The 56,701-nt window shown below is 71.4% G+C and carries 51 protein-coding genes, 1 pseudogene and 1 riboswitch (2 of these 53 only partly in view); of the genes and pseudogenes, 31 read left to right on the forward strand and 21 right to left on the reverse strand.

The window, feature by feature from the left end:
- On the forward strand, positions 1–785 hold the 3' end of the coding sequence (locus ACZ7CF_RS02470) for a glycosyl hydrolase family 95 catalytic domain-containing protein (protein WP_470368620.1). 1,330 nt of this gene lie to the left of the window's left edge; the window shows 785 of its 2,115 coding nt (coding positions 1,331–2,115); its start codon lies off the left edge, out of view; it ends in the stop codon at positions 783–785.
- 42 nt (positions 786–827) lie between these two features.
- On the forward strand, positions 828–2,177 hold the full coding sequence (locus ACZ7CF_RS02475) for a pyridoxal phosphate-dependent decarboxylase family protein (protein WP_470368621.1): 1,350 nt from the start codon (positions 828–830) through the stop codon (positions 2,175–2,177).
- A gap of 99 nt (positions 2,178–2,276) precedes the next feature.
- Here the strand turns inward: ACZ7CF_RS02475 and ACZ7CF_RS02480 are convergent, their stop codons facing one another.
- Entirely contained in the window at positions 2,277–2,792 is a 516-nt protein-coding gene (locus ACZ7CF_RS02480) for a MarR family winged helix-turn-helix transcriptional regulator (RefSeq protein WP_245816540.1), read from the reverse strand.
- A 375-nt stretch (positions 2,793–3,167) separates the two neighbouring features.
- Between ACZ7CF_RS02480 and ACZ7CF_RS02485 the strand changes: the two genes are divergently transcribed.
- The 7 genes from ACZ7CF_RS02485 (at position 3,168) to ACZ7CF_RS02515 (ending at position 12,251) form a co-directional block, all read left to right on the forward strand.
- Positions 3,168–4,517 (forward strand): glutamine synthetase family protein, encoded by a 1,350-nt coding sequence (locus ACZ7CF_RS02485; RefSeq protein WP_360386938.1) that lies wholly within the window; start codon positions 3,168–3,170, stop codon positions 4,515–4,517.
- Between the two features lie 10 nt (positions 4,518–4,527).
- Positions 4,528–7,014, forward strand: coding sequence for a DEAD/DEAH box helicase (locus tag ACZ7CF_RS02490; protein WP_360386935.1), 2,487 nt, complete (start codon positions 4,528–4,530; stop codon positions 7,012–7,014).
- 397 nt (positions 7,015–7,411) lie between these two features.
- A complete protein-coding gene (locus tag ACZ7CF_RS02495; RefSeq protein ID WP_360386932.1) occupies positions 7,412–7,699 on the forward strand; it encodes a hypothetical protein in 288 nt (95 codons plus the stop codon).
- 312 nt (positions 7,700–8,011) lie between these two features.
- Positions 8,012–8,923, forward strand: a complete 912-nt coding sequence (locus tag ACZ7CF_RS02500; RefSeq protein ID WP_470368622.1) for a LytR/AlgR family response regulator transcription factor — start codon at positions 8,012–8,014, stop codon at positions 8,921–8,923.
- Entirely contained in the window at positions 8,920–9,321 is a 402-nt protein-coding gene (locus ACZ7CF_RS02505; protein WP_360386926.1) for a DUF485 domain-containing protein, read from the forward strand. Before ACZ7CF_RS02500 ends, ACZ7CF_RS02505 begins: the two co-directional genes overlap by 4 nt.
- Complete coding sequence (locus ACZ7CF_RS02510; protein ID WP_458433371.1) at positions 9,318–11,063, forward strand: sodium/solute symporter; 1,746 nt, start codon at positions 9,318–9,320, stop codon at positions 11,061–11,063. Before ACZ7CF_RS02505 ends, ACZ7CF_RS02510 begins: the two co-directional genes overlap by 4 nt.
- Positions 11,064–11,075: 12 nt before the next feature.
- On the forward strand, positions 11,076–12,251 hold the full coding sequence (locus tag ACZ7CF_RS02515; RefSeq protein ID WP_360386920.1) for a histidine kinase: 1,176 nt from the start codon (positions 11,076–11,078) through the stop codon (positions 12,249–12,251).
- Between the two features lie 391 nt (positions 12,252–12,642).
- Here ACZ7CF_RS02515 and ACZ7CF_RS02520 read toward each other — a convergent pair.
- Positions 12,643–13,041: pseudogene (locus tag ACZ7CF_RS02520) on the reverse strand (transposase); the annotation flags it as partial.
- Positions 13,042–13,700: 659 nt separating this feature from the next.
- Here ACZ7CF_RS02520 and ACZ7CF_RS02525 point away from each other — a divergent pair.
- From ACZ7CF_RS02525 to ACZ7CF_RS02555, 7 genes are read left to right on the forward strand one after another with little or no spacing between them, the layout of a single operon-like run.
- Positions 13,701–14,519: a metallophosphoesterase family protein gene (locus ACZ7CF_RS02525; protein ID WP_360386917.1), complete on the forward strand. Its 819-nt coding sequence runs from the start codon at positions 13,701–13,703 to the stop codon at positions 14,517–14,519.
- Complete coding sequence (locus tag ACZ7CF_RS02530; RefSeq protein WP_360386914.1) at positions 14,520–15,161, forward strand: 4'-phosphopantetheinyl transferase family protein; 642 nt, start codon at positions 14,520–14,522, stop codon at positions 15,159–15,161. It begins immediately after the preceding gene.
- A 34-nt stretch (positions 15,162–15,195) separates the two neighbouring features.
- Positions 15,196–15,939, forward strand: a complete 744-nt coding sequence (locus ACZ7CF_RS02535) for an amidohydrolase family protein (protein ID WP_360386911.1) — start codon at positions 15,196–15,198, stop codon at positions 15,937–15,939.
- Positions 15,936–16,664, forward strand: a complete 729-nt coding sequence (locus ACZ7CF_RS02540; RefSeq protein ID WP_360386909.1) for an amidohydrolase family protein — start codon at positions 15,936–15,938, stop codon at positions 16,662–16,664. The genes ACZ7CF_RS02535 and ACZ7CF_RS02540 overlap by 4 nt, the downstream gene beginning before the upstream one ends.
- On the forward strand, positions 16,661–17,875 hold the full coding sequence (locus ACZ7CF_RS02545; protein WP_470368623.1) for an ABC transporter substrate-binding protein: 1,215 nt from the start codon (positions 16,661–16,663) through the stop codon (positions 17,873–17,875). The genes ACZ7CF_RS02540 and ACZ7CF_RS02545 overlap by 4 nt, the downstream gene beginning before the upstream one ends.
- The gene (locus ACZ7CF_RS02550) at positions 17,875–18,681 is read left to right on the forward strand and encodes a carbohydrate ABC transporter permease (RefSeq protein WP_360386904.1); all 807 of its coding nucleotides are present in this window, start codon (positions 17,875–17,877) and stop codon (positions 18,679–18,681) included. Before ACZ7CF_RS02545 ends, ACZ7CF_RS02550 begins: the two co-directional genes overlap by 1 nt.
- Positions 18,678–19,475 carry a carbohydrate ABC transporter permease gene (locus tag ACZ7CF_RS02555; protein WP_360386902.1) on the forward strand — a complete coding sequence of 266 codons (798 nt, stop codon included), beginning with the start codon at positions 18,678–18,680 and terminating at the stop codon, positions 19,473–19,475. The genes ACZ7CF_RS02550 and ACZ7CF_RS02555 overlap by 4 nt, the downstream gene beginning before the upstream one ends.
- Here the strand turns inward: ACZ7CF_RS02555 and ACZ7CF_RS02560 are convergent.
- A complete protein-coding gene (locus ACZ7CF_RS02560) occupies positions 19,456–22,266 on the reverse strand; it encodes an AfsR/SARP family transcriptional regulator (protein ID WP_470368624.1) in 2,811 nt (936 codons plus the stop codon). The genes ACZ7CF_RS02555 and ACZ7CF_RS02560 overlap by 20 nt on opposite strands.
- A gap of 392 nt (positions 22,267–22,658) precedes the next feature.
- Here ACZ7CF_RS02560 and ACZ7CF_RS02565 point away from each other — a divergent pair, with 392 nt between their 5' ends.
- Positions 22,659–24,140, forward strand: coding sequence for a glutamate-cysteine ligase family protein (locus ACZ7CF_RS02565; protein ID WP_360388337.1), 1,482 nt, complete (start codon positions 22,659–22,661; stop codon positions 24,138–24,140).
- 60 nt (positions 24,141–24,200) lie between these two features.
- Here the strand turns inward: ACZ7CF_RS02565 and ACZ7CF_RS02570 are convergent, their stop codons facing one another.
- Positions 24,201–25,883 carry a cellulase family glycosylhydrolase gene (locus ACZ7CF_RS02570; RefSeq protein WP_360386897.1) on the reverse strand — a complete coding sequence of 561 codons (1,683 nt, stop codon included), beginning with the start codon at positions 25,881–25,883 and terminating at the stop codon, positions 24,201–24,203.
- Between the two features lie 181 nt (positions 25,884–26,064).
- Here ACZ7CF_RS02570 and ACZ7CF_RS02575 point away from each other — a divergent pair, with 181 nt between their 5' ends.
- Together ACZ7CF_RS02575 and ACZ7CF_RS02580 are read left to right on the forward strand one after the other, a co-directional pair.
- Entirely contained in the window at positions 26,065–26,739 is a 675-nt protein-coding gene (locus tag ACZ7CF_RS02575; RefSeq protein ID WP_360386894.1) for an NAD-dependent protein deacetylase of SIR2 family, read from the forward strand.
- On the forward strand, positions 26,727–27,422 hold the full coding sequence (locus ACZ7CF_RS02580) for a class I SAM-dependent methyltransferase (protein ID WP_470368625.1): 696 nt from the start codon (positions 26,727–26,729) through the stop codon (positions 27,420–27,422). Before ACZ7CF_RS02575 ends, ACZ7CF_RS02580 begins: the two co-directional genes overlap by 13 nt.
- Before the next feature lie 319 nt (positions 27,423–27,741).
- On the opposite strand, the gene ACZ7CF_RS02585 is transcribed toward ACZ7CF_RS02580, so the two are convergent.
- The 5 genes from ACZ7CF_RS02585 to ACZ7CF_RS02605 form a co-directional block, all read right to left on the reverse strand.
- Positions 27,742–28,071: a condensation domain-containing protein gene (locus ACZ7CF_RS02585; protein ID WP_360386889.1), complete on the reverse strand. Its 330-nt coding sequence runs from the start codon at positions 28,069–28,071 to the stop codon at positions 27,742–27,744.
- A 20-nt stretch (positions 28,072–28,091) separates the two neighbouring features.
- A complete protein-coding gene (locus ACZ7CF_RS02590) occupies positions 28,092–28,658 on the reverse strand; it encodes a TIGR03086 family metal-binding protein (protein WP_458433376.1) in 567 nt (188 codons plus the stop codon).
- Complete coding sequence (locus ACZ7CF_RS02595) at positions 28,658–29,068, reverse strand: type III secretion system chaperone family protein (RefSeq protein ID WP_360386884.1); 411 nt, start codon at positions 29,066–29,068, stop codon at positions 28,658–28,660. The genes ACZ7CF_RS02590 and ACZ7CF_RS02595 overlap by 1 nt, the downstream gene beginning before the upstream one ends.
- On the reverse strand, positions 28,993–29,700 hold the full coding sequence (locus ACZ7CF_RS02600) for a DUF998 domain-containing protein (RefSeq protein WP_360386882.1): 708 nt from the start codon (positions 29,698–29,700) through the stop codon (positions 28,993–28,995). The genes ACZ7CF_RS02595 and ACZ7CF_RS02600 overlap by 76 nt, the downstream gene beginning before the upstream one ends.
- Before the next feature lie 134 nt (positions 29,701–29,834).
- Positions 29,835–30,692: a LysR family transcriptional regulator ArgP gene (locus tag ACZ7CF_RS02605; protein ID WP_470368887.1), complete on the reverse strand. Its 858-nt coding sequence runs from the start codon at positions 30,690–30,692 to the stop codon at positions 29,835–29,837.
- 99 nt (positions 30,693–30,791) lie between these two features.
- Between ACZ7CF_RS02605 and ACZ7CF_RS02610 the strand changes: the two genes are divergently transcribed.
- Complete coding sequence (locus tag ACZ7CF_RS02610; protein WP_360388331.1) at positions 30,792–31,340, forward strand: LysE/ArgO family amino acid transporter; 549 nt, start codon at positions 30,792–30,794, stop codon at positions 31,338–31,340.
- On the opposite strand, the gene ACZ7CF_RS02615 is transcribed toward ACZ7CF_RS02610, so the two are convergent.
- Positions 31,306–31,473: a hypothetical protein gene (locus ACZ7CF_RS02615; protein ID WP_360386879.1), complete on the reverse strand. Its 168-nt coding sequence runs from the start codon at positions 31,471–31,473 to the stop codon at positions 31,306–31,308. The genes ACZ7CF_RS02610 and ACZ7CF_RS02615 overlap by 35 nt on opposite strands.
- A gap of 63 nt (positions 31,474–31,536) precedes the next feature.
- Positions 31,537–31,746: riboswitch (cobalamin riboswitch) on the forward strand.
- 103 nt (positions 31,747–31,849) lie between these two features.
- On the opposite strand from ACZ7CF_RS02615, the gene ACZ7CF_RS02620 reads away from it, so the two are divergent.
- Together ACZ7CF_RS02620 and ACZ7CF_RS02625 are read left to right on the forward strand one after the other, a co-directional pair.
- Complete coding sequence (locus tag ACZ7CF_RS02620; RefSeq protein ID WP_470368626.1) at positions 31,850–35,215, forward strand: ribonucleoside-diphosphate reductase subunit alpha; 3,366 nt, start codon at positions 31,850–31,852, stop codon at positions 35,213–35,215.
- Between the two features lie 53 nt (positions 35,216–35,268).
- A complete protein-coding gene (locus ACZ7CF_RS02625; RefSeq protein ID WP_470368888.1) occupies positions 35,269–36,255 on the forward strand; it encodes a ribonucleotide-diphosphate reductase subunit beta in 987 nt (328 codons plus the stop codon).
- Here ACZ7CF_RS02625 and idi read toward each other — a convergent pair.
- The gene (idi, locus tag ACZ7CF_RS02630; RefSeq protein WP_360388326.1) at positions 36,241–36,825 is read right to left on the reverse strand and encodes an isopentenyl-diphosphate Delta-isomerase; all 585 of its coding nucleotides are present in this window, start codon (positions 36,823–36,825) and stop codon (positions 36,241–36,243) included. The genes ACZ7CF_RS02625 and idi overlap by 15 nt on opposite strands.
- A 227-nt stretch (positions 36,826–37,052) precedes the next feature.
- Here idi and ACZ7CF_RS02635 point away from each other — a divergent pair, with 227 nt between their 5' ends.
- On the forward strand, positions 37,053–37,238 hold the full coding sequence (locus ACZ7CF_RS02635; protein WP_360386874.1) for an MbtH family NRPS accessory protein: 186 nt from the start codon (positions 37,053–37,055) through the stop codon (positions 37,236–37,238).
- A gap of 91 nt (positions 37,239–37,329) precedes the next feature.
- Here the strand turns inward: ACZ7CF_RS02635 and ACZ7CF_RS02640 are convergent, their stop codons facing one another.
- Positions 37,330–38,649, reverse strand: coding sequence for a serine/threonine-protein kinase (locus ACZ7CF_RS02640; protein ID WP_360386871.1), 1,320 nt, complete (start codon positions 38,647–38,649; stop codon positions 37,330–37,332).
- Between the two features lie 69 nt (positions 38,650–38,718).
- Between ACZ7CF_RS02640 and ACZ7CF_RS02645 the strand changes: the two genes are divergently transcribed.
- The 3 genes from ACZ7CF_RS02645 to ACZ7CF_RS02655 all read left to right on the forward strand — a co-directional run bounded on the left by ACZ7CF_RS02645 (position 38,719) and on the right by ACZ7CF_RS02655 (position 41,177).
- Entirely contained in the window at positions 38,719–39,675 is a 957-nt protein-coding gene (locus ACZ7CF_RS02645; RefSeq protein WP_360386868.1) for a magnesium transporter CorA family protein, read from the forward strand.
- Between the two features lie 10 nt (positions 39,676–39,685).
- Positions 39,686–40,453: an enoyl-CoA hydratase/isomerase family protein gene (locus ACZ7CF_RS02650; protein ID WP_360386865.1), complete on the forward strand. Its 768-nt coding sequence runs from the start codon at positions 39,686–39,688 to the stop codon at positions 40,451–40,453.
- Positions 40,454–40,553: 100 nt separating this feature from the next.
- The gene (locus tag ACZ7CF_RS02655; RefSeq protein WP_470368627.1) at positions 40,554–41,177 is read left to right on the forward strand and encodes a PIG-L deacetylase family protein; all 624 of its coding nucleotides are present in this window, start codon (positions 40,554–40,556) and stop codon (positions 41,175–41,177) included.
- A 15-nt stretch (positions 41,178–41,192) separates the two neighbouring features.
- Here the strand turns inward: ACZ7CF_RS02655 and ACZ7CF_RS02660 are convergent, their stop codons facing one another.
- The 4 genes from ACZ7CF_RS02660 to ACZ7CF_RS02675 all read right to left on the reverse strand — a co-directional run bounded on the left by ACZ7CF_RS02660 (position 41,193) and on the right by ACZ7CF_RS02675 (position 45,656).
- Entirely contained in the window at positions 41,193–42,488 is a 1,296-nt protein-coding gene (locus tag ACZ7CF_RS02660) for a UDP-glucose dehydrogenase family protein (protein WP_360386859.1), read from the reverse strand.
- Positions 42,488–43,816, reverse strand: a complete 1,329-nt coding sequence (locus ACZ7CF_RS02665) for a glycosyltransferase family 4 protein (protein ID WP_470368628.1) — start codon at positions 43,814–43,816, stop codon at positions 42,488–42,490. Before ACZ7CF_RS02665 ends, ACZ7CF_RS02660 begins: the two co-directional genes overlap by 1 nt.
- Positions 43,817–43,881: 65 nt before the next feature.
- Complete coding sequence (locus ACZ7CF_RS02670; RefSeq protein WP_470368629.1) at positions 43,882–44,709, reverse strand: glycosyltransferase; 828 nt, start codon at positions 44,707–44,709, stop codon at positions 43,882–43,884.
- Complete coding sequence (locus ACZ7CF_RS02675; protein WP_360386852.1) at positions 44,706–45,656, reverse strand: glycosyltransferase family 2 protein; 951 nt, start codon at positions 45,654–45,656, stop codon at positions 44,706–44,708. Before ACZ7CF_RS02675 ends, ACZ7CF_RS02670 begins: the two co-directional genes overlap by 4 nt.
- 44 nt (positions 45,657–45,700) lie before the next feature.
- Between ACZ7CF_RS02675 and ACZ7CF_RS02680 the strand changes: the two genes are divergently transcribed.
- Positions 45,701–46,417, forward strand: coding sequence for a polysaccharide deacetylase family protein (locus tag ACZ7CF_RS02680; protein ID WP_470368630.1), 717 nt, complete (start codon positions 45,701–45,703; stop codon positions 46,415–46,417).
- Between the two features lie 31 nt (positions 46,418–46,448).
- On the opposite strand, the gene ACZ7CF_RS02685 is transcribed toward ACZ7CF_RS02680, so the two are convergent.
- Genes ACZ7CF_RS02685 through ACZ7CF_RS02695 form a run of 3 tightly spaced genes read right to left on the reverse strand, consistent with a single transcriptional unit; the run spans position 46,449 to position 49,852 of the window.
- Positions 46,449–47,429 carry a TolB family protein gene (locus ACZ7CF_RS02685; RefSeq protein WP_360386847.1) on the reverse strand — a complete coding sequence of 327 codons (981 nt, stop codon included), beginning with the start codon at positions 47,427–47,429 and terminating at the stop codon, positions 46,449–46,451.
- On the reverse strand, positions 47,426–48,691 hold the full coding sequence (locus tag ACZ7CF_RS02690) for an MFS transporter (RefSeq protein ID WP_470368631.1): 1,266 nt from the start codon (positions 48,689–48,691) through the stop codon (positions 47,426–47,428). The genes ACZ7CF_RS02685 and ACZ7CF_RS02690 overlap by 4 nt, the downstream gene beginning before the upstream one ends.
- 27 nt (positions 48,692–48,718) lie before the next feature.
- Complete coding sequence (locus ACZ7CF_RS02695; protein WP_360386842.1) at positions 48,719–49,852, reverse strand: glycosyltransferase family 4 protein; 1,134 nt, start codon at positions 49,850–49,852, stop codon at positions 48,719–48,721.
- An 88-nt stretch (positions 49,853–49,940) separates the two neighbouring features.
- On the opposite strand from ACZ7CF_RS02695, the gene ACZ7CF_RS02700 reads away from it, so the two are divergent.
- Together ACZ7CF_RS02700 and ACZ7CF_RS02705 are read left to right on the forward strand one after the other, a co-directional pair.
- A complete protein-coding gene (locus ACZ7CF_RS02700; protein ID WP_360386839.1) occupies positions 49,941–50,711 on the forward strand; it encodes a GumC domain-containing protein in 771 nt (256 codons plus the stop codon).
- A 4-nt stretch (positions 50,712–50,715) separates the two neighbouring features.
- Positions 50,716–52,098: an O-antigen ligase family protein gene (locus tag ACZ7CF_RS02705; protein WP_360386837.1), complete on the forward strand. Its 1,383-nt coding sequence runs from the start codon at positions 50,716–50,718 to the stop codon at positions 52,096–52,098.
- A gap of 17 nt (positions 52,099–52,115) precedes the next feature.
- Here ACZ7CF_RS02705 and ACZ7CF_RS02710 read toward each other — a convergent pair whose 3' ends face one another.
- Positions 52,116–53,063, reverse strand: coding sequence for a right-handed parallel beta-helix repeat-containing protein (locus ACZ7CF_RS02710; protein ID WP_360386834.1), 948 nt, complete (start codon positions 53,061–53,063; stop codon positions 52,116–52,118).
- Positions 53,064–53,308: 245 nt separating this feature from the next.
- Here ACZ7CF_RS02710 and ACZ7CF_RS02715 point away from each other — a divergent pair, with 245 nt between their 5' ends.
- Both ACZ7CF_RS02715 and ACZ7CF_RS02720 read left to right on the forward strand, forming a co-directional pair.
- Complete coding sequence (locus ACZ7CF_RS02715) at positions 53,309–54,772, forward strand: oligosaccharide flippase family protein (RefSeq protein WP_470368632.1); 1,464 nt, start codon at positions 53,309–53,311, stop codon at positions 54,770–54,772.
- A gap of 60 nt (positions 54,773–54,832) precedes the next feature.
- Positions 54,833–55,654, forward strand: coding sequence for an APH(3'') family aminoglycoside O-phosphotransferase (locus ACZ7CF_RS02720; protein ID WP_470368633.1), 822 nt, complete (start codon positions 54,833–54,835; stop codon positions 55,652–55,654).
- A gap of 12 nt (positions 55,655–55,666) precedes the next feature.
- Here the strand turns inward: ACZ7CF_RS02720 and ACZ7CF_RS02725 are convergent, their stop codons facing one another.
- A protein-coding gene (locus ACZ7CF_RS02725; RefSeq protein WP_458434445.1) for a glycosyltransferase family 4 protein crosses the window boundary here: on the reverse strand, positions 55,667–56,701 show its 3' portion. Its footprint extends 162 nt past the window's final position; 1,035 of the gene's 1,197 nt are visible here — the last part of the coding sequence; its start codon lies beyond the right edge, outside the window; it ends in the stop codon at positions 55,667–55,669.

Raw genomic sequence — 56,701 nt, forward strand, 5'->3', positions numbered from 1 at the left:
GGCGGGACGTGCTGACCCGGCTCGTGCCCTACCACCTGGGTCCGGACGGCGCGTTGATCGGCAAGGACGTGGCGCTCACCGACTCGCACCGGCACTTCTCGCACCTGCTGTGGTTCTACCCGCTGCGCGAGCTCACGTGGGACGTGGCCGAGCACCGCGACCTGATCGCGCGGACGTTCGACCACTGGGTGTCGCGCCGCGAGGCCTGGGCCGGCTACAGCTACGGCGCCGCGTCCGCGATGGCCTCGGCGATGGGGCGGCCGGAGGAGGCGCTGGCGTTCCTGCGCCACTTCCTCGACCGCAAGCCGGTCGGGTCCAACGCGGTGCTCACCGAGAACTCCTTCTACCGCGAGGGCAGCAACCTCGCGATCGAGTCGCCGCTCATGTCCGGCCAGGCCGTGCTGGAGATGATGGTCCAGTCGCACAACAACGTCGTGCGCGTCTTCCCGTCCGTCTCGCAGACGTGGGCCGACGCGTCCATCTCGTCGTTGCGCACCCAAGGCGCGTTCCTGGTCGACGCGTCACGGTCGGGCGGGCGCACCGACTGGGTGCGGGTGCACTCGGAGGCCGGTTCGCCGCTGGTGCTCGACCACGGCATCACCGGTGACATCGACGTGCGCGACCCGTGGGGCCGGCGACTGAACCACAAGCAGCAGGGTTCGGCCATCGTCGTGCCGTTGCGGCGTGGGCAGACGGCCATCGTCAGTCGCAAGGGCACTCGTCCGAACGTCGTAGCGCGCGATGTGACGGCCAACGGCTCGTCTTCGCGCTGGGGTCTGCCGTAACGTCCGAATTCGAACAACCGGATCGGACGAGTGGGGTGTGCGGTGGATCTTCAGCACTGGCTCAACGAGGCGCTGACCAACCACGAGAAGTGGACCGCCGAGTACGGCACCTTCACACCCCACTCGTCCGTCGAGGTCGACCCGGCGCTCTTCGGGTCGGCGCTCGCCGAGCTGCAGGACCGGCTGCGCGACAACTACCCGTTCTTCCACCCGCGCTACGCGGGCCAGATGCTGAAACCGCCGCACCCGGCCGCCGTCGTCGGCTACCTGTCGGCGATGCTGATCAACCCGAACAACCACGCGCTGGACGGCGGCCCGGCGACCGCGGCGATGGAACGCGAGGTCGTGGCCGGTCTCGCGGGGATGTTCGGCTACGGCGAGCAGCACCTCGGCCACCTCACCTCCAGCGGCACGATCGCCAACCTGGAGGCGTTGTTCGTCGCCCGGTCGCTGCATCCGGGCCGTGGCGTCGCGTACTCCTCCGAGGCGCACTACACACACTCGCGCATGTGCGGTGTGCTCGGTGTCGAGGGGTTCCCCGTGCCCGTGGACAGTCGCGGGCGCATGGACCTGGACGCTCTCGAAGCGCTGCTGCGCGGCGGCAAGGTCGGAACGGTCGTGGTCACGCCGGGAACCACCGCTTTGGGTGCCATCGAACCGGTGCATCTCGTGCTGGACATCGCACGGCGTTACGACGTGCGGGTGCACGTGGACGGTGCGTACGGCGGGTTCTTCGCGTTGCTCGCGGGCACGGACCTGGCGCCGGAGCCGTGGGAGGCCATCGGATCGTGTGACTCCGTCGTGGTCGATCCGCACAAGCACGGTCTTCAGCCCTACGGCTGTGGTGCGGTGTTGTTCCGCGACCCGTCCGTGGGCCGCTTCTACCTGCACGATTCGCCCTACACGTACTTCACGTCCGACGAGCTGCACCTCGGTGAGATCAGTCTGGAGTGCTCCCGTGCCGGTGCGGCCGCCGCAGGGCTGTGGCTGACGCTGAAGCTGCTCCCGCTGACCCGCGAGGGCCTGGGCGAGGTGCTGGCGGCCGGACGGCGCGCGGCCGTGCGGTGGGCGGGGCTGATCCGCGAGTCGGAGCAGCTGGAGCTCTACCAGGAGCCCGAGCTCGACATCGTCACGTACTTCCCGCGGACCAGCCCGCTGACACTCTCGGCCGTGGACGCGGCGGCGCACCGGGTGATGCAGACCGGCATGAACGCCGCCGTCGACCCGGTGTTCCTGAGCGTGGCACGGGCGTCGAAGGAGGCGTTCGCAGCACGGCACCCCGGCGTGGCGGCGGACGCGAACGGTGCGCGGGTGCTGCGCAGCGTGCTGATGAAGCCGGAGTCCGAGGAGTACCTCGACACGCTGCACGCGCGGGTGCTCAGCCTGCTCTGACGGTGCAGGTCAAGCGGCCTGCGCTCCGGGTCGGACAGCGGGGGAACGCCGAAGTGGGCGACTCACCCCCGGTGAGTCGCCCAACGGGCGCGCAGGTCCTCAGCCGTGCTTGGCGCGGCGGCCGGAGCGGCGCGGCGGCAACGGCGTGTCGCCGCGCAGGTCGAGCCGGCGCTGCTCGCCGTTGGCCTCCAGGTGCGTCACCATCCGGCGCAGCATCTCGGCCAGCGACTGCGCCTCCGACGACTCCAGCGGGTCGGAGACGAAGACCTCCTCCTCGTTGAACTTGGGGAAGAGGTCGGCCATCAGTTCTTCACCCTCAGGGGTGAGGCGCAGGACCGCGAGGCGCCCGTCGGTCGGGTGGCCCATGCGCTCCAGCAGGCCCCGCGACTGCAGCGTCTTGGCGACGCCGGTCAGGGTGCCCTTGGAGATGCCGGCCTCCTCGGCGACGTATCGCGTCTCCATCTCGCCCCAGATCCACACGACCCAGAGCACGACGAAGCCGGTCCAGGTCAGATCGCTGGTGCGCAGCACCGAGTTCTCGAGGTGCTGCCGGATCGCGGTCGCGGCGCGGTGGATGTTCGACACCGCCGCCATCTGCTCGCGACGCAGTGGCACCGCACCGAGCTTGGCTTGGACGGCCTTCTCGGTCTCGGCAATCGTGTGGTGACCAGACAACTCAAAGTCTCCCGTGCTCGAGCTCAGGTGTTCCCGGCACAATACTTGCGGTTCCGAAGTATGTCTTCGACCTGGTGGTTTCGATCCGGCACGAGTCTGCTCGCGCTGTGATCACGATGTCACATCGCGCATGGTCCCGTGACGGTCGTCACCCGTCCAGTTACGGACTGTTGCCCAGTGGTGGACGATGAGTGCGGAGCCCCCAGCTGAGACCGAGCACGGTCTGCGCTCCACGGACGGGTCGACAGCGCTCGCACCTCGAACGTTGTCCCCTTCCGCGCCAGCGACGCACTGGGCCAGGAAAGGTAGTTCGACGTGGTCGGTGAACAGGTGACACGGGAGCTCGCGGCAAGACTCGGCGACGACGGCATCGACGTGGTGCGCGTCGTCTTCCCCGACCTGCTCGGCACGGACCGGGGGCGCGACGTCCTCGTCGAACACCTACCTGCGGTGACGCAGCGCGGGCTGTCGTTCTGCCGGGCCGTCTACAGCACCACGCCGGGCGGCAAGACCACCGAGAACGGCGGGGTGCTCGACGCGGGGCTGCCCGACGTGATCGTGGTGCCCGACCTCGACACGCTGCTGCCGATCCCCTGGGAGCCGGGGGTCGCGTGGTGCATCGGCGACGCGCTCAGCCCGGCCGACGAGCGACCCGTCGACGAATCACCCCGCCAGGTGCTGCGCAGGGCGCTGGAGGTGTTCGAGACCACAGGTCTCTCGCCGGTGGTCGGGCCGGAGCTGGAGTACTTCCTCTGCGAACCCGACGAAGACCGCCCGAACGGGTGGCGGCCGTACTGCGACGAGCCGGGCAACGTGTACGCGACCGGTCGCCGCGGCGACTCGGACGGTCACCTGCTGAGAACCCTCCGGACGTTGAGCTCGGCGGGCCTGCAGACCACCGGCGGCAACCACGAGTACGCCGGCGGGCAGTTCGAGATCAACCTCGTGCACTCCCCCGCGATGGACGCGGCCGACCGGGCGTTCCGGTTCAAGACCTCGGTGAAGGAGCTCGCCCGGCGCGAGGGGCGGCTGGCGACGTTCATGGCCAAACCGTTCAACGACGGCGGCGGCTCCGGCTTCCACCTGCACCTGTCGTGCCACGAGAAGGACGGCCGCAACGCGTTCCAGGCGGCGGGCACCTCGCACGGCCTGTCGGACGAGGCGCGCTGGGCGATCGGCGGCATCCTCACCCACGCACCGGCGCTGGCCGCGCTGCTCAACCCGACGGTCAACTCCTACAAGCGGTTCGGCCCGGACTCGCTCGCCCCGTGGCTGATCGACTGGGGCCTCGACAACCGCAGCTCGATGCTGCGGGTCCCGGCCGAGCGCGGCGAGACCACCCGGCTGGAGCTGCGCCTGGGCGACGCGAGCGCGAACCCGTACCTGGGCATCGCGGGCCTCATCGCCGCCACCTACCTGGGCATCCGCGACCGGATCGACCCGCCGCGCCCCTCTGCGGGCTACGGCTACGACCCGTCCAAGGCCCCGACGCTGCCCGCCACGCTGCCGGACGCCCTCGCCTACCTGGAGGAGGACACGGCGATGGTCGAGGTGCTGGGCAAGGACTTCGTCCGGTCCTATGTGGACTTCAAGTGGGAGGAGGTGGCCCGCTTCCAGCGGTTCGTGACCGACTGGGAGTTCACCGAGTACGCGTACCACCTATAGTTCACCCGCGATGACTGCACTCACGGACCGGCTCACCTCGATCGCCGACGAAGACGAACTGTTCGACACCTTCTCCGGGTGGGCCGCCGAACGCGGCCTGGCGCTGTACCCCGCGCAGGAGGAGGCGGTCATCGAGCTGGTCTCGGGGGCGAACGTCATCCTCAGCACGCCCACCGGGTCGGGCAAGAGCCTGGTGGCCATCGGTGCCCACCTGGTCGCGATGGCGGGCAACCAGCGCAGCTTCTACACCGCGCCGATCAAGGCGCTGGTCTCGGAGAAGTTCTTCGCGCTGTGCGAGGTGTTCGGGCCGGAGAACGTCGGCATGATGACCGGCGACGCCTCGGTGAACGACCAGGCGCCCATCATCTGCTGCACCGCCGAGATCCTCGCGAACATCGCGCTGCGCGACGGGACGGCCGCGGACGTCGGCCAGGTCGTGATGGACGAGTTCCACTTCTACTCCGAGCCCGACCGCGGCTGGGCGTGGCAGGTGCCGCTGATCGAGCTGCCCCAGGCCCAGTTCCTGCTGATGTCGGCGACGCTGGGCGACGTCGCGTTCTTCGAGAAGGACCTGACCCGGCGCACCGGCCGCCCGACCGCGGTGGTCCGTTCGGCGCAGCGCCCGGTGCCGCTGAACTTCCAGTACGTCCTCACGCCGTTGCACGAGACGATCGAGGACCTGCTGCACGGCCGCGAGGCGCCGATCTACGTCGTGCACTTCACCCAGGCCGCCGCGCTGGAACGCGCGCAGTCGCTGATGAGCGTCAACGTGGCGACCAAGCAGGAGAAGGAAGCCATCGCCGACCTCATCGGCAACTTCCGGTTCTCCTCCGGCTTCGGCAAGACGCTCTCGCGGCTGGTGCGGCACGGCATCGGCGTGCACCACGCGGGCATGCTGCCCAAGTACCGGCGGCTGGTCGAGCAGCTCGCCCAGGCCGGTCTGCTCAAGGTCATCTGCGGCACGGACACCCTCGGCGTCGGCATCAACGTGCCGATCCGCACGGTCGTGTTCACGGCGCTGGCGAAGTACGACGGCACCCGCACCCGCATCCTCAAGGCCCGCGAGTTCCACCAGATCGCCGGCCGGGCCGGTCGCGCCGGCTACGACACCGTCGGCACCGTCGTGGTGCAGGCGCCCGAGCACGAGGTCGAGAACCGCAAGGCGCTGCTGAAGGCGGGCGACGACCCGAAGAAGAAGCGCAAGGTCGTCCGCAAGAAGGCGCCCGACGGGTTCGTGTCGTGGAGCGAGTCGACGTTCGAACGGCTCGTGGGCGCCGAGCCGGAGCCGCTGACGTCGTCGTTCCAGGTCTCGCACGCGATGCTGCTGAACGTGATCGGCCGCCCGGCCGGTGGCGCGTTCCAGGCGATGCGGCACCTGCTGGAGGACAACCACGAGGACCGCCCGAAGCAGCTCAAGCACATCAAGCGCGCCCTGGCGATGTACCGGGCCCTGGTCGCGGCCGGTGTCGTGGAACGCTCCGGCGGCGACTTCCGGCTCACGATGGACCTGCAGTTCAACTTCGCGCTGAACCAGCCGCTGTCGCCGTTCGCGCTCGCGGCGATCGAGCTGCTCGACCGGGAGGCCCCCGGCTACGCGCTGGACGTGCTGTCGGTGATCGAGTCCACGCTGGACGACCCGAGGCAGATCCTGGGCGCGCAGGAGCACAAGGCCCGCGGCGAGGCCATCGGCGCCATGAAGGCCGAGGGCATCGAGTACGACGAGCGCATGGAGCTGCTGGAGGACGTCACCTACCCGAAGCCGCTGGAGGAGCTGCTGGAGGCGGCGTTCCTCACCTACCGCCGCGGCCACCCGTGGGTCGGCGACTACCACCTGTCCCCCAAGGCCGTCGTGCGCGACATGTACGAGCGCGCGATGACGTTCACCGAGTACGTCTCGTTCTACGGCCTGGCCCGCTCGGAGGGCCTCGTGCTGCGCTACCTGGCCGACGGCTACAAGGCCCTGTCGCAGACGGTGCCGGAGGAGGCCAAGACCGAGGAGCTGCAGGACCTGATCTCGTGGCTGGGCGAGCTCGTCCGCCAGGTCGACTCGTCGCTGATCGACGAGTGGGAGAAGCTCACCAACCCCGACGGCACGGTGCAGGAGGTCCGCGTGGACCAGCCGCCCGCTGTCACCCGCAACACCCGCGCGTTCCGGGTGCTCGTGCGCAACGCCCTGTTCCGCCGCGTCGAGCTCGCCGCCAAGCGCGACTGGTACTCGCTGGGCGAGCTGGACCACGAGTCCGGCTGGACGGCCAAGGAGTGGATGGACGCCCTGGAGCCGTACTTCGAGGAGCACTCGGACATCGGCACCGGCCCCAACGCGCGCGGCCCGGCGTTCCTGATCATCAACGTCGAGCAGGAGCGCTGGGTGTGCCGGCAGATCTTCGAGGACCCGGCAGGCGACAAGGACTGGGGCTTCAACGCCGAGGTCGACCTGGCCGAGTCCGACGAGCTGGGCGAGGCGGCGCTGACCATCACCGACGTCGGCCGGCTCTGAGGCCGACCCCGCGCCCCGGTCGCGGAACCGGGCCGCGGACCGTTTCGCGAATCCCGTACGAATTCGAACGACTCTTCGTCGTTCTCCGGCCTGGGTGCGCGCGACAGCGGCCACGACAAAAGCGTTAATGCGCAGAATCCGGGGTTACCTGGATTCTGCACCCGCTAAACGTTGAAACCCGATGCATTTCAGCGATCGGGCATAACCGCTGGCCAGTTGAGACGACGGCTCCACCGGGGCGCTATGACGGCTTGATTGGCCGGGTGGTCCGGTCGGGGCAACATCATTGCGCCGCACCTCCGCGGTCGAGATATGGTGTTGCCCATGGGGGAATTAGTTCGCGCTCGTTCTCGGCAGCCGCAGCCGCCCACTGGCGCACCACCACGGGAGGAGTGAAGTGGACCCGGCACTGGACTCGCTGCGCGACCGGCTGGCGGAGATCGTCGCGTCGCCGCCGGACAACACCGAAGCCCTCGTCGACACGCTGAGCGGACTGGCCAAGCTCTCGAACCAGTGGTCCGAGGCGATCCAGGCGTTGCGCGCGCCCACCCGCAGACTCGTCGGGCCGGCCGCTGCCGCCTCGGTGAGCGTGGCGGCGCGGCGCGCGGAGGAGTCGTTCATCGAACTGGAGATCACGCTGGGTGACGCGCTGGCGGCTCAGCCGAGGGCGATCCGGCAGTCCTGAGGCCGCCGCTCGCGTGACCAGGCAACTGCACGGTGGGTGACGACGGCGCCGATGACAGGGGCCAGACGCACCCGTTCGGAGGGTTCCCGTACCTCCTCGACCTGTCGGATGATGCGCCAATTGGGCTTTCTGGGGTCGAGGGGGTGCTTGCCGTGCGCACGACGGGCAACCGGACCCCCGCGGCGACTCACCCTCCGTGAGGAGGCATGATCGCGTATCCGACGCCCTCGGCTCACCAGGCGCGCGTTGACCGAGCGTGGTCCAGTCGCGCCACGTGAGGATCGGCCGTACACAGTTTGGACTCGATCTCGAATGACCTCAGGTCTGCCGTGCCCCCTGTGCGAGGGACCGGATCGACGTGGCAGCCTCGAACGGTCCCTGCGGGTGCTCGCCGTCGACGACGAGGCACCCGCGCTGGAGGACCTCACCTACCTGTTGCGCTCGGACCCGCGCATCGCGCACGTCGAAGCCGTCACCGACGCCACGAAGGCGCTGCGGGTGCTGCACCGGGCGATGGACGCGGGCCAGCCGCTCGACGCGGTGTTCCTCGACATCCGCATGCCGGGACTGGACGGTCTCGACCTCGCCCGCGTGCTGTCGAGGTTCGCGCAGCCGCCACCGGTCGTGTTCGTGACCGCGCACCAGCAGCCCGCCGTCGAGGCGTTCGAGCTCAAGGCGCTCGACTACCTGCTCAAGCCGGTGCGCCAGGAGCGGCTGGCCGAGTCGGTGCACCGGATCGTGCACGAGGTCTGGGACTCGAAGAACCCCACGGAGGCCGCCCCGCCCGCGGCCGCGCAACCGGCCAACGCCACCCCGCCCGAGGTCGGTGACGAGGTCATCCCGGTCGAGCTCGGCGGCGTCACCCGCTTCATCCGGCTCGCTGACATCCGGTACGTGGAGGCGCACGGCGACTACGCCCGGCTGCACACCGCGACCGGCAGCGGGCTGGTCCGCGCCGCGCTCAACGGGCTCGAGGAGCGCTGGCGCAGCGCCGGGTTCGTGCGCATCCACCGCAGCCACCTCGTCTCGCTCGGCCACATCGACGAGCTGCGGCTGGAGGAGGGGCACCTCAGCGTCACGATCGGCGGCGCGGTGCTGCCGGTGAGCCGCCGGCACGCCCGGCACCTGCGGCAGCTGCTCGTGCGCCGCGCCCGGCCGGCGCCGGTGTCCGGTCAGGCCGCGCCCGCGGCCACCGCGCACCCGCGCAACGGGCTGGGGTCGTGACGACACCGCCACCGGGGCAGCCGCCCCCGCGGCCGGTCCAGCGCGTGGTGGTGACGAGTCCCCGCACCAGGGCGCCGCGGGCCCGGCGGCCGTACCCGGGCACCAGGGAGATCAACGAGCAGAGCGAGCTCGGCGCTGTCTACATGCGCACCCTGATCCGCGCCCAGCGCAGGCTGGGCCTGTCGGTGTGCTTCGTGGTGTGCGGGACGCTGGGACTGCTGCCGCTGCTGTTCGCGATCGAGCCGCAGATCGGCAAGATGCGGATCTTCGGGCTCGGGCTGCCGTGGTTCCTGCTGTGCGTGGCGACGGGCCCGATGCTGCTGCTGGCCGGCTGGTTCTACGTGCGGCAGGCCGAACGCAGCGAGCGCGAGTTCGCGGAGCTGGTCGAACGGCCATGACGAGCGGGTACGCCGTCGTGGCGGTGCTGGTCGTCGCACTGGGCACGATCCTGGTCGGCACGTACGGGCTGCGCGTCTCCCGCACCACGTCGGACTTCTACGTCGCGTCGCGCACGGTGTCGCCGTGGTGGAACGCCTCGGCGATCGGCGGCGAGTACCTGTCGGCGGCGTCGTTCGTGGGCATCGCCGGGCTGATCTTCGCCTACGGGCCGGACATGCTGTGGTTCCCGGTCGGCTACACCGCCGGGTACCTGGTGCTGCTGACGATGGTCGCCGCACCGCTGCGCCGCTCCGGCGCGTACACGCTGCCGGACTTCGCCGAGGCCCGCTTCCGCTCGCGCGGTGTGCGGGGCGTCGCGTCGGCGCTGGCGCTCGCGATCGGCTGGCTGTACCTGTTGCCGCAGCTCGAAGGCGCGGGGCTGACGCTGAACACGGTGACCGGGGCGCCGGACTGGGTGGGCGCGCTGGTCGTCGCGGCGGTCGTGACGGTCAACGTGATGTCCGGCGGGATGCGGTCGATCACGTTCGTGCAGGCGTTCCAGTACTGGCTCAAGCTCACCGCGATCACCGTGCCGGTCGTGTTCCTGGTCGTCGCGTGGCAGGTGCACGGCGCCCAGTCGCTGACCGCACCGGAGTTCCCGTCGTTCCGGCAGGACACCGAGGTCGTGTTCCGGAACGAGACGGTGGTGCACGCCGAGCAGGCCGTCACCGTCCGGGGCTCCGGCGAGGTCGACGGGCAGCGCGTGGAGGGCGGCGGGCACGTGCTGACCGCCGGCCACCACCGCGTCGGACAGGGCTCGAAGCTCACGTTCCCGCAGGGCTCGACCGTGCCGCACGTGTCCACGATGGGGCACAACACCAACGAGACGTGGTCGCTGCCGGAGTCGAGCGGGCAGCAGTTCCCGCTGTACGCGGCCTACTCGCTGATCATCGCGACGTTCCTGGGGACCATGGGGCTGCCGCACGTGATCGTGCGCTTCTACACCAACCCGAACGGCACGGCCGCGCGCCGCACGACGTTGATCGTGCTGGGCCTGCTGTCGGTGTTCTACCTGATGCCACCGGTGTACGGGGCGCTCGGCCGGCTGTACACGCCCGAGCTGCTGATGACCGGGCAGACCGACGCCGTGGTGCTCGTGCTGCCGACGCGGATGATCGACGGTCTCGGCGGCGAGCTGCTCGGCGCGCTGGTGGCCGGTGGCGCGTTCGCGGCGTTCCTGTCGACGTCCTCGGGGCTGGTGGTGTCGCTGGCGGGTGTCCTGTCGCAGGACGTGCTGCGGCTCGGCGGCGTGCGCGGGTTCCGGATCTCGACGGTGCTCGCGGGCATCGTGCCGCTGGCGATGACGTTCGTGTCGACGGGCATGCCGGTGGCGGACATGGTGGGCCTGGCGTTCGCGGTGGCGGCGTCGTCGCTGTGCCCGTTGCTGATGCTGGGGATCTGGTCGACCCGGATCACGACCGCCGGCGCCATCGCGGGCATGCTCGCGGGCGGCCTGCCCGCCCTGACCGCGGGGCTGGTCACGATGTTCACCGACACCGGCGACGCCCGGTACGAGACGCTCCTGTCCCGTCCGGCGGCGTGGACGGTGCCGCTGGGCTTCGGGGTCATGTACGTGGTCTCCCTGCTCACCCAGCGGCACGTGCCGCCGGGGGTGCAGCGCACGATGGTCAAGCTCCACGCGCCCGAGAACCTCGGGCTGGACGGCTCAGGTTCGTCTTCCCACGGCGACGAGCGAAGCTAGAGGTGAACTGAGATGCACGACCTCCTCACCGCCGCGGCGATCCTGATCGTCGGCGGGGCGGCGGTGCTCGTGCTGTGGCGGGGCACGCGCAGCCGGCAGTCGCTGTCGACCGAGGCCCAGCGCGTGACCTACGAGACCCTGCACACCGCCTGGTCCGCCGCTCCCCCGCTGCGCGCGGGCCTGGTCCCGGACGCGGCGAAGAGGTCCGCGCGCCACCTGCGCACCCTGCTCGACACCCCCGCGCTCGCGCTGACCGACGAGACCGAGGTCGTCGCGTGGGAGGGCGTGTCCGAGCACCACGCCGCGGAGGCGATGGCGCAGGCGCAGGACGTGTTCCTGACCGGCCGCACCCAGGCGTTCGACATCGGCTGCACCGAACCGAACTGCCCGATCAACTGCGCGGTCGTCGCCCCGCTGACCGTCGAGGGCCGCGTGGTCGGGACCCTGGCCGCCTACTCCCGCGAGGCCTCCGCGGGCCTGGTCCGCGCGACGAACCAGGTGGCCCGGTGGGCGGCGGGGCAGCTGGAGCTGGCCGAGCTCGACCGCTCGCGGACGCGCCTGGTGGAGGCCGAGGTGCGCGCACTCCGCGCCCAGATCTCACCGCACTTCATCTACAACTCGTTGTCCGCCATCGCTTCGTACGTCCGCACCAACCCGGAGCGCGCGCGTACGTTGCTCCTCGACTTCGCGGACTTCACCCGCTACTCGTTCCGGCGGCACGGCGACTTCACGACGCTGGCCGAGGAGCTGCGTTCGATCGACCAGTACCTCGCCCTCGAACGCGCCCGCTTCGGCGAACGCCTGAGGGTGACGTTGCAGGTGGCGCCCGAGGTGCTGCCGGTGACCGTGCCGTTCCTGTGCCTGCAGCCGCTCGTCGAGAACGCCGTGCGGCACGGCATGGAGGGCAAGGTCGAGCCGGGCCACATCCAGATCTACGCGAACGACAGCGGTGCCGAGGCCGAGATCACCATCGAGGACGACGGCATCGGCATGGACCCCGACGAGCTGCGGCGGACGCTCGCCGGGCAGGTCGACGAATCCGCGGGGATCGGGCTCGGGAACATCGACGAGCGGTTGCGGCGGGTGTACGGGGACGAGTACGGGCTCGTGGTGGAGACGGCGTGCGGGCTGGGCACGAAGATCACCGTGCGGGTGCCGAAGTACCAGGCGGGCATCAACGGCATGTGACGCGGGATGCGGTGAAGTGGCGCGGGCGCGGCCATGAGTGCGATGAGCGGTCGTGGTGCGATGAGCGGTCACGGGTGCGATGAGCGGTCACGGGTGCGATGAGCGGTCACGGGTGCGATGAGCGGTCTGGAGTGGCGGTGCTCGGTCCGGCGGGCGACGCGGTGGTGCTGACGATGCCGGAAGCCACGCGGTTCATCACCCACGCGCGCCAGATGATCGCGGAGGCGACAGCGACAACGCACTGAGCGGACACCGGTCGGCCGGTCACGGTGCGATGAGCGGTCAGTGCTCGGCAGGGCGCACGAACCGGGCGAGCGCAACACAACGCCGGGGCCACCCTTCCTCAGGGTGACCCCGGCGCGAGCAGGGGGACGGCGCCTCAGCCGGCCGCCTTCGCCGACCGGCGGTCCGCCGCGTCGAGCACCGCGCGGATCCAGTCGACCTCGTCGGTGCCGCAGGCGCCCTCGGCCACGGCGCGGCGCAGGCGGGTCCACAGGCCCAGGTCGGTCCACTCCTGGAAGCGGCGGTGCACGGTCGGCACGGTCACGCCGAAGGACGCGGGCAGGTGCCGCCACGCGCAGCCGGAGGAGAGCACGAAGACGATGGCGGTGAAGACCGTGCGGTTGCAGACCCGGCCGCGGCCACCGCCCTGGCGGCGGACCTTCGCGGGTGGGATGAGGGGTTCGACGACGGCCCACAGGTTGGGGCTGACCAGGCGGGACGAGAGCTGTTCGATGACGTCGCCGCGACCGGGGTCGGCGGTCTGCTCCGGCCACACGCCGGCGCGCATCCAGGAGTCCTGGCGCGGGACGGAGGTGTCGGCGGACCGGGTGTCCTGGCGGGCGGACTCTGCGCGCTGGCGGGAGCGCAGCAGGGTGGCCAGCGCGGTCTCCTCGGCCGTGCTGCGGCGCGAGGGGACGGCGTAGGCCTGGTGCTGCTGGGCGTGGCGGGCGATCTCGGCGCCGACGGTGCGGCGGAACGACGGTGCGGCGGCCAGGCGCGGGTCGACCGGCTGGCCGTAGCGGGGCACCTGGCCCTGGCGCGGCGGCAGCGGGCGCTGGGGCAGCTGACCCTGGGGGGCCTGGCGCGCGGGCACCGGGCGCGCGGGGACCTGACCCTGGGGGACCTGCCGCTGCGGGACTCCGCGCGCGAGTCGCGGGTCCGGCGTGCGGGCGAACTGGGAGTCGGTCATGGTGTGGTCCTCCGCCAGGACTTTTCCGTCAGGTGACAGCGCTCACGGTAGGAACGGTGCAGGTGGACAGGTAAGTGCGCGGGCCGTCGGCAGCGATGAGCGGGGCAAGGTCGGCGACTTGCGGCTCGCCCTGTTGAGACGAGTGGCGCACTGTCTGCGACGAACGGATAACCGGTCGTGTTACTCAGGACACGAACGAGTGGTCTCTTCGGTTCAGGTTGATCTCCTCGCGTTGACGCCACGGCTACCGTCGAGGTGTGAAGCTCTTGGCCACCAGCGACCTGCACGTCTCCTACCAGGACAACCGCGACGTGGTGGCGGCGATCACCGCACCGGACCCGGCCGACTGGCTGATCGTCGCCGGGGACGTGGGTGAGAAGTTCGGCGACATCGAGTGGACCCTGCGGACGCTGCGCCCCCGGTTCGGCCGGGTCATCTGGTCCCCGGGCAACCACGAGCTCTGGACCACGAAGGACGACGAGAACCAGGCGCGCGGCGAGGTGCGCTACAAGCAGCTCGTCGAACTCTGCCGCAGCCTCGACGTGCTCACCCCGGAGGACCCGTACGCGGTCTTCGACGGCGACGGCGGGCCGGTCACCGTCTGTCCCCTCTTCATCGGCTACGACTACTCGTTCAGGCCACCGGGTGCCACGGACGTGCAGTCCGCCCTCGCCATCGCGCACGAGGCGGGCGTCGTGTGCACCGACGAGTACTTCCTGCACCCCGACCCCTACCCGTCGCGCGAGGCCTGGTGCCGGGCGCGGGTGGAGGAGACGGCGCGGCGGCTCGCCGAGGTGAGCGGGCCGACCGTGCTGATCAACCACTACCCGCTCGTGCGCGACCCCACGTTCGTGCTGCGCTACCCCGAGTTCGCGCTGTGGTGCGGCACCACGGCGACGGCCGACTGGCACACGCGGTTCAACGCCGTCGAGATGGTCTACGGCCATCTGCACATCCCCCGCACGACCGTCTACGACGGCGTGCGCTTCGACGAGGTCTCCCTCGGCTACCCGCGCGAGTGGCGACCGCGCGGCGTGACCGGGGCCAAGCTGCACGACGTGTTGCGGGAGTCATAGGTGCTGGAACAACTCCTCCCCCCGCCGATCGCGGCGGTGGAACGGTTCGACGACGAGCAGCCGGCCGGCCTCTTCCCCGAGGAGGAGGCGCTGCTGGGCAACGCGGTGCCCAAGCGCCGCGCGGAGTTCGGCACCGCGCGCTGGTGCGCGCGCCAGGCCATGGCGCGGCTCGGTGTCGCGCCCGCGCCGGTGCTGCCGGGGCCCAAGCGCGAGCCGCTGTGGCCGGAGGGCGTCGTCGGCAGCCTCACGCACTGCCTGGGCTACCGGGCGGCCGCGCTGGCGAGCACGGCGGACTTCCTGACGATCGGCATCGACGCCGAGCCGCACGGGCCCGCGCCGGACGGGGTGCTGGGGGCCATCGCGGTGCCGGCCGAGCTGGACCGGATGGCCGGGCTGCGGGCGGAGGACCCGAAGATCTGCTGGGACCGGCTGCTGTTCAGCGCGAAGGAGACCACGTACAAGGCGTGGTTCCCGGTCACGCGGCGGTGGCTCGGGTTCGAGGACGCGGACATCACGCTCGACCCGGACGGCACGTTCCACTCGCGGATCCTGCTGCCCGACACCCCGATCGCGGACTTCCGCGGCCGCTGGCTGGTGCAGGGCGACGTCCTGGTCACCGCGATCGCGGTGCCCGCCGTGTAGGGCTCGTGTAGGGGCGGCCACCAGGCTGCCGGTCATGGTGGCTCCCCTCCCCCACGTCCCGCACGAGCGGCACGAGATCGCGCTCGACGTCGACGTGCTCTTCGGCGCTGTGCCCACCCGCGACGTCGACGCGTCCATCGAGGCCGTGGGTGAGCAGCTCTCTCGTCACGGCATCGCGCGCGGGCTGGTGTGCTCGTTGCGGGGCGGGTTGTTCGACGCGTGCTCGGGCAACGACGAGATGCGCAAGGCGATCGAACAGACGGGTCATGTCCCCGTGGGCACAGTGGACATCCGTGACGCGCTGACGGCCGAGACGGAGATAGCGCGCCTTGCGGCCGAGGGTGTGCGGCTGCTGCGGGTGTTCCCGCCGGAGCAATGGGTGGAGCCGGAGTCACCGGGTCTGCAGCACGTCGTCGGCCTCGCGTCGGCCCACGGCATGGTGCTGCTGACGAGCGGCGACATCAGCCGCTACTGGCCCGCGTTCAGCGGCACGCGGGTGTGCTTCCTGGACGTGCACGCCTACAAGGTGGCGGACTTCGTCGTACTCGCCCGTCGCGAGCCGGGGTTCGTGGCCTCGACCCGGATGCTGGTCGGACCCGACTCGATCGAGCGGATCGCGGGCGAGGTCGGGGCGCACCACCTCGCGTACGGCTCGCGGGCGCCGGTGCACGACGTCATGCCGTCGGCGTTGCGTCTGCGCATGTCCGGCCTCGGCACCGAGGAGTGGCACCAGGTGGCCGGGGGCACGGCCACGGCGTGGCTGGAGGACGCCCGATGATCATCGACGTGCACGGGCACGCGGGACCGTGGTTCTTCTCGACGGACGTGGGCGCCGTCGACGTCAACATCAAGCTCATGGACCGCTACGGCATCGACCGGCAGATCGTGTCCGCGTCCGAGGCGGTCACCTACGACATGGTGAGCGGCAACAGGTGGATGGCCGAGGCATTGGCCGAACAACCGCGTCTGCTCGGATACGTCGTCATCAACCCCAACCAGCTCGACGAGGCCGCACGCGAGCTGGAGCGCTACACCCCGGCGAAGCGGTTCGTGGGCGTGAAGATCCACACCACCTACCCCGCGCTGCCGCTCACGTCCACGCCGACGCGGGAGGCGCTGCGGATGGCCGCTGCCGCCGGGCTGCCGGTGCTGGTGCACACCTGGGACGACAGCGTGCTGGGTCTCGTGGACGTGCTGGAGGAGGTGCCGGGGCTGCGGGTGATCGCGGGGCACATGGGCGGGCCGGCGTGGCGGACGGCGGTCGAGGCGGCGGTCCGCAGCGACCGGCTCTACCTCGAACCGTGCTGCTCGATCACCGACCGCGACCGCTTCCGCTACGCCCTGGACCGCGTGCCGGTGGAGCAGGTGCTCTTCGGCACCGACAGCACGCTGGTCGACCCGGCGATCGCGCTCGGCGTGGTCGTGGACGCGGGCCTGAGCGAACGCGAGCACGAGCACGTGATGTGGCGCAACGCCGCCGGCCTGTTCGGGATTCCGGCGTGAGGCGCCTGCTCGCCGCGGCACTGGCGTTCGCCCTCACGGCCTGCGGCGCACCGGTGACCGGCCGGACGGTGACCGTGTGGCTGTACCCGGTCATCGACGACGAGACCGCGAGCAGGGCGTTCTGGCAGGAGGTCGAGCGCGGCTTCGAGTCGGCGCACGACATCGACCTGCGGATTCAACTGCAACCGTGGGCCGGCCGGCAGGAGAAGATCGGCACGGCGCTGCTGTCGGGCAGCGGACCGGACGTGGTGCTGCTGCAGCCGGACATGATCCCGCAGTACGCCGCCCAGCGGGCGCTCCAGCCGGTCGGCGACGTGGTGGCGGCGAGTGGGACGGCGTTCCGGCCGTCGGCGGTCTCGGCGCTGACGGTGAACGGCGAGGTCTACGGCGTGCCGCTGTACCAGACCGTCACGACGACGGTCTACAACCGCGCGTTGTTCGCGCAGGCGGGGATCACGGAACTGCCGCGGACGTGGGACGAGGTCAGGGCGGCCGCGCCGCGGCTCGCGGCCAGGGGCGTGCCGGTGCTCGACTACGCCGGGTCGGCCGAGGAGACGCTCAACATCACCTTCTACCCGCTGCTGTGGCAGGCGGGCGGCACGGTGTTCAGCCCGGACGGCCGGCGCAGCGCGTTCTCCTCGCCGGAGGGCGTCGCGGCGCTGCGGTTCCTCGTCGACCTCGCGGCGGCGGGCGGCCTGCCCGCGGACGTCACGACCCGCAAGAGCGACATCAGGGACGACCCGGTGGCGCTGGGGAAGGCGGCGATGAGCCACGTGACGACCGCCGCGGAGGCCCGCGCCATCGCGGCGGGCATCGGAGCGGACAACACCGCGGTCGGCCCGCCGTTGCAGGGCCGGGTGCGGGCGACGTTCGGCCAGCCCGGCGCGTTGGCGCTGGTGCGCACCGCGAAGGACACCGCGGCGGCCAGGACCGTGCTCGCCCACCTGAGTTCGCGGGAGGTCGTCGACGCGCTGTGCGCCCGGTCGGACTTCTTCGCGCCGTGGGCCGAGGTGGCGCCGCCGCAGGACGCCCTGGCGAGGAGCTTCCTCGACGCGCTGCCCTACGCGTCGGCCGGTGACCCGCACCCGCAGGCGCGCAGGGTGATGGGCCTGCTGGCCCCGCACCTGCAGGCCGCGCTGCTGGGCAGGAGCACCCCGGAGCAGGCGCTCGCCGACGCCGCCGCCGAGGTCGACGGGCTGCTCGGCCGCTGATGCGCGGCGCGGTCACGACCCTGCTCTTCCTGCTGCCGGTGCTGGTGCTCTTCGGCCTGTTCCGGGTCGTCCCGGTGCTGGGGGCGGCCGGGCTGAGCCTCACCGACCACGACGCGGGCGGCGGCTGGACGTTCGTCGGGCTGGCGAACTACCGCGACCTGGCCGCGAGCCGGACGTTCACGGCCAGCCTGCGCACCACGCTCGGCTACGTCGCGCTGTGCGTGCCGCTGACCGTGCTGGTGGCGCTGGGAACGGCGGTGCTGCTCGACCGGGTCACGTGGGCGCGGGGCTGGTTCCGCGCCGCCCTGCTCGCCCCGTACGCCACCAGCCCGGTGCTCGCCGCCGTGGTGTGGCGGTGGCTGTTCGAGCCGCTGGGGGTGCTGTCCCACCCGTCGCTGGTGCTGCCCGCGCTCGCCGTCGTGAGCGTGTGGAAGGGGTCCGGCTACGCGGTGCTGGTGCTCTTCGCCGGTCTGCAGGACGTGCCGTCCGACTGCCTGGACGCGGCCAGGGTGGACGGGGCGACCGCGTGGCAACGGGTGTGGCACGTGCTGCTGCCGTTCCTGCGCCCGGTGTTGTTCTTCGTGGTGGTGGTCGAGACGATCGGCGCGTTCCAGGTCTTCGACACCGTTTTCGTGCTGACCGAGGGAGGGCCGATGCGGGCCAGCCAAGTGCTGGCGTACGTGGTGTACGAGTACGGGTTCCGGTTGTTCGACCTCGGGCACGCGGCGGCGGCCGGGGTCGTGCTGTGGGCCGTGGTGCTGCTGGTGGCGCTGACCCAGCGGCGGGTGTTCGGCGGGGACCCGTGAGGCGCTCGCGGTGGCCGGTCGTGGTGCTGGCGGTGGTCACGCTGCTCGCGCTGGGACCGTTCGCCGTGATGGTCGTGGTCGCGCTGTCACCACCCGGTTCCCCGACGCTGCCGCACGCCCTGCCGGAGTCGCTGACGCTGCGGAACTTCGCCGTGGTGCTCGCGGCCGAGGACTTCGTGCGGTGGACGCTCAACACGCTGGTCTACGCGCTGGTGTCGGTGGTGGTGGTCCTGCTGTCCGCGTCGATGGCCGCGTACGTGTTCGCCCGCAAGCGCTTCCGCGGCCGGGACCTGCTGCTGTGGACGATCGTGTCGACGTTCATGGTGCCGTTCCACGCGGTGCTGGTGCCGTTGCTGCTGCTGGTCGCGTCACTGGGGTGGGTGGACACCTGGTGGGGACTGGTGGTACCGACGCTCGCCAACGCCCAGGCGGTGCTGGTGCTGCGGCAGTTCATCCGCGCGCTGCCGGGCGAGGTGTTCGACGCCGTGCGGGTCGACGGCGCCGGCGACTGGCGGACCTACTGGCACATCGTGCTGCCGTTGTGCCGTCCGGTGCTCGCCACGCTCGCGGTGTTCGTGTTCCTGTGGCACTGGAACGACTTCCTGTGGCCGTTGGTGGTCACGAACTCCACGGACATGCGCACGCTCACCCTCGGTCTGTCCACGATGGACTCCACACGGCTGGACATCGCCGAGCTGATGGCCGCCGCGACCGCCACGGCGCTGCCGTGCCTGGTGGTGTTCTGGTTGCTGCAACGGCACCTGGTCAGCGCGCTCACCGGCCGGGGCCGGTGAGGCCCGTGCTGTGCAGCGCGGCACGGGTGCGGACCTGGTGCAGCGGCATGTCGAACCGTTCGAACAGCCGCAACGCCCGCGTGAAGCACTCCTGCGCCTCGGTGAAGCGGCGGTCGCGGTGGGCGACCCAGCCGAGGCTGTAGAGGGTCTCGGCCTTGCCGACGCTCTCGTCCTGCGGCGAGAACGCGGCCTGCGACCGGGCCATCAGCGCCGCCGCGCGATCGGCGTCACCGCGCTGGGCGTGGATGGCGGCGAACACGTGCAGCGCCAGCGCCTCGTCGCGCGGACAGGACGCCGCGCGGAACAGGCCGACGGCCGCCGGCATCGCGTGCTCGGTGGCGGCGAGGTCGCCGCGGGCGTTGTGCAGCAGGCCGTAGCTGAACAGCACGCACGCCCGCCCGTAGTCCGAGTCGAGCTCGGCGAAGGCGGCCAGCGCGCGGTCGAGGAACGCCGCGGCCTCGTCGAGGCGGCCCTGGTTGCGCCGCACCACCCCGAGCCCCTGCAGGGCGAAGGCACCGCCGAACGCGTCGGCGCACCGGTGGAAGCCGGCCCTGGCGCGCGCGAGCAGGGCGGCGGCCTCGTCGTGGCGGCCGTGGAACAGGTCGACGCTGCCCAGGCCCAGGTTGGCGTAGGCCTGCCCCGGCACCTCGCCGAGGTCGTGGAACAGGTGCTGCGCCCGCGTGAAGTGCGTGCGCGCCTCGCCGAAGCGGTCGCGGTAGAACGCCAGCGCGCCGAGCCCCTGGTGCAGGACCGCGGTGCGCCGGGCGTCGCCGCTCTCCTGCGCGGCCGCCAGGACCAGCTCGTGCGTGTGCCGCCACAGGTCGTAGTGGCTGCGCAGGTCGAACAACGTCGTCAGCACCCCGGCGGTGTCGGCGGCGAGCGCGGTCAGGCCCAGCGCGAGCGCCTGCTCGACGACGGCGACCAGCGCGTCGCGTTCGGCCTCCAGGAACGCCAGCGGGTCGGCGAGCAGCCGGGCGGTGACGTCCCCCGGCAGGCGCGCGTCCCGCACTTCCAGCCGCACCTTGAGGAACCGGCTCGGCAGCCCGGACTCGGCGCGCGCGGCCAGGTCGAGCCAGGCGGTGAACGCGCGGGTGAGCGCCGCGGTGCGGCCGGGGTCGTCCTGCTGCGCGCGTTCGCGGCCGAAGACCCGCAGCAGGTCGTGGAACCGGTAGCGGCCGTGGCCCGCTGGTTCGAGCAGGTGCGCGTCGGCGAGGCCGTCGACGAGCTCCTCGGCGTCCGCGACGGGGACGTCGAGCAGCGGCCCCGCGACCCAGGCGGGGAAGTCCGGCACGTCGAGCAGGCTCAGCAACCGGAACGCGCGTCGCTGGGCGGGTCCGAGCGCCTCGTAGCTCAGCGCGAGGCTGGCGCGCGCCTCCAGGTCGTCGATGCACAGCTCGTTGAGGCGGGTGCCCTCGTCGGCCAGCCGTTCCGCGAGCCGCCCGACCGTCCAGTGCGCCCTGCGGGCCAGCCGGGAGCCCGCGATCCGCAGCGCCAGCGGGAGGTTGCCGCAGTAGCGGGCCACCGCCCTGGCGGCGTCGGGTTCCGCGGCGAGCCGGGACCGACCGGCGATCGAGGCGAGCACCCGCACCGCGTCCTCCGTGCTGAGCACGTCGAGGTGCACGGTGTGCGCGGTGTCGACGTCGACCAGCTGCGCCCGGCTCGTGATCAGCACCGCCGACCCCGCCGTGCCCGGCAGCAACGGCCGCACCTGCGCCATGTTCGCGGCGTCGTCGAGCACGACCAGCACGGGCCGCGCCGCGAGCTGCGACCGGTAGAGCGCGGCGCGGGCCTCCCGGTCCTCCGGAACGGCGTGCGGGTGCACCCCGCACGCGATCAGCAGCTCGGCCAGCACGGTCGCCGGGTCGCGCGGCGCGTGCGTGCCGCCCAGCCGCACGTAGAGCTGTCCGCCGGTGAAGTGCCCGGCCACCTCGTGCGCGACCCGCACCGCCAGCGTCGTCTTGCCCACGCCCGCCTTGCCGGTGATCGCGGCGACCGCACCGGCCCGCCCGGTCAGCAACCGGCGCAGCCGCGCGGTCTGGGTGGCGCGCCCGGTGACGTCCTGCGCGCCGGGCGGCAGCTGCATCGGTCGCACCACCACGGGTCCCTCGCCGCGCAGGACCTCCCGGTGCAGCTCCCGGATCTCCGCGCACGGTTCCACGCCGAGCGCCTCGACCAGCACCTCCCGCACCGCCCGGTACGTCTCCAGCGCCTCGGCGCGGCGCCCGGCCCGGTGCTGCGCGAGCATCAGCCGCCGCCACAGCCCCTCCCGCAGCGGCTGCTCCCGCACGAGCGCCGACAGCTCGGTGACGAGCGCCCGGTACTGCCCGGCCGCGAGCCGCGCGTCCGCGCAGTCCTCCCGCGCGGCGGCCGCCAGCTCCTCCAGCCGCACGACCTCGGTCTCGAGCCACCCGGCCCGCGGCACGTCCTCCAGCACCGCGCCCCGCCAGCAGTCCCACGCCTCCTGCCAGAGCTCGACCGCCTTCAGCGCGTCCCCGGCGCGCAGTGCGCTCCGGGCCTGCCCGGCAGAGGCCTCGAACCGCGCGCTGTCGAGCTGGTCCGGCTCCACCAGCAACCGGTACCCGCTGCCGTCGGTGACGAGCAGCCCGTCCAGCCCGACGTCCTTCAACGCGCTCCTGAGCCGGTTCACGTGCGTGTGCACGTTCGCCACCGCGCTCGCCGGCGGGTTCTCCCCCCACAGCGCGTCCACGATGCCGCTCAGCCCCACCGGTTTGCCCGCCCGCACCAGCAACGCGGCGAGCAACGTCCGCTGCCGAGGTCCCCCCAGTTTCACGGCCCTGCCGTTCCGCGTGACGCACAACGGTCCCAAAATGCCGAACCTCGCGATGTTCCCCAAGGCTCCCCACCCGGCTCTCGTCGCTGACTTCGCACGGTAGCACCGCCGGTACGGTGCGAGGACAGCCCACAAAAGGGTCAAAAAGTGGACAACTCGCAACCAGGTAAGGGGCCGAATGAAAATGGGCGCCTGAACGACCGCCGGCTTTCTCCGCGGACCGCCGGGAAATCCACCCCGGAATTCGGGACAATGGAAGGCTGGTCATCGGGGCCGCGACACGGCGGGCGTCCGGCGTCCCACCTGGTGCGCGGGAACGCTCCCCTGAGTGTCGGATTGATCAACCATGGTGCAGAGTGGTGAGGTGTTCCCTCGACCGCCGGGAGGCCACCATGGGCGAGGACGTCGCGAAGCAGGAGTTCACGCGCGAGGACCGCACGCGGTACCGGACGAAGGTCCGGCGGTGCCTCGACGTGTTCGCGCGGATGCTGCGCGAGGCGCGGTTCGACTTCGAGCGGCCGATGACCGGCCTCGAGATCGAGATCAACCTGATCGACGAGCAGGGTGATCCCGCGATGAAGAACCACGAGGCGCTGGAGGTCATCGACGACCCGGACTTCGTGACCGAGCTGGGCCAGTGGAACATCGAGATCAACGTGGCGCCGCGGCGGCTGGCCGGCGGGGGCATCACGGCGTTCGAGGAGACGGTGCGCCGCAGCCTCAACGACGCCGAGGAGAAGGCCCGCCGGGTCGGCGCGCACATGGTCGTCAACGGCATCCTGCCGACGTTGCGGTCCCGGCACATCACGCCGGACCTGCTGTCGGGCAACCCGCGCTACGCGCTGCTGAACGAGCAGGTGCTGGCGGCGAGGGGCGAGGACCTGCAGATCTCCATCGACGGCGTCGAGCGGCTGCACCTCACGTCCAGCTCGATCGTGCCGGAGGCGGCGTGCACGAGCACGCAGCTGCACCTGCAGGTGAGCCCCGAGCAGTTCCCCGCCTACTGGAACGCCGCGCAGGCCATCGCCGGCGTGCAGGTGGCGGTGGGCGCGAACTCGCCGTTCTTCCTCGGCAAGGAGCTGTGGCGGGAGACGCGGATCGCGTTGTTCCAGCAGGCGACCGACACGCGCGGCGACGAGCTCAAGGCGCAGGGCGTGCGGCCGCGGGTGTGGTTCGGCGAGCGGTGGATCAACTCGATCTTCGACCTGTTCGAGGAGAACGTCCGCTACTTCCCCGCGCTGCTGCCGATCTGCGACGACGAGGACCCGCTCGCGGTGCTCGACAAGGGCGACACGCCCTCGTTGAGCGAGCTGAAGCTGCACAACGGCACGATCTACCGGTGGAACCGGCCGGTGTACGACGTGGTGCGGGACCGGCCGCACCTGCGCGTGGAGAACCGGGTGCTGCCCGCGGGTCCGACCATCGTGGACACCCTGGCGAACGCGGCGCTGTACTTCGGCCTCGTGCGCGCGCTGGCCGAGGACGAGCGTCCGCTGTGGTCGCAGATGAGCTTCCAGGCGGCGGAGGAGAACTTCAACGCCGCCGCGCGCAACGGCATGGACGCGCAGATGTACTGGCCCGGCGTCGGCACCGTGCCGGTGGTCGAGCTGGTGCTGCGCCGGCTGCTGCCGCTCGCCCACGAGGGGCTGATCCGGTGGGGCGTCGACTCGGCCGAGCGCGACCGCCTGCTGGGTGTGATCGAGCAGCGGTGCCTGAGCGGCGTGAACGGCGCGACCTGGCAGGCCAGGGAGTTCCACCGGCACTACGACCACTCGCACCTGGACCGGGCGGACGCGCTGCGCACGATGCTGCGGACCTACGTGGACCTCATGCACGCCAACGAACCCGTCCACACCTGGCCGTTGTCGTCGTGAAGGGGGCGTGGCACCGGCCACGCCCCCTCACTCACCTCACCGGGATCAGCTCGTCCGGCATCAGCTCGTCGGGAAGTCGTCGGGCGTCCGGATGCGGTCCCGCACCCACACCCCGGCCGGCTTCAGCACACCGGTGCCCGCGAACGTGGTGCCCGAGCAGGTGCCGGTCTTGAACACCGCGCCCGTCAGGCCGTCGTCGGAGTAGTTCCAGTTGGCCCAGGAGATCTTCTTGCGGGCCATGAGGTCGACGTACCTCTGCGACATGGTGAAGTCGTTGCTGCCGCCACCGGACGCGGCCTGCGTGCCGAACTCGGTCACGAACACCGGGACCTGGCTCGACACCTGGTCCAGGACGCTGAGGTACGAGTCCTGGTGCGCCTGCGCGTAGAAGTGGAACGAGTACATGAAGTTCGTGGCGTTGACCCGGTTGTTCAGCACCTCGGACGGGCTGTCGCCGTCGGAATGGCCGAACGTCGACCAGCCGTTCGTGCCCGAGACGATGAGGCTGTCCGGGTCGATGTCGCGGATGACCGGGATCATCTGCTCGGCGTAGGACTTCACCCGCGCCCACGAGACGTTGTTCGGCTCGTTGGCGATGTCGTAGATGATGTTGGTCTTGTCCCTGTGCCTGGTCGCGATCTCGGTGAAGAACGTCTTGGCGCGGGACAGGTTGTAGTTCGGGTCACCGGGGTCGAGCTGGTGCCAGTCCACGAGGACGTAGATGCCGCGGCGGGTGGCTTCCTCGATGTAGCCGTGCACCAGGTCGGTGAACTTGCGGGGGTCGGTCTCGTAGCCGTCCTCCTGGACGTACATGGCGACGCGGAGGAAGTCCGCGTTCCAGTCGTTGACCAGCGCGTCCCACCACTGGGACTTGGAGCACCGGTGGTACCACTGGATGCCGTGCGTGCTCATGCCGCGCAGCTGGACCGGCTTGCCGTACTGGTTGCACAGCTGCACGCCGCACACGCGCAGCAGCCCGTTGACGTCGTGCGGCCGGGTGCCGCCGGGGGTTCCAGGCTGCGTGCGCACCGTGACGGCACCGGAGGCGCCGGACAGGTTGCCCGCCGCGTCCCGCGCCCGCACGGTGAAGGTGTACGAGGTGTCCGGCGTCAGGCCGCTCACGGTGTGGGTGGTGCCGGTCGCGGTCTGCCCGCTCGACAGCACGTAGCCGGTCACGCCCACGTTGTCGGTGGACGCGTCCCACGCGAGCGACACCGAGGTCGCCGTGGTGCCGGTCGAGCGCAGGCCGCCGGGGACCGACGGGGCCGTGGTGTCCGGCGTGCCGGACTGCTGGTCGACGTCGACGCGGTCCAGGTTCGGGCCGCCGTTGGACGTGGTCGCGACGGTCTTGATCTTGTTGGTGCCCGCGGTGAGGGTCACGGCGGTGGAGCGGGTCGTCCAGGACGTCCACGCGCCCGTGCTCGGGAACGCGAGCTCGTCCGCGACCAGTGCGCCGTTCACCGAGATGTCCATCGGGCGGTCGGCCGTCTGGCCGTTGGCGAACCGGAAAGTAAGGGTCGCCGGGCCGGCAGCGGCGGCGGTCACGGTGAACTCCACCGAGCTGCCGACCTCGTTGTCGTAGTTGACGAAGCCCGAGCCGGTGAAGCCGGCGTGGTTGGACTCCACCACGCCGTGGGTGATCGTCGCGTTCTCCGCCTGGTACTGGACCGGGGCGGCGACCGCGACGGCGGGGACGCTGAGCGCCAGTGCGGCTGGGACGACCAAGAACAGGGATCTGGCCACAGGTGCCTCCTGTGCAGGGGTACAGGGCGCGGCGGCGATTTAGTTAAGAAGGTTTCCTGTATGTTGTGCGTTGAATCACAGCACCGGACCACCGCCGCTGTCAACAAATTCGGGCGACCGGAACCGCGCGGGTGGGGCATCCTCGACCCCTGATGCGAACCACGGCCACGGCGGCGTCCTGATGGAGATCGCCTGCGACGAGTCGGGCTCCGAGGGCGAGAAGCTCGTCGGCGGGGTCACGGCGGTCTTCGCGCACGCGGCCGTGCGGCTGTCCCGCGAGGAGGCCGGCGCGTGCGTCGCCGAGCTGCGGTCGATGATCAGGTCGCCGGCCCTGGAGTACAAGGCGAACCACCTGCTGCGGCAGAAGAACCGGTGGGTGCTGCTGTGGTTCCTGGACCCGTCTGGCCCGCTGGCCGGCCGGGCGCGCGTGCAGCTGGTGGACAAGCGGCGGTTCCTGGCCGCACGGGTGCGCGCGGAGTTCGGGCCGGTCACCGGCCCGCTGGAGCACTACAACGACCTGCTGCGCGCCCGCGGGCCGCGCGGCGCCCTGGACCCGCTGTTCCCGGCGATCCTGCGGGCCGTGGCGCAGTGGCGCGGCCCGGTGTCGATCGTGCACGACCAGCAGCTGTCGCTGACCGAGGACCGCATCCGGCGGCTGAAGGAGGCTGCGCCGCGGCTGGCGGAGCTGACCCTGGCCGACTCGCAGCACGACGCACGGGTGCAGGTCGCGGACTTCCTCGCCGGGATCGCCCGGCGGGTGGCGGAGGACGAGCTGAACGGGCGGCCGGACCACGAGCTGATCGCACTGCTCCGCCCGTTCGTGACGGGGAACGAGGACGCGAGATGCCCGACCTGATCTTCTCCGACCCGCGCCTGGCGGCCGTCTACGACGCGTTCGACGGCCGGCGCACCGACCTGGACCTCTACCTGGCGGTCGCGGCCGAGCTCGGCGCGGCGAGCGTGCTCGACGTCGGGTGCGGCACCGGGTGCCTCGGGGTGCTGCTGGCCGAGGCAGGACTCGACGTGGTCGGGGTGGACCCGGCCCTCGCGTCGCTGGAGCTGGCGCGCGCCAAGGACTCGCGGGTGACGTGGCTGCACGGCGACGCGACCTCGCTGCCGCCGCTGCGGGTGGACCTCGCGGTCATGACGGGCAACGTGGCGCAGGTGTTCCTCGGCACCGACTGGGAGGCGGCGCTGCGCGGCGTCCACGCGGCCCTGCGCCCCGGCGGGCACCTCGTGTTCGAGACGCGCAGGCCGGAGTCCCGGGCCTGGGAGGAGTGGGCGGACCGGCCGGACCGCGCGGTCGGCGGCGTGACCGAGCGGCTGGAGGTGCTGGAGGTGCGGCTGCCGTTCGTGTCGTTCCGGCACACCTACCGGTTCCCCGACGGGACCGAGCTCGCCTCGGACTCCACGCTGCGGTTCCGGTCGCACGACGAGGTCGTGGACAGCCTGATGGGGTGCGGGTTCCGGGTGGCGGACGTGCGGGACGCGCCCGACCGGCCTGGGCGCGAGCACGTGTTCGTGGCGCAGCGGACCTAGGCCGGGCGGGGTCTTGCCGCGTCCGGACGCGACCCGCGGCGCGGGCGGTCACGGCGACGGGTGGCGTGGCCGTGCTGTCCGGCCAGTCGATCGCACCGGGCCAGACTGGACGCACCCGGCCGGTCGATCGCACCCGGCCAGGCTGGACGCGCTGCGGCGGACCGGCCCCCTCGGCACGGACGGGCACGCCGGCGCGGACGCTCCCCCGGTGCACCACCGACGGGTGACCCAGCGGGTCCGGGCCGCGCTCACGCAGGGGTACCCCCGAGTCGGGATCCCCTGCGTCTCACCGTACTCAGCGGGTCCGACAAGATCGGGACTAGCCGACCAGCGCGGGTTGCTTCCAGGCCTGCACCAGCCACGGCAGCACGCGCGGCATCCGGTCGGCCACGACGTCGTGCAGCACCAGCACGATCCGCCCCGACCGCTCGGGTCCGGCGTCCAGCCACACGGCCTGCATCAGCACACCCGCCCGCAGGTCGAGCCCCGCCTCCGCTTCGGCCAGTGCGGCGGCCGTGGCGGCGGCGGGGTCGGTGACCTCGTGGTGCGCGAAGCCCGAACGGCACAGCTCGGGGTGCAGTTCCACCAGGGAAGCCAGTGCGGCGGCCAGGCGTCCGACGCCGAGCCCCGCCCGAACCTGCACCGTCATCGCTCTCACGTTAGGGGAGCCTAACCTACTTTCCAGGCGGGGTCGCGGCCACTGAGTCCCAGGACACGGTCCAGCAGCGGCGCGGTCGAGCCGACCTCCACCACGGCTCCGAACAGCGAGCCGTCGCGGTTGCCGGGACCGACCGACGACACGAAGCCGTGCACGACCTGGAGCAGGTCCTCGTCGACCTCGAACGGCTGCCCGGTGGCACGTGCGAGGTCCCAGCCGTGCAGCACGACCTCGTCCAGCGCCACGGCCGCGGCCACCTCGCCGGGCAGGTCGACGCCGGCCGCCGCGGTCATGCCCTCCCACGCCTGCGGTGCGCGCCAGGCCTGCGCGAGCTCGGCCAGGCGGGCCGGCACCGACTCGCGGAAGTCCAGCGGCAGCCGCGCCACGTCGCCGGAGGGGGTGCCCCGCAGCGGTGTCTTGCGCGCCGCCATCGTGAACGCCACGGCCAGGCCGTTGACGTGGTCGAGCAGGTCGCCGACCGCGTACTCCGGGCACGGCGTCGGTGCCGACAGGTGGCGGTCGGTCACCCCGCGCACCACCTCCGCCAGGCGGTCGGTGGCAGGTGCCAGGTCGAACATCAGTAGCCGTCCCCTCCCCAGAACTGCTCCTCCAGCGTGTCCGCCGTGCCGGCGAGCAGGTGCAGCGGGTCGGTGAACTCGTGGATGTCGAGGTCCTTGAGCGGCAACGAGTGCCGGACCACGACGTGCTCCCCCATGATCGCGAGGCCGCAGGCGACGGTGGAGTTGCCCACCTCCTCCAGCACGCGGCGGAGGTCCACCTGCGCGGCCAGCCCGCACGGGGAGGCGATCTGCACCCATTCGTGCATGTTGTCGAGCACTTCCCGGACGATGATCACGACCTGCGTGCGGTCGTCGTCGCCCTCCTCCACGTCCCCGAAGGTGAAGAGGATCCTCAGTTCCTCGCCCTGGTCGCTGATGACGTCGTACTCGGCGCGGACGTAATCCGCGAGGTCTCCCCAACTCGCCATGGCGCAACCCTACTGGCCGAGATCGCCCAGAGCCCGACGACCAGCACGGCCAGGACCTCGGCGGCGAGCAAGATCCTCTCGATGTAGCCCAACGGGAACACGTTCCACCACCGGACGTCCGACACCGCACCCAGCACAATGGCGTAGAGCAGCGGCATGAATGCGACAACGCTCAACAAACCCGACGCCATCGTCCACCTGGCGTGTCGCCCCCAGACGTGGTCGCGCAGCCACGGCCGGGCCAGCAGGACGACCGCGACGGGCAGGCTCACGAACGCGACCATGCTGCCGAACCGGTGGATGCTGCCGCTGAGCTGGTTGGTGCCCATCGCCCAGTTCGTCTTCGGGAACACGACCACGAGCAGCAGGCCGAACGACCACAGCAGCAACGCGACCGAGCCCGCCGACCGCCACCGGGTCAGTCCTTTGTGGACCAGCGCGGTGAGGATGCCGGCCGAGCCCGCGACCAGCAGCAGCACGGCCACGTCGAACACCGGGCGGTAGTCGCCCAGGGCGTACTCGCTGATCGTGCGGTGCAGAGCGCCGACGGTCAGGTCGAGCAGGCCCACCATGGCGACGGTCGCGACGACCGCGAGCGAACCGCCGGTGGCGGCGAGGCGAGGAATCAGCACAAACCGGTCAACGAGCGGGTGAACCCCTGGGGTTCCTGGGTTCAGGAAGCCGACAGGATGCTCTCAGGCGCCGGACAGGTTCCCGGCCGGGAGCACGAGCCCGGTTCGGCGGCGCGTCGCCCCACCCCGGGGACTCAGCGCAGCGCCTGCGCGGCTTCGGCCACCACCGCCTCGGCCACGGCGGTGAGTGCGGGCGAGTCGAGCTTCCACTGCTGCCAGTACAGCGGGACGCTGACCGTGCGGCCGGGAGCGAGGTCGACCAGGCCGTCGAGCACCTGCTGCGGCGGCACCATGCCCCAGCCCAGGCCGGTGGCGACGGCGCGCACGTAGACCTCGGACGACGGGACGTGGTGGCGGTGCTCGGACGCGCCGCGGCCCCGCGTCAGGGTGCGGACGAAGCGGTCCTGGAGGTCGTCGTTGCGGTCGAACACCACGACCGGGGCGTCCGGCAGCCACGACTTCAACGGCCCGGCCGCATGCCGGTTCACGAAGGACTCGGCGGCCATCGCGGCGTAGCGGATGTGGCCGAGCTTGCGCACCGAGCAGCCGGCGACGGGTTCGCGCGACGACGTCACCGCCGCCATCACCGCTCCCTGCCGCAGCAACGCCGTCGTGTGGTCCTGGTCCTCGCGGTGCAGGTCGAACGAGATCCGCAGCTCGGGCGGCACGCGGTGCAGCGCGGGCAGGAACCAGGTGGCGAGCGAGTCGGCGTTCACCGCGATCGGCACCCGCACGACCGCGTCCTCGCCGAGCGCCGCCCCGAGGTCCTGGTCGAGCGCCAGCAGTTGCCGACCGTAGCGGACGATCACCTCACCGGACGGCGTGAGCCGCACCGGGCGGGCGCGGACCAGCAGGACCCGGCCCGTGCGCTGTTCGAGCGCCTTGATGCGTTGCGAGACAGCGGAAGGCGTGACGTGCAACGCGGTGGCGGCGGCGTCGAACGTGCCGCTGTCCACCACCGCGAGCAGCGTGCGCACCAGGTCGAGGTCCATCACGAGCGCTAATGGTACGTAAGAATCTTCAGCTGGCCTCATCAAGAACGCGTCAATAGCGTGGACCGCGTGACAGACCTGCTGCTCGGCTTCGGCACCATGATGACCCTGATCGTCGCGATCGGCGCCCAGAACGCTTTCGTGCTGCGCCAAGGACTTCGCCGCGAGGCGGTGGCGAAGGTGGTCGCCGTGTGCGCCGTGTCGGACGCGGTCCTGGTCGCCGTGGGCGTCGCCGGGTTCGGCGCGATCGTCACCCGGTGGCCGCAGGCGGTCACCGTCGCCGCGGTCGTGGGCGGGCTCTTCCTGCTGGGGTACGGGTTCCTGGCCGCGCGGCGCGCACTGCGCCCGCAGGCCCTGCACGCCGACACCGGCGCCCGGCACCGGCCCGTGCTCACCGCGATCGCGCTGACGTGGCTCAACCCGCACGTCTACCTCGACACCGTGCTGCTGCTCGGGTCGATCGCCGCCGGCCGCTGGCTCTTCGGCGTCGGCGCGGTGACGGCGAGCATCACCTGGTTCGCCGCGCTCGGGTTCGGCGCCCGGCTGCTCAGCCCGCTGTTCGCGAAGCCGCGCGCGTGGCGCGTGCTGGACGGCGTGATCGCCGCCGTGATGATCAGCCTCGGGGTCGCGCTGATCGCCGGGACGTGACCAGCGCGGCGACCGCGCAGCCGGCCAGCACGCCGCTCGTCACCGGCGCCGCGGCTCCCGCGAACAGCGACGCGGAGGCGAGCCCCGCACTGAGCAGAGCACCGTAGAAGACCCGCGGCCGAACCTCACCCACGCCGACCACCCTACCCAGGGGACACGCATGTTGGGTGGTGATCAAGGACCCACCACCACATGTAGTATCTGCCGCACTGGTGGTTCACCGGCCCGGACAACGGGCCGGTGAGGCAAGAGGGAACCCGGTGCGAGTCCGGGACTGCCCCGCAGCGGTGAGTGGGAACGAAAGCCGTCAACGAAGCACTGGGTCGCGAGACCTGGGAAGCGACGGCCGGTAGGCGCGAGTTCGACGCCCACGAGTCCGAAGACCTGCCACCGGGGTGCGCGCAAGCCTGCGCGCACGACACGGTGCCCCGAGGGAGGGCAGCTGTGTGCACCGGTGAACGGTGCGCGCATGCGCTTTTCCTCCTGGGCCCAGCTCGCGAGGAGAGAGCGTGCCCGACCGCCTTTCAGTGGTCATCGAGGAAGCCTGTGCCGATCTTCCGAACGCATCGGCCGAGGCGGTGCTGACCGAGACCAAGCGGAACCTGTACCACGGCATCACCGACGCCGAGCTCGCCCTGGCGCCGATCATGGCCGCCCGCGCGATGGTCGAGCAGGACCCGGACTACTCCTGCGTCAGCGCCCGCCTGCTGCTGGACCGGCTGCGCACCGAGGCGTGCGGCGTCCCGCTGTCGCACGCCGAGATGACCGAGCGCTACCCGTCGTACTTCGCCTCGTTCGTGCGGCACGGCGTCGACTGCGGCCAGCTCGACCCCCGGCTGACCTCGTTCGACCTGGCCCGCCTGGGATCGGCGCTGGACCCGTCCCGTGACCTCCGGTTCCAGTTCCTGGGCCTGCAAACCCTGTACGACCGCTACTTCCTGCACCGCGACGGCCGCCGCTACGAGCTGCCGCAGGCGTTCTTCATGCGCGTGGCCATGGGCCTCGCCCTGGAGGAGGACGACCCCGACGCCCGCGCGGTCGAGTTCTACGAGCTGCTGTCGTCGTTCGACTTCATGTGCTCGACACCGACGCTGTTCAACTCCGGGACGACCCGGCCGCAGCTGTCGTCGTGCTTCCTGACCACCGTGGCCGACGACCTCGGCGGCATCTTCCACGGCATCAGCAACAACGCGCTGCTCTCGAAGTTCGCGGGCGGCCTGGGCAACGACTGGACGCCGGTGCGCGGCATCGGCGCGCACATCAGGGGCACCAACGGCACGTCGCAGGGCGTGGTGCCGTTCCTGAAGATCGCGAACGACACGGCCGTGGCCGTGAACCAGTGCTTCGCACCGGACACCGGCGTCCACACCGCCGACGGCGTCAAGGCGATCAGGGACGTCGTGGCCGGCGACCTCGTGCTCGGGGTGAGCGGCACCTACCGCGAGGTCACCGACGTCATGCTCTACGACCAGGTCGACCCGATGGTCGAGGTGGAGGTCGAGCACTCCGCCGCACCCCTCAGGGTCACCGCCGGACACCCGTTGTACGCCGTCAGGGGCGTGCCGCTCGGCCAGGAGAACGCGCGGACGCTCAAGCAGCTCGCCGGCGACGAGGTGCGGCCGGAGTGGGTGGACGCCGGTCGGCTGGAGAAGGGTGACCTCGTCGCCAGGGTGGTTCCGCGGGAGGTCGTGCCCGTCGCCGGTTTCAGCGAGGACGATGCTCGTCTGTACGGCGTCCTGCTCGGTGGCGGGCACCTGTCGGAGGACGGGGTGCGGTGGGGTGTCTCCGGGAAACCCGGGCTGGACGCGCACCTGGACTTCGTCCGCGAGCACCTGTCGGCGCGCGGTGTCCCCTTCCGGGAGAACGGCCGCGACGACACCCGCGTGTGGATCCACTGGGCCTCCGAACCCGAGGTGGGTGCCTCCGCGTTCCCGTTCACGCCTGAGGACCTCTACGACGACGACCGCCGGAAGCGGATCGCCCGCAGGTTCTCCCACCTGCCGCACGCCCAGACCCGGAAGCTCCTGCAAGGCCTGCTGGAGTCGAGCGGCGGTGCCTCCCGCGGCGTCGAGGTCCACTTCACCACGACGTCGCGGTCGCTCGCCGCGGGTGCCCGCTACCAGCTGCTGCGCCTCGGCATCCCCTCTGCCGGCGAGGACCTCGACGTCGGGGTTCCCGCCGTCGAGGGCATCGCCGAACTCGCCGGCTGCCGCCCGACCACCGAGCCAGACTGGGTCGAGCACCGGGGCATGGTGTTCTCGCGCGTCCGCGACGTGCGGGAGACCGAGGTGGTCCCCGAGGTGTTCGACCTCGAGGTCGAGACCGACGAGTCCTACCTGACCACGGCCGGCCTCGCCCACAACGGCGGGAAGCGCAAGGGCGCGGTCTGCGCCTACCTCGAAACCTGGCACATCGACGTCGAGGAGTTCCTCGACCTGCGCAAGAACACCGGCGACGAACGCCGCCGCACCCACGACATGAACACCGCGAACTGGGTGCCGGACGAGTTCCTGCGCCGGGTCCGCACGGGCGGCACGTGGACGCTGTTCTCCCCCGACGAGGTGCCGGACCTGCACGACGCGTTCGGCGCCGAGTTCGCCGAGAAGTACCGCGCCTACGAGGCCAAGGCCGACGATGGCGGGATCAAGGTCTTCCGCCGGGTCCAGGCCGTGGACCTGTGGCGGCGCATGCTCACGATGCTGTTCGAGACCGGCCACCCGTGGATCACGTTCAAGGACCCGTGCAACCTGCGGTCACCGCAGCAGCACAGCGGCGTGGTGCACTCGTCGAACCTGTGCACCGAGATCACCCTGAACACCGCGGTCGACGAGGTGGCGGTGTGCAACCTGGGATCGGTCAACCTCGCCCGGCACGTCACCGAGGACGGCATCGACCACGCCCGGCTCCGCAAGACGGTGCGCACGGCCGTGCGGATGCTCGACAACGTGATCGACGTGAACTACTACACGATCCCGGAAGCCAGGGACTCCAACCTGCGGCACCGGCCGGTCGGTCTCGGGCTGATGGGGTTCCAGGACGCGCTGTTCACGCTCGGCACGCCGATGGCGTCGCAGGAGGCCGTGGAGTTCGCGGACCGCAGCATGGAGGAGATCAGCTACTACGCCATCGAGGCGTCCGCCGACCTGGCCCGGGAACGCGGCGCGTACCGGTCGTTCGACGGGTCGCTGTGGTCGCGGGGCGTCCTGCCGATCGACTCGGTCGAGATCCTCGCGCGGCACCGCGCCGCGGACGAGCTGGAGCAGGACCGCGGGTCCACGATGGACTGGGCCGCACTGCGGGCCAAGGTGCGGCAGGGCATGCGGAACTCGAACGTCATGGCCATCGCGCCGACCGCGACCATCGCGAACATCGCCGGCGTGAACCAGTCGATCGAGCCGCTGTACCGCAACCTCTACGTGAAGTCGAACATGTCCGGCGACTTCACCGTCGTCAACCCCCACCTGGTGCGGGCGCTCAAGCAGCGCGGGCTGTGGGACGAGCAGATGGTCTCCGACCTCAAGCTGCACGACGGCAGCCTCGGCGCGATCGACCGGGTGCCGCCCTACCTGAAGGCCCTGTACGCCACGGCGTTCGAGGTCGACAGCGCCTGGCTGGTCGAGGCGGGCTCGCGCCGGCAGAAGTGGATCGACCAGGCGCAGTCGCTCAACCTCTACCTGGCCGCGCCGAGCGGCCGCAAGCTCGACGAGCTCTACCGGCTGGCGTGGCTGCGCGGGCTCAAGACCACGTACTACCTGCGGACGCAGAGCGCGACGCACGTGGAGAAGTCCACGTTGCAGGGCACCGACGGCAAGCTCAACGCCGTCTCCCCCGTCGCCTGCTCCACCACCGACACCGACTGCGAGGCCTGCCAGTGACCGACCACATCATCGACGCCGGTGCCGCGCGGGTCGGCGTGGACGACAAGGCGATGATCAACTGCCGTGCGGACGTCAACCAGCTGCTGCCGCTCAAGTACCACTGGGCGTGGGAGAAGTACCTGGCCGGCTGCAACAACGCGTGGATGCCGACCGAGGTGTCCATGCAGGCCGACATCGGCCTGTGGAAGTCGAAGGACGGCCTCACCGCGGACGAGCGCCTGATGATCAAGCGCAACCTCGGCTTCTTCGCCACGTCGGAGTCGTTGGTGGCCAACAACATCGTGCTCGCCGTGTACCGGCACCTGACCAACCCCGAGTGCCGGCAGTACCTGCTGCGCCAGGCGTTCGAGGAGGCCGTGCACACCCACACGTTCCAGTACGTCTGCACCTCGCTCGGCCTCGACGAGGGCGAGCTGTTCAACATGTACCGGGAGATCCCGTCCATCACGGACAAGGCCGCGTGGGCGTTGCAGTTCACCCGGCACCTGGAGGACCCGGGGTTCCGCACCGGCACACCCGACCGCGACCGGGCGTTCCTCAAGGACCTCGTCGCGTTCTACGTGGTGTTCGAGGGCATGTGGTTCTACACCGGGTTCGCGCAGATCCTGTCCCTGGGGCGGCGCAACAAGATGGTCGGCGTCGCCGAGCAGTACCAGTACATCCTGCGCGACGAGTCGATCCACCTGAACTTCGGCATCGACGCGATCAACCAGATCAAGCTCGAGAACCCGCACCTGTGGGACGACGCGTTCCAGGCGGAGGTGCGCACCATGCTCGCGGAGGGCTGCGAGCTGGAGATCGCCTACGGCCGCGACACCATGCCGAACGGCATCCTCGGGCTGAACTCCGAGCTGTGCGAGCAGTACATGCGGTTCATCACGAACCGCCGCTGCGCACAGCTCGGGCTCGAGCCCGTGTGGGAGCCGGCGGAGAACCCGTTCCCGTGGATGTCGGAGATGATGGACCTCAAGAAGGAGAAGAACTTCTTCGAGACCCGCGTCATCGAGTACCAGAACGGCGGCTCACTGCAGTGGTGACAGCACCACGGCCTTAGGCAGCCCGGCCCGGTCCGCCACCGGCCACGCGAGCGGATCGGGCCCGAGCTCCACGAGCTCGGCGACCTGCAGGCGGGACCACGGCGACACCGGCCGGGTCCCGTCCAGGACGCTCGAGGCGTACACGCTCCACGGCACGCGCTCGGTCGAGTCGACCTCGTCGGGGTTCGGCACCGGCTCGGCGTCGGACAGCACCCGGAACACCGGGCACATCTCGTTCTCGACGACACCGTCCATCTCCGCCCGGTAGCGGAATGCCGGCAGGACCAGCTCGGGCACGCCGACGTCCATGCCGAGCTCGTCGCGCAGCCGCCGCCGCACCGCCTCGGCCATGTCCTCCTCCGGCAGGGGGTGGCCGCAGCACGTGTTGGTCCACAGGCCGGGGAACGTCTTCTTGTGCAACGCCCGGCGGGTGAGCACCGTGTTGCCGGCCGAGTCGAAGACGTAGCTGGAGAACGCCAGGTGCAGCGGCGTGTCCGCGTGGTGCACGACAGCCTTGTCCTCGACGCCGATCGCCGAACCGTCCTCGCCGAGCAGGACCACCTGTTCCACAGTCACGACCACACGTAACCACACTCGGGCGGGGCACCGGAACCTGGGCGCCGACATCGTTGTCGTCGAGAGCCGGTGGGTGGCTCGCGGGCGGCAGGGCAACGCGGCGCGCAGCAGTGTGGCACGCCGACACCCGGTGGCCGTGAGGACTCCGCGCAGCGGCAACCCGGCGGCGACTTGAGCGCGCGCCGAGCGCCGCCCGAGGTGGTCCACGTCACCCTGGACGCATGACCCCGTTCGCTTCGGCTCACACCATGTTCCTGGTGCTGGTCAGCCCGGCGGGCCAGTACTCGATCTGGCCGGCGGTGCTGCAGGTGCCCGCCGGCTGGCAGGTCGTGCACGGCGTGGCCGGCCGGCAGTCCTGCGAGGACCTCGTCGCCGTGCTCCGCGCCGATCTGCCGATGGCCGCCTAGTCGCACATGCGACCCCGATGTGATCCACGCCATCACCTGGCGTGCCGGGCACCGTGGCGCCAGCCGTGACGACCACCTGCGGGTGGACCGATCAGCGCCCGTCGTAGGAGCGCGGCAGGTACCAGGCCAGTGCGGCGCGCAGCTCGGCGACCTCGCGGTCACGGCGGCGGCGCGAGCGCTCGTGGGCGATCGGGAACACCCGCACCCCGCCGTGGTGGGCGCCGAAGAACCGGCGTGGCGCCGGGTCCTTGAGCCAGACCACGACCCACGGGCGCTTCTTGTGCGGCACCACCCGCACGCGCGCCAGCTCGTACCACCAGTACTGGTGGAACTTGCCGTTGCGGGTGGTGGCGATGCCCTCGCGACTGATCTCCACGACCACCTTGCGGCGTGCGGACGCGCCGAAGAACCGCGCGGCCCGCACCACCAGCACGCAGAACGCGGCCAGCGCCAGCAGCTGCGTCGCCCCGTTCGCCTGGGCGGCCGGGTCGGCGATGGCGGCGGCGAGCAGCGCGGCGGCCAGGTTCACCACGCCCCAGCTGAACGGCACGATCCGCGACGTCGAGAACGTGGCGGCGGCCGGGGTCATCGGGGCGGGCAGCTTCGTCGTCGGCGGTTTCGCGACCTGCGCCAGCAGCCGGGTGACCTCGGTGGGCTCCGGGCGCTTGGCCGGGTCGCGGTGCATGCACCGCTGCACCAGCGGCCGCAACGACTTGGGCAGCCCGTCGAGGTCCGGCTCGCCGTGCGCGGCCCGGTAGAGCAGCGTCGCCGTCGGGCCCTCGCCGAACGGTCCCCTGCCGGTGGCCGCGTAGACCAGCACCGCGCCCAGCGCGAACACGTCGCTGGGGCAGCCGACCTCCTGGCCGGTGATCTGCTCCGGCGACAGGAACCCCGGCGTGCCGAAGACCATGCCGGTCTCGGTCAGCGCCGTGTGCTCCATCGCGCGGGAGATGCCGAAGTCGATGACCCGCGGGCCGTCCGCGCCGAGCAGCACGTTCGCCGGCTTGAGGTCGCGGTGCACGAGCCCGGCGCCGTGGATCGCGGTGAGCGCGTCGGCCAGGCCCTCGGCGAGTCGTCTCAGGTGGTGCTCCGGCAGCGGCCCGTGCCGTTCGACTGCCTCCTGCAGCGTCGGGCCGGGCACGTACTCGGTCGCCATCCACGGCCGCGGTGCCCGTGTGTCGGCGTCGAGCACGGCCGCCGTTCCGGTACCGCCCACCGCCCGCGCCATCTGCACCTCGCGCCGGAACCGCTCGCGGAACCGCGGGTCGTCAGCGAGCTCTGCCCGCGCGACCTTGACCGCGACCTGCCTTCCGTCACTGCTCTGGCCCAGGTAGACGGTTCCCATGGCGCCACGACCGAGCCTGCCCAGCAGCAGGTAGTCGCCGATGCGCTGAGGTTGGTCCACCTTCACCGGTTCGAGGGTAGCGGGAACTCGGGCCGGAACCTCACATCTGAGCGGATCTACGTATCGTTGTCACCCATGGGCCGGACCCGCTTGTACCGCAACGGCGAACTGGTCGACCAGGACTTCCCGGTCGCCGACGTCGCACACCTGCTGGAAGATCCCTCCGCCGTGGTGTGGTTCGACCTGTGCGCGCCCTCGGAGCCCGACGTCCGCCTGCTGCGCGACGAGCTGGGCCTGCACGACCTGGCGATCGAGGACGCCCTCGCCGAGCGCCAGCGCCCGAAGGTCGACCGCTACCCCACCCACCTGTTCCTCGCGATGCACGCCGTCACCTACGCCGAGCACGAGGTCAGGACCACCGAGGTCGACGTGTTCGTGCTCCCGCGGGTCCTAGTCACCGTCCGGGAAGACGAGTCCTACCCGCTCGACGGCGTGCTGCGCCGCTGGGACGCGGGCGCCGACCTCGCCTCCGCCGGGGTCAGCTTCCTGCTGCACGGCCTGCTCGACGACGTGGTCGACGGCCACCACGCCGCCGCGCAGGAGCTGGAGGACCACGTCGAGGACGTCGAGGACAGCATCTACGCGGAACGCCCCCACCAGGGCCGCAAGATCCTCAAGCTGCGCCGCGCCCTGGTCCAGCTGCGCCGCGTGGCCCTGCCGATGCGCGAGATCCTCGGCTCGCTCGTCCACCGCGAGCACGCGCTGGTCTCCGACGAGCTGATGCCGTACTACCTGGACGTGAAGGACCACACCCTGTTCACCGCGGAGCTGACCGAGTCGCTGCGCGAGCTCGTGACGAACCTGCGCGAGGCCGAGGTGGCCGTCCAGGGCAACCGCCTGAACTCGATCATGAAGAAGGTCACGAGCTGGGCCGCGATCATCGCCGTCCCGACCGCCATCTCCGGCTACTACGGCATGAACGTCCCGTACCCCGGTTACGACCAGCGGTGGGGCTTCTGGGTGGCCACCGCGGGCATCCTGGCCCTCTCCTACTACCTGTACCTGATGTTCAAACGCCGCGACTGGCTGTGAGGCTGCACCCGTGAAGATCCACCTGACCCGTCAGCACGAGCTCGCGATCATCACGATCGACGCACCCCCGCTCAACCTCTACACCCTGGAGCTGGACGCCGAGTTCCACGACGCCCTCGACGAGCTGGGCGACGCCCGCTGCCTGCTGGTCAACGCGGCCGGCAGGGTCGTCTCCGGCGGCGTGGACGTCTCCCTGTTCGCCGCCCAGGAGTACCGCTCCGACGCCCAGGCCCTGTTCGACCGCATGATGCTGCTCCCCCAGCGCCTGGCCGCGCTGCCGATCCCCACCGTCTTCGCCGCCCACTCCCTGTGCCTCACCTGGGCGTTCGAGCTGGCGGTGGCCTGCGACCTGGTCCTCGCCGCAGAGAGCGCCCGTTTCGGCCTGGTCGAGAAGGTCGTCGGCCTCACCCCGACGATGGGCGGCACCCAGCGCCTGGCCGCCCGCGCCGGTGTCGGCCGCGCCAAGGAGCTCGTCATGACCGGCGACCTGTACTCCGCCGAGACGCTGGAGCGCTGGAACGTCGTCAACCGCGTCCTGCCCGACGAGGGCTTCGCGCTGGCCGCCGAACGGTTCGCGCACGGCCTGGCCGTGGGCCCGACCCAGGCGCACGCGGCGACGAAGCAGGTGCTCGCCCACTTCGAACACGGCGGCGTCCCGGAGGCCGACGCGCACGTGACGACGATCGCGGCGGCCCTGTTCGACACCGAGGACTTGCCGAACGCCGTGCACAGCTTCCTGACCGACGGGCCGGGCAGGGCGACGTTCATCGGCCGCTGACGCGGGTCGCGGTGGAGCCGGAGTCCGGGCAGGGCCCCGGGGAACAGCGCTCCAGCGCGGCGACCGGGCCACGACCCGGTCCTCGGGTACGTTCCCCGGCGTGCACTTACCCGTACCGCGCACCCTCCTCGTCCTGCACGCCCACTCCGGTGACGAGTCGGCGACCACCGGCGGCGCGCTGGCGCTGTACTCCCGCCAGGGCGTCCGCACGGTCCTGGTCACCTGCACCGGCCCTGCGCAGAACCCGGAGCTGCAGGCCGCTGCCGACGTACTGGGCGTCACGGACCTGGAGGCGCTCGGCTACCTCGACTCCGGTGAGGACGGTGAGGTGGGGCAGGGCGGGTTCTGCGCCATCCCGGTGAACATCGCCGCCGGCCGGGTCGCGGCGCTGGTCGAGCGCTACCGGCCGCAGGTCGTGGTCACGCACCACGGCGCTCACCGCGACCACGTGCACGCGGTCCGGGTGGCGAAGTCGGCGGTCTACCGCACCGGCATCCCCGCCAAGCTCTACCTCACCGCCGGCGGGGGTGCGACGACGATCGACATCGACGACGTGGCCGACGTGAAGCGCAAGGCCGTGCAGTGCTACCCGGGGCGGTACGCGGAAGGGGCGTTCGCGGTCCAGGAGCACTACTTCCGCGACCTGGACACCACGAACGCCCCGCTGCCGGAGACCGACCTGTTCGCCGGCGTGACGAACTGCGGGCCGGACCTGCCGCGCTGAGGTCCAGGGCGGACCTCAGCGGCGGCCGAGGGACGTGCAGGTGAAGCCCGCCCTGCGGATGACGTCCGGGTCGAGGATGTTGCGGGTGTCGACGACCACCGGCTGGCGGACCGTCTCGGCGAGGCGGGCCCAGTCGAGCGAGCGGAAGTCCGGCCACTCGGTGAGCACCACGAGCGCGTCGACGTCCTTCGCCGCCTGGTAGGCGTCGTCCACAACGGACACCGCACCGAGGTCGGTGCCGCCGCTCAGTGCCGGGTCGTAGCCCACGAGCTCGGCACCGGCCTGCTTGAGCAGCGCCGCCACGGCCAGGGCAGGCGAGTCGCGCAGGTCGTCGGTGCCCGCCTTGAACGTGAGTCCGAGCAGACCGAGGCGGACGTGCGAGAGGGAGCCGCCGCGCTTGCCGGTGACCGCCAGGCGGACCTTCTCGACCATCCGGGTGCGCTGACGCTCGTTGGTGTCGATCGTGGCGCGCAGCAGCCGGAACTCGAAGTCGGCGGCGTCCGCGGCCTGGAGCATCGCGTGCGTGTCCTTGGGCAGGCAGGAGCCGCCCCAGCCGGGACCGGGCGAGAGGAACGACTGGCCGATGCGCTTGTCGTAGCCCATGCCCTCGGTCACGTCGGTGATGTTCGCGCCGAGCCGTTCGCACAGCTCCGCGACCGCGTTGACGTACGAGAGCTTCATCGCGAGGAAGCAGTTCGCCGCGTACTTGACCAGCTCGGCGGAGGCCGCGTCGGTCAGCACGGTCGGCGCACCCAGGCGGGCGTACAGGGCGGCCACGCGCTCGGCCGCGTCCTGCTGGTCGCAGCCGACGACGATGCGGTCCGGGTTCAGGAAGTCGTGCACGGCGGAGCCCTCGCGCAGGAACTCCGGGTTCGACACGACGGCCACGTCGTCGCGGCGCAGCAGCTCGGCCGTGCGGACCGCGGTGCCCACCGGCACCGTCGACTTGTTCACGATCACGCAGCCCGACGGCAGCAGGTCGCGGGTCTCGTCCACAACGGACTCGACGGCCTGCAGGTCCGCGATGCCGCCCACGCCCATCGGCGTCGGCACGCAGAGGAACACGACCTCGGCGTCGGCCACTGCGGCCGACGCGCCGACGACGAACGAGAGCCGGCCAGAGGCCAGGCCGCCGCTCACCAGGTCCGCGAGACCGGGTTCGAGGATGTCGACCTCGCCGCGCGAGAGCCGTTCGACCTTGGCCTCGTCGACGTCCGCGCACACCACGCGGTGCCCCAGTGACGCGAGACACGCACCGGTGGTCAGGCCGACGTAGCCGGTGCCGACGACAGCGATCCTTCTGACGAACATCATTCTCCCGTTCGGTTCACGGCGAACGCGCGGAGAACGGCGTCGTCGCTCACGTCGATCATCTTGTTGCCCCACTGGTCGGTACCGGCGGCCAGGTCAGGTCTACCGTCCGGGAAGGGCCCGCGCGACACGAATCCGGTGAGTCCGTCGAAGACCGAGACGTACGCCTCAGCCTGCGGGCGCCAGTCGAGCTCGGCCTCGCAGCGGCGGCGGCCCTCGAAGCCGAGCCGGCCGCGGCGCTCCGCGTCGTCGAGCAGGTCGAGCAGCGCCGACGTGAACGCCTCCACGTCACCCGGCTCGACGTAGACGGCGCAGTCGCCCGCCGACACCACGGTCTCGGTCAGCCGGTAGGACAGCACCGGCAGCGCGTAGGCCATGTACTCCATGGTCTTGTTCATGGTGGACACGTCGTTCAGCGGCGACAACGGGTCCGGCCCCAGTCCCACGGCGGCCGTGGACAGGTAGCGGGTGATCTGCTCGGGACCGACCCGGCCGGTGAACTCGACGTACAGGTCGAGACCCCAGGCCGCGGACTGCTTCCGCAGGTCCTCCAGGCAGTCGCCGAAGCCGAGCAGGGCGAACCGGACGTCGCTGCGGCCGTGGTCGAACACGACCCTGCGGGCCACCTCCAGCACGCCGTCGACACCGTCCTGCGGGCCCATGATGCCCAGGTAGGCGACCAGGTGCTTGCCGCCGCGGCGCAGCTCGTCCACGCCCTCGACCGGCCGCATGACCGTCGTGTCCGGGCCCGAACGCACCACCGTCGTGCGCTCGGGCGGCACGTCACCGCGGGTCCACGCGATCTTCTGGTACGAGGTGTTGGTCGAGGTCACCCGGTCGGCCGTGCGGAACGTGCGCCGCTCCAGCCACTTCAGGACCCGGTACTGCAGCTTGCCTGCGAACCCGGCCGGCTCGCCGAAGCGGGACAGGAAGACCTCGGGGTTGAGGTCGTGGTGGTCGAAGACGAACTTCACGCCGCCTAGCCGCCACAGCAGCGCGAGCGCCCAGTACGTGTCCGGCGGGTTGCACGCCTGCATCACGTCGAACCGGCGGCGCATGCGCACCTTCACGCTCAGCACCGCGGTGCGCACCCAGCAGTAGAGGAACTCCCAGGCGTAGCCGAGAGCACCCTCCGCCTGCGGTGGCGGGGCGTACTTGTGGAGGTGCACCCCGTCGAGGAGCTGGTAGGCGGGGTCACCCGGTCCCTTGGGGCAGATGACCGAAACCTCGTAACCGGCCGCTGTCAGCGCACGGCATTCGAGCCACACCCGCCGATCCAACGGCACGGGCAGGTTCTGCACGATGATCAACACGTGCGGTGCGCTCACAGCTAAGACCTCTCACCGGGGGACCGGGCCAACGCTCAGGTAGTCGTTCCACCAACGGGTGTGCGTTACCTCGTGGTGCGGTCGGTGGACCATTCGCCGGTCACACCGGTCAGGTGGCGCCAGCAGGCGAGCACCTTCTCCACGGCGAGCACCGACAGGAAGCACAGCGCGTCGAGTCGTGCGACCTCGCGCGACCGGACCAGGCCGCGCAGCTGCCCCAGGGCGAGCGGCGGCTCGTGGCCGGTGTGACCGAGCGCGTCCAGCTGCCGGTTGCCCAGCCGCACCCTGGCCCGGCGGCGCACCAGCGCCCCCACCGTCCTGGCCGGGCGCACGACCGCGCGCGCCGACGGGACGATCTTCTTCTCCGCCAAGGAGAACCTGCGCTGCACGTACCCGTCGTCGTTGACGACGTCGGGCATCGGGAAGATCCGGGCGTGACCGCGTTCGGTGACCATGTAGGCGCCGGTGCCGGACAGCCCGCGGCGCTGGGCGAGCAGCCGCGCGATGGTGCGGTGGAAACCCGCGGCGACGCGGGAGCAGCCGGTGAGGTCGAGCTCGGGCACCGGCGCGCACGCGAGGGCCGTGTCGTCGGAGGTGAGCTCGGACACCATGGCGCGCAACGACTCGGCGGTCAGGTCGACGTCCGCGTCCAGGTACACCCGCGGGAACGTGGCGCACACCTCGTCACCCAGGGCGAGCGCGTGCACCTTGCCCGCCACCGGGGTCTCCACGACCTTCACGCCCGCCGCGCGGGCCACGCCGGCGGTGGCGTCGGTGCACGCGTTGGCCACGACGACGACGTCGAACTCCCCGCCCAGCAAGGACAGGGACCGCGCGATGCCGCGTTCCTCGTTGTGCGCCGGGATGACCACACCGGCGACCGGCCGCGTCACGCGGACCCCGCCACGTCGGTGCGGGCGCCCCAGCCGCCGGCCCATTCCGCGCGGCGGCGCCACACCTCGCTCCAGCGCGGGCCCCTGCGCAGCACCCGTTCGGCCACGGCGCGCAACGCCACGCCCGCCCGCAGCGCGAAGAGCCCGTACCGCCGCGCCGTCACGTGGCGCTGCACGACCGTCGCCCGGCCGGTGAGCACCAGCACGTCGCGGTTCACCCGGTGCGCGGAGGAGGCGCCGACGGCGTGCTCAAACTCCGCGGCCGGTGCGATGCACGGCGAGAAGCCGAGTGCGGCGGCGCGCAGGCAGAGGTCCTGGTCCTCGCCGTAGATCCGGTAGGTCTCGTCGAACCCGCCGAGCCGTTCCCAGGTCTCGCGGGAGATCAGCAGGAACCCGCCGCTGATGACGTCGACCGGGCGCTGGTCGTCGCGCTGCCAGCCGCCCAGCGACTCGGGGTCGAAGAACGCGGAGCCGCGGAAGGCGCTGGACAGGCCGAGCATGCCGCTCGTGAGGCTCCAGGCGGTGATGCGGCCGAAGCAGCTGCGCGGGTCGAGCTCCCCGTCGGGTGTGACGCAGCGCCCACCGACGATACCTGTGCGCGGCCGTGCCCGCAGCACCGCCAGCGCTGCGTCGATCGCGCCCGGCCTCGGGTGCGCGTCCGGGTTCAGCAACAGGAAGTAGTCGCCCCTGGCGCGTTTCGCCGTGCGGTTGACCGCGAAGCCGAAGCCGGTGTTGCGGTGCATGCGCTCGACCGCGCCGGTGCCCAGCAACCGCTCGGCCACCTCGGCCGCGCCGTCCGCGGAACCGTTGTCCGTCACCAGGACCTCGAACGGGTCCGACGGCGCCGCAGACCCCTGCAGCGAACGCAACGTGGCTTCGAGGTGGTCGGCGGCGTTGTAGGACACCATCAAGATCGACAGACTCACCAGGTCGGAGCCACTCGTCATGTCAACTGGATCGAGAGCCCGTCTGGAGTCGTTACAGTGACGGCATGATCCGTCGCCTCGCCCGGCGCCTCGTCCTGCCGCTCACTGCTCCGATCGGCTCAGTGCGACAGGTCTCTTCGCCGCAACTGCACGTCGTGCTCACCTATGACGACGGGCCGCAGCCGGGCGCGACCGAACGGGTGCTGGAATCCTTGGCGAACTCCGGTTGCACGGCAACGTTCTTCGTGTTGACGGGCCGGGTGCGCAAGCACCCGGGACTGCTCGCCGAGGTGAAGGCCGCGGGCCACGAGATCGCGCTGCACGGCGTCGACCACGTGCGCCTCACCACACTGGCACCCAAGGAGGTGCGCGCCCGCACGGCCGACGGCAAGCACTTCCTGGAGGACGTCCTCGGCACCGAGGTGCGCTGGTTCCGCCCCCCGTACGGCGCGCAGCGGCCGGCGACGTACGCGGCGATCCGCGCCACCGGCATGGACTCCGTGGTGTGGGACGTGGCGGCGTTCGACTGGGAGGACGACCCGGCCGCCACGATCGCCGAGCGGACGCTGCGGGAGGTCCACAGTGGAGCGGTCGTGCTGATGCACGACGGCTACGCGGGACCGGAGGACGGCGTCGACGACGGGCCCGCTCCGACGTTCGACCGCGGCGAGCTCGCCCGGCTGGTGTGCGCCGGCCTGGCCGAGCGCGGCCTGAAGGGCGTCTCGCTGCGCGACGCCCTCGCGCACGGCCGGCCGGTGAAGCGGGCCTGGTTCCGCTCCTGACGGTGAACCTCACCGCCGAGGGCGCCAGGGGCTACCGCACGGGCACCGGGGACGCGGCGGCGGTGATCAGCACCTTCGGCGCGGTGGAACCGTCGGCGCGCACCTCGTAGATCGACGAGCGCTTCTCGTCACCGTTCGTCGCGGCGTAGGCCAGGGTGTCGCCGTCCAGCCACGTGGCCTGGTCGTCGATGCCGGTCGTGCCCTCGATGACGGTCTCGGCGTTCGTGCGCAGGTCGGCCACCGCGAGCCGCCACGGGCCGGTGCGCGAGGTCCGCTTCTTGTAGGCGACCTTCGTGCCGTCCGGTGACAGCGACGGGCACTCGGCGGTCTGCCGGACGTCGGCCATCGTCCGCGCGACCAGGTCGCCCTTCATCAGCCACGTGCGGCCGGCCGTGGCCATCGTCGCGTAGAACGTGCGGTCGTCCTGGGCGACCGTGACGCCCCAGAAGTTGATGTCCGCGGCGGTCATGACCTGGCCGCCGACGGTGGACCGGAAGGTCTCCAGCGACTCGACGAGCGTGCCGGAGGCCAGGTCCAGCACACCGGTCCTGGTGGAGAAGCCGCCCGGCACGGAGTAGGAGTCGCCGGTGACGAACGTCGTCCAGGAGACCACCTTGCCCGACTGGGAGACCCGCGCCCGGCTCGGCGTGCCCGGCAGCGCGACCGTGCGGAGCACCTCGCCGTCCGCGTCCAGGACGGCGGCCTCGTAGGACGGCCCGATGCCCGCGAGCCGCAGGCAGACCGTCGTCCCCGCGGCCACGTAGACCCGCTGGCACCGCAGCGCGGTCGGGGTGCGCTTGCCGCCGGGGTCGGCGAGCGCGACCTGGTCGACCTGGCCGTCGTAGCTCTCCAGGTCGACGAACAGCAGTCCGCCCTGCACCGGCGGCGCGGCGCTCGCCCGCGCGTCGTCGCGCTTGGCCACGGTCCAGGCGACGAACCCGCCGCCGCCGAGCAGCACCAGCACGATGGCGGCGATGCCGATGGCGACGCGGTGCCGGGCGAGCGCGGTCACGCCGCCACCTCCGCGTCGGCGCCGGTGCGGCCGCGGCCGGTGAGGACCAGCGCGGTCCCGAGTGCGGCGAGGAGCGCGACGGCGGCCACGAGCACGGCCCAGCGCATGTCGAGGAAGGTCAACAACACTCCGAAGAGGACGGACGAGAGCAGCCGGGCGACGGCCTGGCCGGTCTGCAGGATCGCGAGCCCGCTCGCCCTGATCGACTCGGGCACCAGCTCCGCTCCGTGCGCCATCAGCACACCGTCGGTAGCGGCGTAGAAGAGGCCGTGCAGCAGCAGGACCAGGCACACCACCGCAATTCCGCGACCGCCGAGGACGAGCAGCGCGTACACGCCCAGCAACGCGACGTGGCCGACGGCGAACATCCGCCAGCGGCCGAACCGGTCGGCCACGCGCCCCAGCGGCAGCGCGGCCAGCAGGAACACCAGCGCGGTGCCCAGCGGCAGCAACGGCAGCAGGCTCGTCGGCACCCCGGCGGTCTTCTGCAGCACGACGAAGACGAACGCGTCGCTGATCGTGGCGAACCCGAGCACGGTGGCCGCGACCGACGCGCCGCGGAACCTCTTGTCGCGCAACAGGTGCAGGCCATCACGCCAGCGGATCTCCGGCCGGGGCGCGGCGACGGCGGTGCGCGGCGGGCCGGGCACGAACGTCACCAGCACGATCACGCCGACCAGCGCGAAGCAGAAGCTCACGCCGAAGACCAGGCTCGGGTCGGCGCCGAGCTGGATCATGATGAGGAACGTCACCAGCGGGCCGAGCATCGCGCCGAACGTGTCCATCGCCCGGTGCAGGCCGAACGCCCTGCCCAGCACGGGCGCCGGGGTGGCCAGGGAGATCAGCGCGTCGCGCGGCGCGGTGCGCAGGCCCTTGCCCGCGCGGTCCGTGGCCACGACGGCACCGATCGCGGCGGTCGAGGCGCCGGCGAACGGGAAGAGCAGTTTGGACAGTGCCGAGATCCCGTACCCCGCCAGCGCCACCGCCCGGTACTTGCCCAGCCGGTCACCCAGGTGGCCGCCGACCAACCGGAGAAGGACGGTGGCACCGCTGTACAAACCGTCGAGCAGTCCGAACTGGACATACCCGAGCTGCAGGACGTAGAGCACGTAAACCGGCATGAACGCGGTGACCATCTCCGCGGACACGTCGGTGAGGAGGCTCACAGCGCCCAGTGCGACGACCGTGCCGGGCACCTTCCCGGCGACGCCGGTGCCGCCGGCCGCCTCGACCGGCTTGGTGCGCGCGGAGGCCAGGTACATCGAGCGTCTCTCCTCCGCTGCGGGAACCTAGGTGCGGACCACCTGCCGCGCGACCGCGACAACCTCGTCAGCTGCGCGTTCCCACGAGTAGTGCTCGCGAACGGCAGCCGCCTCGGCGGCCGTTCGAGTGAACACGGTGTCATCCGCGAGCAGGCGTGCGACAGCGCCAGCCAGCTCTGCTGGGTCATCGGTTGCGACGAGGGCGCCGTTACGGCCGTCCTCCACGATCTCGGGCATGGCGAAGGCCTTGCGGGCCACGCACGGCAGGCCGCGGGCCAGCGCCTCGACGAGCGCGATGCCGAAGCCCTCGAAGCGCGACGGCATGACGAACACGTCGTGGTCGTCGTAGATGCCCGCCATCGCGTCGATCGGCTGGCGCCCGAGGAACGTCACACCCGGCGGGACCTCCCCCGGCAGCGGCCACTGGGCGGGGCCGACGACCGTGAGCGTGATCCCGGGGTCGACCTCGGCCCGCAGCCGGGCGACGGCGCCGAGCACCTGCGGGCCGTTCTTGGTGAAGAAGTCCTTGCCGACCAGGAGAAGCCGCCGCCGTGGTCCGTCGACCCGGCGCTGCCGCACCTCCGCGGGCACCTCCTGACCGGTCCACGCGGCCGACGCGCCGGGGTTCACGACGTGCACCCGTTCACGTGGCACACCCGAGACGTTCACCAGGTGGTCGGCGAACCACCGGCTCATCGCCACGACCCCGGCGGCGCGCTCGTACATCCCGCGCTGGCGGTCGCGAAGCCGTTCCAGGTCACCGCGTGCCAGCGACGGGAAGTGGACAAGTCGCCCGTTCTCGTCCATGTGGTCGAAAAGCACGTCGTAGCTCAGGTCCTGGAGGATGAGGAACGGCGCGCTGACCGGTGCGAGGTCCTGGATCTGCAGCACCACGTCGCAGGGGTTGGCGCGCAAGCTCCGGTCGAGGCTCCGCTCCCCGTAACGGCGTGCGAGAGCGGAGTGCTTCCACATCGACACCCAGCGGCCGTCGACGCGCCGGGCGTTGACGGCCTTGAAGGCGGCGCGCACCGCCCCGGGGTAGGTCAACCCGACGTCGACGACCTCGATACGCTGGCGCAACGCGTTTCTGAGGTTCCAGGGGGTGTGCGACCACGTCCCTTCCGGACGGGGGTCCCACGCGCAGGCGAATCCGAGGCGCATGGGGCACACCATAGCGGCGGGTAACGGGGAGCCGGGGCGACGCGATTACCGTTTCGTACAGGCGACTGCCCCGCGACTTGAGGTGAGCATGGATTTCTGGAAGACCATCAAGGTCCTCCTCCGCCGGTGGTACGTCGCTCTGCCCGTGCTGTTGCTGTCCCTCGGTGGTGCGGGGGTCGTGTTCGCATCGGTGCCACCGGAGTACGAGTCGACCGGCACGGACCTGCTGACGGTGCCGAAGGCCGGCGCCACGCTCGACCCGTCGAAGCCCTCCGGGATCATCAACCCGTTGCTGGCGTTCGACGCGAGCCTCACGACCACGGCGCAGCTGCTGACCCAGGTGCTGCTCGACCCGGCGGTCTACGCGCAGCTGACCCGGAACAACCCGGACATCGAGTGCGAGGCGGGCGACGGCGGTCTGCGCGGTCCCTTCGTCCAGGTCGTCTGCAAGGCGCCGACCCCGGAGGCCGCGCGCGCCACCGTGGACGGGGCGTTCAAGCGGCTGAGCCAGGAGCTCGTCGAGCGGCAGCGCAAGCTCGGCGCGCCGGAGTCGACGTTCATCAACGTCGAGACCGTCGTCGCGCCGACCGAGGCGACACTGCTCGTCGGCGGCAAGCTGCGGGCGGCGGGCGCGGCACTCGCGCTGGGCCTCGCGGCGAGCCTCACGTCGGCGTACATGATCGAGAGCTTCATGCTGCGCCGCAAGAAGCCCGAGGCGCGCAAACCGGAGCCCAGAAAGCCGGACGACCCGAAGTGGCCGTCCGACGAGGGCGAGCGGCGCGCCACCCCGGCCGCGCCCCAGCACCACAAGCTCTCCAACGAGGCGAACCCGACGGTGCGCATCGCCCGGCCGGGCTGAGCCGATGCCGAGAACACCCGTCCACCCCCGCACGCTCACCCGCACCGACGGCGCCACCCTCTCGGTGGTCTACATCGCCGTGCTGGTGCTCGTGCCGTCCCGGCTGGTGCTCGCCGGCATCCCGCTCGACATCCGGCCGTCGATGCTGCTGGGCTTCGGCCTCGGCATGTGCTGGCTGTGCGCGCAGATGGTCGACAACCTCGGCATGGCGAAGGGGCGCAGCGGTGTCCGCACCGCGATCTTCCTCTTCGCCTCGTCGCAGATCGCGACCTACGGGTACGTGACCCTGCGGCACATGCCCTACGACGAGCTGAAGTCGGCCGACCTGAGCTTCGTCACGATCGTCTCGCTGATGGCGGCCGGTCTGCTGATCATCGACGGCGTCCGCACCCTGGACCGCCTCGACAGGGTGCTGAAGTTCGTGGTGATCGCCTGCACGATCATGGCGGTCATCGGCATGATGCAGTTCTTCACCGGCTTCGACCTCACCAAGTACATGGCGATGGTGCCGGGCCTGCGCTCGGTCGGCACCGGTGAGGCCGTGCTGGCCCGTGCCGCGTTCCGCCGCCCCGGCGGCACGGCGGGCCACCCCATCGAGTTCGGCGTCGTGTGCGGTCTCGCCGTGCCGCTGGCCGCGCACTACGCGTTCCGCACGAAGAAGCGCAGGCAACCCAGCCGCCGCTGGTGGTTCTGCGTGCTGATGCTCGCGATGGGCGCGGTCGTGTCGCTGTCCCGCTCGGCGATCCTGGGCCTGCTGGTGGCGGGCATCATCCTGCTGCCGACGTGGCCCGCCAAGCAGCAGCTGCACACGATCCTCGCCGCACTGGGCTTCCTGACGGTGCTGCGCGCGTTCGTGCCCGGCCTGGTCGGCACGCTGCTGAGCCTGTTCCGCAACATCTCCAACGACCCGAGCATCCAGGGCCGCACCGACGACTACGCGAGCACCGAGGCCACGATCGAGCAGAACCTGTGGCTGGGCCGCGGGTTCGGCACCTACCTGCCCACCAGGTACGGGCCGATCGACAACCAGTACCTCGGCTCGCTGGTGGAGAACGGCCTCGTCGGCATGCTCGCGTTCCTGTTCCTGTTCATCGCCGGCATCTACGCGGCAGCGGCGGCCCGGCGGCTGAGCACCGACCCGCACGTGCGGGACCTGTGCCAGTCGCTGCTCGCCTGCATCGCGATGCTCGGCGTCTCCAGCGCCACGTACGACACGTTCGCGTTCAAGATCGCGAGCGGGCTGATGTTCGTGCTGCTCGGGTGCGCCGGCGCGCTGCTGCGGATGCAGAAGGCCGCGGCCGCGACGATGGCCTCGGCGCCGGTGCCTCCGCTGCCGCAGACGGCGACGTCCCCTTCCCGCGCTGTGCGGGAGGGGACGTCGCCGTGAGCGCTGCCGCGAGCCGGTCAGTTCTTGACGGCCGACCCGTCCTCGTAGGTGTTGTTCACCCACTCGACCTGGCCGTCGAGCCGGGCAGGGCCGTAGACGAAGCCCTTCGTGAAGACGTTGTCGCGGATGACCCGGTTGGTGCCCTTGGGGTCGAGGTAGATCGTGTAGTTGCCGCCGTTGAGGAAGTTGTTCGCGATCAGGATGTTCGACGGCGAGCCGAACTCACCGCCGACGAGGATCGCCGAAGTCTGGTTCTTCGGGTTCTCGATCCGGTTGTGGCGGATGGTGATGTTGGAGCCACCGGTGATCTGGATGCCGTCGTTGTGGTCGCCGGGACCCTTGCTCAGGTCGTGGATCCACGAGTCGACCAGGCTCGCGCCGGTGTCCATCTTCACGCCGTCCGAGCAGCCGCTGATGTTGATGCGCACCGAGGTGACGCCCCCGTAGCCGACGCCGTACTCGCAGTCGTCGGAGCCGATGATCTCGACGTCCTGCACGGTGAGCCGGGTGAACTTGTCCACGAGGTAGACGCCCCACTGGCCGGTCGCCCTGACCTGGCTGCGGGTGATCTTGACGTCGTTCGCGGTGACGCGCACCGAGCAGGGGATCTGCTTGCCGTCGATGACCGTGCCGGCCTTGTCGATCAGGTACTCGCCGCCCTTGCAGGGCAGCGGGGCGAGCTTGACGCCGGTGTGCGCCCAGCCGGTGTTGTCGGGACCGGGCCAGCCCCCCGCGGCGGGCGGTGTGGGGGTCGACGGGGGCTTGGGCGTCGTGGTCGTCGGCAGCGGCGGCGCGACCGACGACTGGGTGCTGCTGGGTGCGGCGCTGCTGGAGCTGGCCGGGGCCGGCGAGGACGTCTCGGTGGACGTCGGCGCGGCACCGGTGGGGTCGCCCTCCTCCGCTCCCGCTCCGGCCTTGCAGCCGGCGAGCGCCAGCGCGGCCGCGATCACCACAACAACGGACAACCGTGCCGGCCGACCATTGTTCCCACAGGTCACGGCCCTATCACGGGCAGTTCTCATGAAGAATTCCTTCGCGTGATCATTGTGCAGTACACGGCGGACACCGACCAATGTCACCCACGTCCGTCCAACCGCGACTTCGCGGCAGCACGGCACTTCTTACCCCATGGCCCGGCGGTTGCCAAACCCCCGCAACCAATTTCCCGAGCCATAGGAATAATTGATGACCCGTTGCGCGGGGAGTACGCATGACCGGCGAAGAACCGATCACCACCACAAAAGACGCCGACCACCTGGCGAAATCCACTTCAGGCGGAAAGGTCCGCCGCGCACTCGGCTTGAGCTTCCTGAACACGGTGTTCGGCAAAATTGGAACGCTGCTCACAGGAATCCTCCTCGCGCGGGTTCTCGTGCCGGAGGACTTCGGTGTCTTCGCGGTCGCGCTGGTCGCTCTCGGGGCTCTGCTCGCGATCAACGAGCTCGGCGTCAGCCTGGCACTGGTGCGCTGGCCCGGCGACCCGAGGGAGATCGCGCCGACCGTCACGACGATCTCCATCGCGTCCAGCGGCCTGCTCTACGCCCTGTGCTGGTTCGCCGCGCCCGCGTTCTCCGAGGCGCTGGGGGCACCCGACGCGACCGGTGTGGTGCGGCTGCTGTGCCTGTCGGTGCTGATCGACGGCGCGACGGCCGCGGCCGCGCAGTTCACCAACCGCGAGTTCCGCCAGGGCGCCCGGCTCGCGGTCGACATGTCGAACCTGGTGCTCACGACCGGGGTGACCGTGGCGCTGGCGCTGGCCGACCACGGGGCGTGGAGCCTCGCGTGGGGCAGGCTCGTCGGCAACGCGCTGTCGGCCATCCTGTTGTTCCGGCTCGTCGCGCTGTGGCCGAAGCCCGGTTTCGACCGCAGGCAGGCCCGTGAGCTGATGACGTTCGGCCTGCCGCTGGCCGGGGCGAGCCTGCTCGTGTTCGCAATGCTGAACGTGCACTTCGTGATCACCGGCTCGCTGCTCGGCGCGGTGGCGCTGGGCCTGTACCTGCAGGCGTTCAACCTGTCGAGCTGGCCGGTGAACATGTTCTCGGTGGTGATCCGCCGGGTGTCGCTGGCCGCGTTCGCCCGCGTGCAGGACTCGCCGGCCGAACGCGAGGCGCTGCTGGCCAGGTTCACGACGCTGCTGATGGCCGGCGCGTTGCCGGTGTGCGCGCTGCTGGGCCTGCTGGCGCTGCCGACGGTGACGACGCTGTACGGGCACAACTGGGCCGGGTCGGCCGCCGCGTTGCAGTTCCTGGTGGTGCTCGCGATCGTGCGGGTGGTCACCGAGCTCGCCTACGACTACCTCGTCGCGCTGAACCTGCCCTCCCGCACGATGTGGTTGCAGGCGGGCTGGCTCGTGGTGCTGGTCGCGCTGCTGCCGCTGGGGGCGATGTGGGACGGCATCCGCGGGGTGTCGGCGATGCACGCGCTGATCGCGGTGTTCCTGGTGCTGCCCGCGTACACGCTCGCCGTGACCCGCACCGGCGTGCGCCTGCGCGTGCTGCTCGCGGCGGTCGCACGGCCGGCGCTCGGCTGCTCGCTGCTGGCCGCGGTGGTGCTGGTCGTCCGGTGGCTCACCGAACCGTCGGTCCTCCAGCTGCTGCTCGGCGCGGGCCTCGGCGGCGCCGTCCACCTGGCCGTCGTGTGGCCGCTGCGCAACCTCGTCAAACACCTCGGCTGACCGCTCCCGACCGCGTTGCGCGCGGTAATCCGGTGGAGGGCGCTGGCTAGGATGATCTTCATGGCTGGGAGGTCACCGGTTCCCGAGTGGGAGTCCCTGCTCGTCCGGCGGCTTCCCGGCACGTGGGAGCCCGTCACGGGTGGGGATTCGGGCGCTCGTGTCCTGCGCAGTGCCGACGGCTCGCGGTACGCCAAGTGCGTACCCGCAGAGCAGCAGGACCTCCTGGCACGGGAACGGGACCGGGTCGACTGGCTCAGCAGCAGCGGTGTCCCGGGCCCGGTGGTGCTCGAATGGGTCGCCGACGCCGACGCCGCCTGCCTGGTGACCAGCGCTGTCCGCGGGGTGCCCGCCGACAGCATGCCGGCCGACGCGCTTCGGCGGGCGTGGCCGTCCATCGCGGAGGCCGTGCGCGGGTTGCACGCGTTGCCCGCAGGCGACTGCCCGTTCACCCGGGACCTGGGGCAGATGTTCGCCGTCGCCCGGGACGTCGTCGCGCGGGGTGCGGTCAACCCGGAATTCTTGCCGGTCGAGCAGCAGCAGGCGGCTCCTGCAGAACTGCTCGCGAGGCTTGCCGTGCAGGTCGACCGCCGCCTTGAGCAGGAAGCCGCCGACACCGTCGTCTGCCACGGTGACCTGTGCCTGCCCAACATCATCCTCGACCCCGGCACGGCCGGCGTCGCGGGCTTCATCGACCTCGGACGCCTCGGCCGGGCAGACCGGTACGCCGACATCGGCCTGCTGCTCGCCAACGCCAGGGAGACGTGGGAGGACGAGGACCGGGCGATCGCCGCCGACGACGCCTTCGCCGATGGCTACGGCATCGCGCTCGATGTCGACCGGCAGCGGTTCTACCTCCACCTGGACCCGCTCACCTGGGGGTAGCCCGCGGTCCGGTCAGCGGCGGGTCGCGGCCGCGTTGGCGTCGTCCACGGCGACGCGGCCGCGCAACCGTTCGACCTTGCGGCGCACCTTGTACGCCGCCAGACCGCTCGTGGAGCGCACGACGTCCAGCAGGTCGGTGCCGGCCGTGCGCGCGGCGATCTCGTACTCCTGCTCCTGCAGCTCGGCGGCACGGCGCAGGCTGAACCGGTCGACCACGAGCTTGCGCCCGAACTCCCCCAGCTCGGCGCGCAGCCGCGGTGACTCGACGAGCCGCCGCAGAGCAGCCGTCAGCGACGGCACCCCGTCCCCGCCGAAACCCCACCAGCCGCCCGACAGGAACCCCGGCAGGCTCTCCTCGGTGACCAGCTCGCTGAACCCGTCGAGCCCCAGCACCACCAACGGCTTGCCGAACGACAGCGCGCGCAGCGCAGAGCCGCCCATGCCGGCCGCGATGTCGGCGGCGGCGTACGCGGGCCGGGGGTCGGCGAGCTGACCGGTCAACACGACCGCACGACGGCCCGCGCGCGCGTTGGCCTTCTCCGCGCGTTCGGCGATCTCGGACCGCGCCGGACCGTCGCCGACGATGGCCAGCTGGGCGTCGTCGAGCTCCGCCACGGCGTCGCACGCGGCCAGCAGGCCCGGCAGCTTCAGGTCCGGCACGAGCCGCGACACCGCCACGACCAGCGGCGCGTCGGTGAGCCCGTGCCGGGCGCGGAACCCGCCGTCGGCGAACCCCGGGTGGTCGCCGTCGGTGTCGACGGGCGGTTCCAGCAGCGTCACGCGGTGGTGCCCGGCGGCCACGGCCTCCTGGCGGATCTGCTCGGTGCCCACGATCAACGGGATCGAGCGCGGGAAGAACGGCACCACCGACATCGACATCACGGTCGCGATCGGCGCGGCCGTGCGGCGGATCCCGGCGCCGTACAGGGCCTCGAACGCGGGCGGCCACTCGTAGCCGTGCACGACGTCGATGCCGCGCGAGCGCACCAGCCGGTTGATCGTCGAGACCACCCGGCGGTCGGGGCGCTTGCGCCGCAACGGGATCTC

The sequence above is a fragment of the Lentzea sp. NPDC036955 genome (assembly GCF_055608005.1).

Excerpts from the sequence above, each read along its gene's own strand:
- ACZ7CF_RS02490 (WP_360386935.1), top strand. The coding sequence starts at position 4,528 with ATGACTGCACTCACGGACCGGCTCACCTCGATCGCCGACGAAGACGAA.
- ACZ7CF_RS02500 (WP_470368622.1), top strand. The coding sequence starts at position 8,012 with ATGACCTCAGGTCTGCCGTGCCCCCTGTGCGAGGGACCGGATCGACGT.
- ACZ7CF_RS02510 (WP_458433371.1), top strand. The coding sequence starts at position 9,318 with ATGACGAGCGGGTACGCCGTCGTGGCGGTGCTGGTCGTCGCACTGGGC.
- ACZ7CF_RS02515 (WP_360386920.1), top strand. The coding sequence starts at position 11,076 with ATGCACGACCTCCTCACCGCCGCGGCGATCCTGATCGTCGGCGGGGCG.
- ACZ7CF_RS02535 (WP_360386911.1), top strand. The coding sequence starts at position 15,196 with ATGGTGGCTCCCCTCCCCCACGTCCCGCACGAGCGGCACGAGATCGCG.
- ACZ7CF_RS02540 (WP_360386909.1), top strand. The coding sequence starts at position 15,936 with ATGATCATCGACGTGCACGGGCACGCGGGACCGTGGTTCTTCTCGACG.
- ACZ7CF_RS02550 (WP_360386904.1), top strand. The coding sequence starts at position 17,875 with ATGCGCGGCGCGGTCACGACCCTGCTCTTCCTGCTGCCGGTGCTGGTG.
- ACZ7CF_RS02565 (WP_360388337.1), top strand. The coding sequence starts at position 22,659 with ATGGGCGAGGACGTCGCGAAGCAGGAGTTCACGCGCGAGGACCGCACG.
- ACZ7CF_RS02575 (WP_360386894.1), top strand. The coding sequence starts at position 26,065 with ATGGAGATCGCCTGCGACGAGTCGGGCTCCGAGGGCGAGAAGCTCGTC.
- ACZ7CF_RS02580 (WP_470368625.1), top strand. The coding sequence starts at position 26,727 with ATGCCCGACCTGATCTTCTCCGACCCGCGCCTGGCGGCCGTCTACGAC.
- ACZ7CF_RS02585 (WP_360386889.1), bottom strand. The coding sequence starts at position 28,071 with ATGACGGTGCAGGTTCGGGCGGGGCTCGGCGTCGGACGCCTGGCCGCC.
- ACZ7CF_RS02590 (WP_458433376.1), bottom strand. The coding sequence starts at position 28,658 with ATGTTCGACCTGGCACCTGCCACCGACCGCCTGGCGGAGGTGGTGCGC.
- ACZ7CF_RS02595 (WP_360386884.1), bottom strand. The coding sequence starts at position 29,068 with ATGGCGAGTTGGGGAGACCTCGCGGATTACGTCCGCGCCGAGTACGAC.
- ACZ7CF_RS02605 (WP_470368887.1), bottom strand. The coding sequence starts at position 30,692 with ATGGACCTCGACCTGGTGCGCACGCTGCTCGCGGTGGTGGACAGCGGC.
- ACZ7CF_RS02610 (WP_360388331.1), top strand. The coding sequence starts at position 30,792 with ATGATGACCCTGATCGTCGCGATCGGCGCCCAGAACGCTTTCGTGCTG.
- ACZ7CF_RS02625 (WP_470368888.1), top strand. The coding sequence starts at position 35,269 with ATGATCAACTGCCGTGCGGACGTCAACCAGCTGCTGCCGCTCAAGTAC.
- ACZ7CF_RS02635 (WP_360386874.1), top strand. The coding sequence starts at position 37,053 with ATGACCCCGTTCGCTTCGGCTCACACCATGTTCCTGGTGCTGGTCAGC.
- ACZ7CF_RS02645 (WP_360386868.1), top strand. The coding sequence starts at position 38,719 with ATGGGCCGGACCCGCTTGTACCGCAACGGCGAACTGGTCGACCAGGAC.
- ACZ7CF_RS02660 (WP_360386859.1), bottom strand. The coding sequence starts at position 42,488 with ATGTTCGTCAGAAGGATCGCTGTCGTCGGCACCGGCTACGTCGGCCTG.
- ACZ7CF_RS02675 (WP_360386852.1), bottom strand. The coding sequence starts at position 45,656 with ATGACGAGTGGCTCCGACCTGGTGAGTCTGTCGATCTTGATGGTGTCC.
- ACZ7CF_RS02680 (WP_470368630.1), top strand. The coding sequence starts at position 45,701 with ATGATCCGTCGCCTCGCCCGGCGCCTCGTCCTGCCGCTCACTGCTCCG.
- ACZ7CF_RS02690 (WP_470368631.1), bottom strand. The coding sequence starts at position 48,691 with ATGTACCTGGCCTCCGCGCGCACCAAGCCGGTCGAGGCGGCCGGCGGC.
- ACZ7CF_RS02695 (WP_360386842.1), bottom strand. The coding sequence starts at position 49,852 with ATGCGCCTCGGATTCGCCTGCGCGTGGGACCCCCGTCCGGAAGGGACG.
- ACZ7CF_RS02700 (WP_360386839.1), top strand. The coding sequence starts at position 49,941 with ATGGATTTCTGGAAGACCATCAAGGTCCTCCTCCGCCGGTGGTACGTC.
- ACZ7CF_RS02705 (WP_360386837.1), top strand. The coding sequence starts at position 50,716 with ATGCCGAGAACACCCGTCCACCCCCGCACGCTCACCCGCACCGACGGC.
- ACZ7CF_RS02715 (WP_470368632.1), top strand. The coding sequence starts at position 53,309 with ATGACCGGCGAAGAACCGATCACCACCACAAAAGACGCCGACCACCTG.
- ACZ7CF_RS02720 (WP_470368633.1), top strand. The coding sequence starts at position 54,833 with ATGGCTGGGAGGTCACCGGTTCCCGAGTGGGAGTCCCTGCTCGTCCGG.